Raw genomic sequence first — 49,077 nt, forward strand, 5'->3', positions numbered from 1 at the left:
ACGCTCACCCTGGCCACCGACGAGATCACCCTCGACAGCGCGGGCACCGTCAGCAACGTCCGCTCCCTCCCCGCCCCCGGCGGCCTGACCTTCACCCGCTCCACCACCGCCGACGGCGGCAGCACCGTCCGGATCCAGGCCGCCGACCCGCACGGCACCAACGGCCTCCAGGTCGGCACCGACGCCGACATGACCGTCACCCGCCGGGCCACCGACCCCTTCGGCAACCCCCGCGGCACCCAGCCCGCGGCCGGCCAGTGGGCCGGCACCAAGGGCTTCGTCGGCGGCAGCAAGGACGACACCACCGGGCTCACCAACCTCGGCGCCCGCCAGTACGACCCGGCCACCGGCCGCTTCATCAGTCCCGACCCCGTCCTCGACCAGGCCGACCCGCAGCAGTGGAACGGCTACGCCTACAGCGACAACAACCCCGTCAACCTCTCCGACCCCAGCGGCCTGCACCCGATCGACAGCTGCGGCGACTCGTCGTTCTGCCAGACCCCGGACGGCAGCAACGTCCACGAGGTCTGGACGTCGAACCACGGCGTCTGGACCGAGGTCGTCCACGACGTGACCCCGCCGACCCCCAAGCCGACCACCACGGGCACCGGCATCTTCTCCACCAAGAAGTGGTGGCCGACGAACAACCGGACGGACGACCCCTGCCCGGCGAGCAAGAAGATCTGCGGCATCTCCCAGACGCTCTCCGAAGGCCTCCAGGTCTGCGCGCAGGTCGGCTGCGGGGTCTACAGCGTGACCAACTACCCCCACAACGACGACCGGGCGCACGACATCCTCCGCGCGTGGCTCACCGACACCTTCGACAACCCCGACGTGGTGAACTTCGGCGCGGGCGACCCGCTGACGACCGACCTCGCCAAGCAGGCGGAGGTCAAGAAGCTCACGGGCAAGCTGCTCGACAACTACCAGGCGAAGGGGAAGGGCGCGATCCACGAGGACCTCAACGAACCGTACGAGGACTACGGACCGGGCGGGAACCCCGTCCTCGGCATCGCCAACGACGTCGTCGGCGTGCTGACCAACGGGCACGTCGGCACCAACTACGAGTCCAAGTCCATCCTCGGATCGTTCGTCGTCCACGGAAAGATCACCAGTGTCGAGCCGCCCCGGAAGGACGGCTACCGCGTCGTCAACATCACCTTCACGGTGGACGACCACTGGGACTGGAACTCGGCGACCAAGGTGAAGCCCAAGGGGTGGAACCCGCAGCCCCTGCCGGGGTTCAACGGCCACGACTTCATTCCGGGGAGGGCCATCGGGGCCCACTTCGAGTGGGGGTACCGCACCATCCTCTTCCCGGACGACAAGGTCTGCGGATAAGGACCCCGCGCACGAGGAGCCCGGAAGGCGTACGCGCCTCCGGGCTCCTCGGCCGTTCACGGCACGGGCGATCCCCATGATCGCTAAGCTTCCGAGGATGGCGACGGCCGGGGAGGGTGGCGTGCGGGACGGGTGGATCAGGGTGCCGGTCGGGGACGACGCCGAGCGGTGGGCGACGCGCGGCGGGTGCCGGCGGGTGCTGCTGATCGTGCACAACGTGACCTCGGCGACCCGGCTGCTCGACGTGGTCGGGCTGTTCCGGGACGACCTGCGGGTGCAGCTGCTCGCCACCTGCCCGGGGACCTCGCCGTTCCGCTCCGGGACGGCGGAGCTGCTGGCGGCGCTCGGGGTGCCCGTCCTGCCCTGGGAGCAGGCGCTGGAGCTCGGGGCGGAGCTGGTGGTCTCGGCCAGCTTCGGTGGCCAACTCGAAGCGGTGAAGGGCAAGTTGGCCGTGCTGTCGCACGGCGTTGGCTACAATAAGAGGCTGGCCACACCGGACACCGGACACCGGACACCGGACACCGGACACCGGACACCGGACACCGGACACCGGACACCCGGCCGGGCCGCTCCGCTGTTCGGGCTCTCCCGGGAGTGGGCGCTCGCCCCGGACGGCTCCCCCGTCGCCGACGCGCTGGTGCTCTCCCACCCCGTCCAGCTGGACCGGTTCCGCGCCTCCTGCCCCGAGGCGGCCGGGACGGCGGTGCTCGGCGGTGATCCGTGCTTCGACCGGATCCTGGCCGCCCGCCCGCGCCGGAAGGCGTTCCGCCGGGCGCTGGGGGTGCGCCCGGGCCAGCGCCTGGTGCTGCTGAACTCGACCTGGAACCCCACCTCCCTGTTCGGCGGCGGCGGAGGCGACGGCGGCGGCGACAGCGAGCAGGACGACGTCCTGGCGCTGCTGTTGCGCGCCCTGCCCGAGCTGCCGGTGGACGAGTACCGGGTCGCCGCCGTCCTGCACCCCAACGTCTGGCACGGCCACGGCCCCGGGCAGGTCCGGCTCTGGCTCGACGGCGCCGCCCGGGCGGGCCTGACCCTGGTCGATCCGGTGGCGGACTGGCGGCAGGCGCTGATCGCCGCCGACGCCGTGGTGGGCGACTTCGGCTCGGTCAGCTACTACGCCGCCGCGCTCGGCACCCCGGTGCTGGTCGCCGCGCCCGGCCCGACCGTCATCGAACCGTCCTCGCAGGTCGCCGAGTTCGTCCGCGAGGCGCCGCGCCTGGACCCGTACGGGCCGCTGCGGCCGCAGCTGGACGCCGCCCTGCGCGGCGGCCGAGTGCCGCCCGGCCCGGCGCAGTTGACCAGTTCCTGCCCCGGCGGGTCGGCCGCGCGCCTGCGGGCCCTGTTCTACGGGCTGATCGGCATCCCGGAGCCGGCCGCGCCCGCGCTGCTGGACCCGCTGCCGCTGCCCGCCCACCGGCCGGGTCTCGTCACCGCGCCGCTGCGGGTGCTCACCGAGGTGGGCGGCGGCGCGGTGACGCTGCGCCGGTTCGCCGCCGCCCGGTACGAGCCGGACGGCCCCGGCCACGGGCACCTGGCCGTGCACGAGGACACCCTGGACCCCGGCGCGCTGGCCCTGGCCGACCTGATCGTCCAACACACGCCGCCGGGCCTGGCCGAGGACCCGCGCCTGGGCACGCCCCGCCAGTGGGCGGCCGAGGCTCTGTCCCGGCACCGCTCCTGCTCGCTGGCCGCCCTGGTGACCGGGCCGGAGACCGGCACGGTGGTCGACCGGGCGGGCGGCGCCTGGGAGTTGAGCACCGCCGGCCTCGACCCCGCCGCGGCCGCCTCGGCCTGGCTGGCCCGGCGGGCGGCCCACGGCGAGCCGCCCGCCGAGCTGGCGGTCCGCGTCGGCGACGCCGTCCACCGGGTGGCGGTCAGGCGGTCTTGATCGTGCCGCCGTCGATGACGTGGTCGGCGCCGTGGATGTTGGCGGCGCGCTCGGACAGCAGGAAGGCGACCAGGTCGGCGACCTCCTCGGGCTCGGTGAAGCGCCCCGAGGCGACGCCGAACTGCCCGGGCAGGGCCGCCAGCAGGTCGCCGTGGCCCACCCCGGACGCGGCGGCCACCTTGCCGCCGAGGCGGTCCGGGTCGGTCCACTGCGGACTGACCGTCAGGCCCGGGGAGACGGTGTTCACCCGGACCCCGCGCGGCGCCAGCTCCTCGCTGAGCCGCTTGCCGAACTGGGTCAGCGCGGCCTTGGCCTCCGCGTAGCCGACCGGCGCGCCGGCGGGCATGCGGGCGTTGATCGAGGAGATGTTCACGATCGCGCCCCGGCGCTCCAGGAGGCTCGGCAGCGCCGCCTTGGTGGTCCACATCGCGCTGAACAGGTTGAGGTCGAAGATCGCCTGCCACTGCTCGTCGTCGCCGTCCAGGAACCCGCCGATGGACATGCTGTCCGGGTCGCCCGCGCCGACGTTGTTGACGAGGAAGTCGATCCCGCCGACCGCGGCGAGCGCCTGCTCGACGACCGACCGCGCCCCGTCGCGGGTGCTCAGGTCGACGGACACCGCCGCGGCGGCGACCTCCGCCAGCTCGGGGGTGACGGTACGGGCCGCTCCCACCACCCGGACGCCCTCCGCGGCGAGGGTCCGCGCGATCGCGAGGCCGATGCCGCGACTCGCGCCGGTGACCAGCGCGGTCCTTCCGTTGATGCCGAGGTCCATGAGCTGCCCTTCTCGAATGACGGATTCTTGAACTTGAGGTCTAAAATTCGGGCGCGAAAAAGGGCCGCCGCAGCGGCCCGCGCGCCTCAGAGGCCGGCCAGGGCCGTGTCGATGATCCGGTACAGGACCGGCCGCTCGAAGGTCTTGGCCATCACGCGCAGCCCCGCGGAGGTGTTCTGGAGGAACTGCGCCTGCGCCCGGGCGTCGACGCTCCGGTCGACGTCACCGTCCAGCTTCCCCCGTTCGATGCGGGCGGTGAGCAGCTCGATCATGCGCTCCTCGATGCGGTGCGCCGCACGCGTGGCCTCCTCGTCCCGCCCGCCGAGTTCCTCGACGGTGTTCTGGGCCAGGCACCCGCGCCGGACGGGCCCGTCCAGGTCCGCGTCCACGAGCAGGACGAGGAACGCGCGGATGCGCTCCCTGGCGGTGCCCGGCCGCGAGAGCACCTCCTCGGTCAGCTCCGTGCCCATCCGGCCGTAGAGGTCCAGCGCCCTGCCGAACAGCTCCCGCTTGGAACCGAAGGAGTGGTACAGGCTGCCCTTGGCCACCCCGGTCGCCTCGGCGAGGTCGGCCGGGGACGTGCCGGCGTAGCCCTTGGTCCAGAACGTCTCCATCGCCCGTGCGACGACCACGTCCGGTTCGAAGTTCTTCGGCCTGCCCATGCCGTGACCGTAGCGAGTAGTTGACCTTGAGGTCAACTACTCGATCCGCGCGCGGTCCCTGCCGCCGGTCGGCTCGGTCCGCCCCGCCCGCTGGCTCAGTCCGTCCCGTCCGCCGCCAGGGTGCGCAGCACCGCCAGCGGCGCGAGGTGGAAGGTGGCGCCCTGGCGCTCCAGCAGGGCGCCGGCCTCGTCGAGCAGCGGCCGGGCGAGGGTGCCGTGGCCCTGCTCGATCAGCGCCTGGGCGAGGTCGGTGAGCGCCCGGGCGGTGTTGTAGCCCTCGCCGGTGCCCCGGAAGTACGCCACCGCCTCCTCCAGCGCGGCCCGCGCCCGGTCGAAGCGGCCGAGGCCGCGCAGCGCCCGTCCCCGGTGGCGGCCGAGCAGGGCGCGGGCGCGCGGCAGGTCGGCGTGGCCGGTGTCCTCGGCGCCGATGCCGGCGAGCAGGGCGAGCGCGCGGTCGAAGCAGTCCAGGGCCTCGGCGTGGCGCCACTGCCGCAGCCGCAGCAGGCCGAGCGATTCGACGGCGGTGGCCCGGCCGCGCAGGTGCCCGTCCTTCTCCTCCGCGTCCGCGGCCAGCTGCAGGTGCCGCTCGGCCTCCTGGTACTCCTGCAACTCGACCAGGGCGAGCGCGAGTTGGCCGTGCATCCGGCCGGCCGTGCGGGGCGGTGTGCCGGGCGCGGCGGCGGCCCGGGCGCCGGCGCGCAGGGCGGGCAGCAGTTCGTCGTGCCGGCCGGCCTTGAGCTGGACGGCCCACAGCGCCTCGACGAGCTGGCAGACCAGCTCGGGCGCGGCGAACTCCTCGGCGGCGCGGACGGCTTCGACCAGGTTGGGCAGCTCGGCGCCGAGCGCCGCGAGCGCCCGCGCCTCGTCCGGGTAGCCGTCCGGGCCGAGCTCCGCGTACAGCGGGCCGAGGTGCCAGCGCTGGGGCAGGGCAGCGTAGTCGGCGGCGACGGCGAGGCGCAGCAGGGTGTCGACGGCGCGGGTGACGGCGGCGGCGCAGGCGGCGAGCCCGTCCTCGCGGACGGCCAGGGCCTCGGCGTGGCGGCGGACGACGGGGCGGTAGTGGTGCCGGCCGTCGACGGTGGTCTCCAGCAGCCCGGCGTCGGCGAGTTCGGCGAGGGCGGCGGCCGCGTCCGGCTCGGCGAGACCGGTGGCGGCCGCGGCGGTGCGCGCGGTCAGGCCGGGCCAGGGGCGCAGGGCGCAGCGGCGGTAGGCGAGGGCGGCGTCGGGCGACAGCTGCCGGTAGCGGTCCTCGGCGGCGGCCTCGGCCGGGTCGGCGGGCCGTGCGCCCGGCGTGGGCCCGGCCGCGGGGGCTTCGGCCAGGCTCGGCGCGGCGGCCCGCAGGGCGAACGGGTAGCCGGCGCAGCGTTCCAGGACGCCGGGCAGGGCGGCCTTGGCGGCGGTGACGGCGGGCTTGCCCGCGAGCTCGGTGAGCAGGCGGCGGGCGTCCTTGTCGGCGAGCGGGCCGACCGGGACGGTCACGGCGTCGAGCCCGGCGAGCGGGCGGCGGGCGGTGATCACGGTGAAGACGCCGGCGGCGGCGGTCAGCAACGGCCGTACCTGGGCGGCGGAGTGGGCGTGGTCGAGGACGACCAGGAGGCGGCGGGTGGCGAGCAGGGCGCTGAACAGGTCGGCGCGGTCCTCGACGGTGGCGGGCACGTGCTCGGCGGGCACGCCGAGGCGGTGCAGGAAGCGGCGCAGCACGGTCGCCGGGTCGGCGGCGCCCTGCGGGCCGGCGGCGCGCAGGTCGGCGTACAGCTGGCCGTCCGGGAAGCGGGCGGCCTCCCGGCTGCCCCAGTGGATGGCGACGGCGCTGGTGCCGATGCCGTCCGGTCCGTGCAGCAGGGCCTGCCGGGGGCGGCCGTCCGGCTTGCGGCCGCCCTCCTTGTCGAGGGCGGCGAGCGGGCCCTTGCGGTCGGTGAAGTAGCGGGTGGAGGCGGGCAGCAGGCGCGGGACGGCGTCCGCGCGCCCGGGGTCGTCGGACGGCACACCGCTCATCCAGGCGGCGAGGGCCCGGGCCTGCGCCGGGTCGTTGCGGGCGCCCTCGACGAGCAGCCGGGCGACGGCCTCGCGCTCGCCGGCCCCGCTCGGCGCGACGATCTGGCGCCCGGTCGCCCGCTGCACCAGCCCGCCGAACGCCTCCCAGGCCCACTTCCCGGCCTCTCCGGCCATCGACGAACTGACCGCCCCCAACACCCCCGAGACCGCCGAGATCGACAGCGGATCGACCATGCCCCAACCCCCAGCACCACGCGCGGCAGGCCCCGGCCCTCCGCCTACGTCTCCTGACCCCGCCAACGGTAGCGTCTACGCTCAGCTGCGCGTTCGGCTTCGCCGGGAACGGCCGCCCGGGTGTGGGATGCTCTGCCGCGATCCGGACGCGTGCCGGTCATGTGGCCGGTGAGGTGGCCGGTCATACGGTCTGTCATTCGGTCTGTCAACGGGGGACGATCTTGCGAAGTGGGCTGCAACTGGCCGGGCGGTACCTGCTCCAGGACCAGCTGGGACGCGGCGGCATGGGCGAGGTCTGGCGCGGCCGGGACGAGCGGCTGCGCCGGCCGGTGGCGGTGAAGATCCTGCCGCTGGCCGCCGAGGCCGAGCGCGACGCCGTCGCCCGGTTCCGCCGGGAGGCGGAGATCGCCGCAAACCTCAACCACCCGGGCATCACCACGGTGTTCGACATCGACGAGCACGTCGAGGAGACCGGCCGCGCGCTGCTCTTCCTGGTCATGGAACTGATGCAGGGCCGCGACCTGCACGCGGAGATCGCCCGGCACCCGGGCGGCCTCCCGATCGAGCGGGTGACGGAGCTCGGCCGGCAGGTCCTGGAGGCCCTGGGCGCCGCCCACGAGCAGGGCGTGACGCACCGGGACATCAAGCCCGCCAACCTCTTCCTGCTGGCCGACGGCCGGGTCAAGGTCTGCGACTTCGGCATCGCCCGCCTCGCCGACGCCACCCGGATCTCCTCCACCGGCAGCATCGCCGGGACACCGCTCTACATGGCCCCGGAGCAGATCCAGGGCGGGCGCACCGACCAGCGCACCGACCTGTACGCCTTCGGCTGCGTGCTGTACGAACTGCTCACCGGCACGGCCTGGGTGGACACCGGCTCCGGGGTCGCCGCGCTGCTGTACCAGCACCTCAGCCGGCTGCCCGTGCCACCGAGCAGCAGACGCCCGGAGGTTCCGGAGCACCTCGACCGGCTGGTGCTGGGCCTGCTCGCCAAGGATCCGGCCGACCGGCCGGCGACCGCGGCGGCGGCCCTGGCGCTGCTGGGCGGGCCGGACACGTCGGGCACGTCGGGCGCGCCGAACGCCGAGCAGCCGCCCGTCGACGCCCCGCCCGTCGAGCAGCCGCCCGTGGACCCCACTCCCCCGCCCGTCGGCCCGACGCCGCCGCCCGTGCACCCGACGCCACCCCCCACCGCGCCGGCCACGGCGGCGGACCCCGCCCCGCCGCGCCGCAGCGGCTGGCGGAGCACCGCGCTCATCGCCGCCGTGATGGTGCTGGCCACGGGCGCCACGATCGCCTACGAGGTCAGCCAGGGCTCCGGCTACCCCGACGTCAACTCGCCGCACAAGGACGAGACCCCGTCCGGGGCCCTCCTGACGCCGGGCGAGACGGCCAGGATCCCGTTCATCTACGACACCGGCCCTGGCACCGGCCGGGCCAGCTGGGAGCGCATCACCCTGGGGGTCGCCGTCACGTCCATCACCCGTGACCCGGTGCCGAACGCCCCGGCCGGCTTCGACTCCTACTGCGTCCGCTTCAGGCTGACCAACCTCGGCAGCAAGGACATGCCCGCCCAGCTGCCGGTCGACGGGTGGAGGAGCCTCGACGTCGGCCCCACCGACTCGTTCGCCGGCGGCGTGCTGGGCCTCATCTCCGACCAGACCGTCCGGGGCAGGCCCGCCCTGCTGCTGGAGGGGGTGCTCTCGGACGGCAGCCTCACCAGCGAGGAGCACGCCACCGGCCCGCACCCCTCGACCATGGCCGTCGAGTCCCCCGGCTGCCGCCACCACGACCCGGGAAAGCTCGCCCCAGGCCAGTCCGGCGAGCAGGGCACGGTCGTCCACGTCCCCAGCGGAAGCACCCTCGTCGGCGCCCGCTGGACCGAGCCGACCACCGTGGTCGACAAGGACAGGGGCACCTACACCGTCCAGTGGAACGCCTCGCCGACGTAGCGGCTCGGCGGGGCGGGACGGGACGGATGGCGAGGTTCCGGCCAAGGTTGCGCGCCATTCACCCCAGCTGACGGATTCACGGGATCGTCAGCTGGGCTTCGTGCTACAACCTTCGACGGGCCGCAACTCCCTTTGTCCGCCCGCCTGGTACCGCATGTCCGGTAGTCCCCGCGCCACACCTCACCTTGGGAGAGCCATGTCTTCCGCACGCATCCGCCCCGTCCGCCTGTTACTCGCCGCCCTGGCCGCCGCCGCCCTGCTGTTCTCGGGCGCGGTCACCGCGACCCCCGCGAGCGCCACCGCCAGCAGCCTCGACGGTGCCTGGGCCTGCAGCGTCCCGACCGGGTACGTCTACGACCAGGTGCAGATGAACCGCAACTGCAGCGGCGGCGGCAGCTGGGGCTCGCCGCAGTTCCACCTGCGGACCCCCGTCGACGGCCTGACGGCCTGCGTGAGTTCGCCCGGCTTCACCTACGACTACATCAGCTGGGGCTCCGCCTGCAGCCAGATCGCCGGGGTCCAGTCCAACCAGTACCACCTGCGCACGCCGTACAGCGGCCTCTGGTCCTGTGACGTCCCCGCCAAGTTCACGTACAGCGCGACCACCCAGAACCTCGACTGCGCCATCGTCCAGGGCGTCCCGACCACCAAGTTCCAGCTGCTCGGCTGAGCCCTCCGCGTCGAAGGAAGGGAGCAGGAAGTCGGCCCGGCCGACTTCCTGCTCCACCCGGGGGCGCGCACGCCGCGTCGAAGCTCGCCCCCTTCGCACTCCAGACGAGCAGCGCGTCGTCGAGCCCACCGCTGTTGAACAGTTGCACGCAGCAGAGCCTCATCAACTCGGTGTTTCCCTCACCCTGCGCCCGCCGCTCACGCTCGGTGTGCTCCGCGAGCAACGCGCGAACCTCGTCGAGCCGCGCACCACCGGGACGCAGCCCGAACCGCCGCAGGCTCTCGTCCTCGTCCATCCGTGGCCTCCCTCGATCGTCCGGCACCGACCTATCGTCCCGGAAGCCTCCCCACCTCGGAGGGGCGGTTGCGGTTGAGTCTCCGTTCGCCGTTTCCCTCCCAGGCGCGACCGGCAGCTGTCACATTGGACCGTGACTCGCTGGTCGGACTTGGGAGTTGGGATGAGCGCGGGGGACGGTACCGACCTGGTCGGAGCGGTGGTCGCGGCGTTGGCGCAGGCGGCGTCGAGCGCCGCAGGTGCGGCGGGGACCGCGCTCGGCGCGGAGGCGACGAGCTGGGTGCTGCAGGGGCTCGGGCGGTTGCCGCGGTGGGCCCAGGCGGCGCAGCGGGTGGAGTCGGCGCCGGAGGACGATGCGGCGAGGCAGCAACTGGCGGATGCCGTGGGTGAGTTGCTCAGCCTGCAGCCGGAGTTGGCGGAGCGCCTGGCGGAGCGGCTCGCGGCGGGATTGCTGCCGACCGCATCGCCGCTGCCGCCCGCGCCACCGGCCGTCACGGTCGGCGAGGGTGCGCACATCGGCGGTGCGGGGCAGACTGCGGTGGGAGGTTCGGGGCACACCCTCGTCGGCGGGGACGTGCACAACAACGTGGTCAACAAGCGGGGCAGCACCGGCGTCGTCGTCGCGACGCTGATCGTGGTGGCAGCCCTGATCGCGCTCGGCATCCACTTCCTCGGCGGGTCCGGGTCCGACGCGTTCGCCGCACGTCTGCCCGACTCGGTGGAAGGTGACGCGCTCAGGGCTAGTTCCGCGAGCGATTGGGAGGCGACTCGGGCCGACCTCGTCAAGGGCGGCCTGGAGAACCCGCAGACAGCGGCCTACGGCATCGTTCCGGAGGTCTCCACCAGCATGGCGCTGGGCGGCGACGACCACGCGCCTCGCTGGGTCGTCTACCTCGGGGACGCGACGTCGACCTTCCAGCGGACGTTCGCCGAGTCGCAGAAGGAGCTGAGGAAGTTCGCCGCACACCCGGAGCAGGTCCCGACGTCACTCCCCGGAACGATGTACTGCTACACCCCCGAAACGAAGAACCCCAACGACGCGAGCGACCTCCGCATGCGGAGTTGCTCGTGGCTCGACGACAAGCACGCGATCATCGTCTACGGCCGGGGGAATGACACGAATCTCATGGCCGGCGTCATCGAGCGGATCTACCACGGCACCGAGCGCTGAGGGGCTACGCCCGCCACGACGAGTAGTCAATCGCCGGACAGAATGACGGATCCCGTCCATTGCGTGCGGTAAATCAGCCTGATAGCTTCGAATGTGCTCGGCGGGGGGGTGCTTTCCCCTGCCGGGGACTGCACGACTTCTCGCGCCACTCCACCTGAGCAAGGGGAAGCATGCGTAAGTCAACAAGAGCCTTCGGCATCACCGCGATGGCGATCTGCGCCGGAATCATGGCCGCCTCCCCGGCGGCCGCGGACTGCGTCTCCATTTCGGGCACCTGCCCGAACAACGGCGGTTGGTACACCTCGTCCAACGTCCGGTACGTCTCCGGGTTCCTGAACTACATCGGGGCCTCCTTCAACTCGTTCCCGGACGGAATGCAGTTCTACATCATCGACTCCCACGGCACCTCACACGGCGTCATCAACGCCTCCAGCAGCTTCCAGTACCTGTCCTGGGGCGACGTGTGGGTCGGCGAGTCCTTCCAGAACCGGTACGGCAACGCAGGCTACGACTGGGCGGGCTACTCCTTCTCCGGGCAGGAAACGTACTGAGCCGCGGATGAAGAACCGTTCCTGCAGGCAGGCGGCGGCCCTCGCGGTTGCCGCCCTGTCCCTCGCCGCCTGCGGCACCGGCCCTGACCACGCCCGGGGGCCGAACCAGCCGGCCGTCGACGCCGCCGGTGCCGCCAGGGAGTTCACGGCCGAGGAGAAGAACCTCGCCCTCGCGCCGGGGCACTCCTGGCCCGCCGATCCCACGCCGAAATCCGTCGCCGACGACGGGCACGGCATCGTCTACCAGCCCGGGTACGGAACCACCCGCGCGGACCTCTTCTGGTTCTGCACCTGGGAGCGGCGCTTCGTCGATCCCGGCACCTCCGACGCCGACCGGCAGGCGACGCTGAACACGATGCTGACCGTCCGCTCGACGTATTTCTACAAGAACTCGCTCGAACCGGCCGACAAGAAGTTCTTCGACGGAATCCTCGACAGCGCCGGCCTGGGCGACAATTCGAAAGTGCAGAACGACATTCGGAACTGCCCGGCGGACAGTCAATGATCCGTCGCCGTGCGCGAATTATCGCCGTGGTCTCGGTGGCCGCCCTCGTCGCCGTCGCATTCTCCGCCTGGCAGTTCCTCGGCCCCGCCGGCGATCCGCGGCCGTCGACGGCGGCCGGCGGCTCCGGGCCGGCCGCGGCTCCCCCGCGGACGGTCGCGGTGACCAGGGGCGACCTGACCGAGGTCGTCACCCTGCACGCGGTCGTCAACGCGCTGCCCCAGTTCTCCGTCCTCGCGACGGCGCCCGGGCCGCTCGCGCGGACGGACGTCGGCCCGGGCCAGGCGGTCGCCGCGGGCCGGCCGTTGTTCACCAGCGGGGGCGTCGGCGTGGCCGCGCCGGCGGCCGGGACGTTCGTCAAGTGGCTGGTGGCCGAAGGGGCTCCGGTGAGTGCCGGGGTGCCGGTGGCCGTCGTGGCGTACCCGGGCTTCGCCGAGACGGCGTCGGTGCCGCCCGATGCCGCGTACCGGTTGCTGGACGGCCGGATCTCGGCGCGCGCCATGATCACCGGCGGGCCCGGGCCGTTCGACTGCACGCTGGTCCAGGCGTACTCGGACGCCCCCGGCAACAGCAACACCACCGGGGCCGGCCCGGCCGGCGTGCCGGTCGTCTGCGCGATCCCGCCCGAAGTCCCGGCGCTGGCAGGCCTGTCCGGGACGGTCGCGGTCAAGAGCGCGACGGCGAAGGACGTGCTCCTGCTGCCGGTGGAGGCCGTGGCCGGGGCCGCCGCCCACGGGGAGGTCAGCCGGGTCGACCCGCGCTCGGGCAGGGCGGAGGTCGTCAAGGTCGGCCTCGGGATCAGCAACGGGACCCTGATCCAGATCACCGAGGGCCTGGCCCAGGGCGACGTGGTGCTGGGCACGGCCCCGCCGCTGGATGCGCGGCTGCCGTGAGCGCACTGGTCGCCGAGGGCATCACGAAGACCGTCCGGCTGCCGTCCGGGGAGGAACTGGCGCTGCTGCGGGGCGTCGAGCTGAGCGTCGAAGCCGGGGAGTCGGTGGCCGTCCTCGGGCGCTCCGGCAGCGGCAAGAGCACGCTGCTCGCCGTCCTGGGCCTGCTCACCACGGCCGACCGGGGCAGGCTGTCGATCAACGGCCGGGACGCCTCGCGGCTCGGCGACCGGCAGCGCGCGGCGTTCCGCAACCGCGAGTTGGGGTTCGTCTTCCAGAACTACTCGCTGCTCGGCCACCTGTCGGCCGCGGAGAACGTCGCGCTTCCGCTGCGGCAGGGCGGCCCGTCCCTCTCCGGGCGCGAGGTCCGGGCCCGGACGGCGCGCGCCCTGGAGGCGGTCGGTCTGGCCCACCGGGCCGCGAGCCGGCCGCGGCAGCTGTCCGGGGGCGAGCAGCAGCGGGTCGCGCTGGCCCGGGCCATGGTCCGCGGGCCCGGCATCATCCTGGCGGACGAGCCGACCGGGGCCCTGGACGCGGACACCGCCGACGAGGTGTTCCGGATGCTGGTCGAGACGTCCGAGCAGCGGGGCGGCGCGCTGGTCGTCGTCACCCACGACACCGCGGTCGCGCGCCGGCTCTCGCGCTCCGTGCGCCTGGTGGAGGGAAGGCTGGTTCCCGATGTGGCGCGCACGCCTGCTGGCTGACGCCGGCCGCGACCTGCGGGCCCACAGGCTCCGCACCTTCCTCAGCGCCCTCGGCCTGTTCGTCGGGGTGCTCGCCGTCGTCGCCGTCACGGCGATCGGCGCCGTGGTCGAGGACGTGTTCGTCGCCAACGCCGAGCAGCACGACGGCCGCCGGGCCACGGTGGGCGTGAGCCTGCCGCTGTCGGCCGTGAACGCGACGGTGCCCGGGATCGTCGACGTGCTGGAGCACCGGGTCCGCGCGGCCGGGGGCGACTACGCCCTCGTCGCGGCGGTGCAGGCCCAGGTGTCCGCCGACGCCGCCGCGACCCGCGCGACGGCGGCCGACGGGTTCCGGCCGCAGCGGATCTCACTCGTGGCCGGCGACCTGGCCGCGATCAGGCGGCTGCCGGTGCTGGACGGCCGCTGGGCCGACTGGCGCCGGCCCTCCCTGCCGGGCGGGATCGTGGTGAACCAGGCGGGACGCGACGCCTACGGAGGGGTGGGAACGGAGCTCTCGGTCCAGCCGAGTCCGCTCTTCGCGCCCTATCCGCAGCGGATCGTCGCGGTGATCGCCGACGGGCTGTCCGCGCCCGAGCTGTACCTGCCGCTCGCCACGGCCGCGTACCTGCAGCCCGGGGTCCTCCCGGCGGACACCACGATCACCGTGCAGGTCCACGCCGCCCGCACCGGTGAGGCGGTGCTGCGGCAGGACCTGGGCGACGTCCTCGCCGACCTCGGGGTCGACGGCTCCGGGATCGAGATCCGCCGCCTGGACACCGTCGACGGCCTGCTGTCCTCCGTGCGGCGGACCCGGACCATGTTCGGGCTGGTGGCGGCCGTCCTGCTGGCGATCGCGGCGCTCGGGCTGCTGAACATCGGCCTGGCCACCGTCCGGGAACGGCACCGGGAACTCACGATCAGGCGCGCCCTCGGCTCCACCCGGGCGCGCATGTTCGCCCTGGTGCTGCTCTCGTCGCTGGCCGCGGGCCTGCTGGCCGCGCTCGCCGCGATCGGCGTCGGCGCCGCGACCGTGGCCGTCGTGATCCCGCGCTTCCTCGACCCCGCCGAGGCGATCAGCCCGCCGGGTTTCCCGGTCGGATCCGCGCTCCTCGGCCTGGCCGCCGCCCTGGCCGCCAGCCTGGCCGGCGGCCTCGCCCCGGCGATCGCCGCGGCCCGCGTCGACATGGCGCACGTCCTGCGCGAGTAGTCCCGGCCCCGCTGCTCCCCGCCCGGCCCGGCCGGGCGAACGGCCACCGGGCCGGTTACGGCGCCGGCTGCTCGCTGAGGGTGAACGTCCACAGCTGGGCGATCGCGTGACTCTCGGGCGCCACCGTGACCGGGCCCTTGCCGCCCTCCGGCGCCGTCCAGCACAAGTCCTGACCGTCCACCCGGATGCGGAACCGATCACCGGATGCCGGCTGGATCGTCCACGCGCCCTCGGGCCGCGCGATCGACGCCATCACCTCGCCGTCCCGGACGCGGACGTACGGGTACACGTCCTGGATCGACAGCCGGACACGGCCGTCGTCGTCCTCCGGCGACACCTCCCACTCCGCTCCGGTCAGGTTGCCGCGCGGCGTCACTTCGATCCGCTGGAACGCGATGCGGATCAGGCCGTTCACCCCCGCGGCCTCGCCGTTCACGGCACTGCGGATGACGTACACACCCGGGTCGAGAGCCATCAGGACAGTCTCCGTTCGTCGACAGGATTGTCGGGCCAACGAGTACCACCAACCTCCGCGGGCAGCCTCGCGAAGCGCCCGGCATTCGCCCCGAACGGGGAATATGACGCATCGTCACATGATCGCGCAGGGCGAAGCCGCGACGGGCCCGGCCAACGCGATGTCGGGTTTCCGCCAGCGCCGCTCCCGCCGCTCGGGGAGGGTCGAGTCGTTCGTCCGACACCCGCGAAAGGCACCGCTCATGCACGTCGTCCCCGGCCTCAAGGTCCTCTACTTCGGAACCCCGGTGGTGCTGATCAGCTCACGCAACGAGGACGGCACCGCGAACCTCGCGCCGATGTCCTCGGCCTGGTGGCTGGGCCAGTCCTGCATGCTGGGCCTCGGCAACAACGCCCAGACCACGGCGAACCTGCGGCGGGAGGGCGAGTGCGTGCTCAACCTGCCGTCGTCGGCGATGGTCGACGCCGTCGACCGGATCGCGCTCACCACCGGGAAGCCGGCCATCGTGGACTACAAGGTGAAGCAGGGCTACCGCTACGAGCCGGACAAGTTCGCGGCGGCCCAACTGACCGAGCAGCCCTCGGACTTGGTCCGGGCACCCCGGGTCGCGGAGTGCCCGGTCCAGCTGGAGTGCCGGGTCGTCTCGGAGCATCCCTTCGGCGTCCCCGAGCCGCACGCCACCGCCTTCCAGGTCGAGGTCCTTCGCGCCCACGTGGAGGAGAAGCTGATCATCCCCGGCACGCACTACGTGGACCCGCTCGGCTGGGACCCGCTGATCATGAAGTTCTGCGAGTTCTTCGGCGGCGGCACCAACGTCCACCCGTCCCGCCTCGCCGAGGGCTGGAACATGCCCCACCAACTCCACTCGGCCACCGCCTGAGCAGGCACCCGGCGCAGATCCGCCGCGGCGGGGACTACACGGAACGGCCGTGGTCCGAGGCGGGTTCCGCGAGCGCCGTGGTGGGGACGGGATCGCCCGTCGAGCCGTGATCGGCGAACGGCGACGGCTGACGGGCCGGCGTCGGGCCGGCCCCGCCGCCGCGTGGTTCAGGGGTCAGGACGTGCCGGTGGTCGAGAGGGCGCCCAGGACGAATTTGTGCGTCCGTGCGGCTGCTTCGTCGATCGGGACGTGCTTGCCGTCCGGCGGGAAGAAGTCGACGACGCCGATCGCTCCGTAGTTGGCCCAGAAGCAGGTCGTCATGGGGAAGGTGTCGCTGACGTTCTGCTGGCACTTCACCACCGAGTCCTTGGTGGTGAAGGACTTGGGCTCGCCGACCGGCTTCCGGCCGTAGCCCTGGGCCAGGTGCATGGTGTGGGCGAAGACCTTGTCCAGCGAGGCGGCGGGGTCCGCGACCTTCTCGTACAGAGTCGTCCGGGTGGTGAGGTTCGGCACGGTCGCCCGCATCCCGCCCTTGCTGAGGGTGATGCGCGTCGCGCCGAAGCAGGAGACCATGCCGGACTCGGAGTCCATCTTGATTTCCGGCAGGTCGTCGTCGCCGGCGACCAGCATGTCCAGGTCGTTGCCGAAGTGGAATCCCCCGTTGCCCCTGTCGCAGGTCATACCGTCCAGCGCGGGCACCCTGATCGACTCGTACCGCGCTCCGGTGTCGGCAGCGAGCTTCTCCGCCTGCGGTGGAGCATCCTTCTTGTCCCCACCGCCCGACCCGCAGCCCGCGGCGAGCACGCCGACGGTTGTGACGGCGGCGAGAATCCCCCAGGTGTTCTTCATGGCCGATCTCCCCCGGTAAATGATCATGAAGGCATCCTAGGGGACTCCCGGAATGCCACTGGGCGGCCGCTCGCAGACGGCCGTCAGCGCCGGGCCTCGTCGGCGTCGTGGGCGGCGGCGTCGTGGGCGGCGGCGTCGTGGGCGCCCTGGGCGTCGCGTTCGGCGAACACCTCCCGGGCGGTGGCCAGGGCGTTGAGCGCGGCAGGGAACCCGGCGTAGGCAACGATCTGGATGATCGTCTCCACGGCCTCGGCGCGGGTGCCGCCGACGTTGAGCAGCCCGTGCAGGTGGACGCGCAACTGAGGTGCGGCGGTGCCCAGGGCGGCCAGCGCCGCGACCGTGGCCACCTCGCGCAGCTTGAGGTCCAGCCCGGGGCGCGGGTAGACGTCGCCGAAGGAGAACTCCACCAGCAGCCGGCCGAAGTCCGGGGCGATGTCGGCCAGGGAGTCGACGACCTGCTGCCCGGCGTGCCCGTCGATCCGCTCCAGGGCCTCCAGCCCGGCGGCGTACCGCTGGTCCGAGGTGCGCCGCGGGTCGACCTGCGAAGGCGCGGGGGTCGTGTCCAGGTCGGGGCGGGCGGCGAAGGCGGCCCTGGCGACGGCCAGGGCGTTGAGCGCGGCCGGGAACCCGGCGTAGATCGCGATGTGCGTGATGGTCTCGACGATCTCGGTCGCGGTCACGCCGACGTGGAGGGCGGCGTCGATGTGGAACCGCAGCTGCGGCGCGGCGGTGCCCTTGGCCGTCAGCGCGGCGATGTTGGCGACCTGCCGCTGCGTCAGGGTCAGCCCGGGCCGGGTGTAGATGTCGCCGTACCCGAACTCGGCGGTCAGCCGGGCGAAGTCCGGGGCGATGTCGGCCAGGGAGTCCAGCACCCGCTCCCCGGCCGGTCCGGCCACGGTGCGCAGCACGGCGAGGCCCTTGGCCAAGCGGTTCTCGTCGACGGACGAGGCAGTGGACGAGGCAGTGGACGGGGCGGTGGTGTCGGTGGGGGTCACGGTGGTCGTTCCTGTCGGGTCGGGGCGACGAGCTTCACATTACGAAACGTTCCGTAACGTGAGCTGAAGCTATGCCACCCGCACCGGCCTGTCAAAACGGAACGTTCCGTCACGTCTGGGCTACGATGAAGCCATGACCGCCGAGCCCAACCCCGACCGCCGCAGCCAACGCGCCCGCCGCGCCATCCTGGACGCCACCTTCGACCTGGCGGTGGCCAACGGCTACGCCAAGCTCACGATCGAGGCCATCGCCGCCCGGGCGAAGGTCGGCAAGCCCACCATCTACCGCTGGTGGCCCTCGAAGGGCGCGGTCGCCCTGGACGCGCTCAACGAACGGATCGGCCACACCACCGACTTCCCCGACACCGGCGACATCGCCGCCGACCTCGCCCACCAGATCACCGCCGTGGCCGCGATGTTCCTCGGCGACGTCGGGGCGGTCTACCGCGGCATCATCGGCGAAGCCCAGCACGACCCCGCCCTGAACGCCGCCGTGCGCGCCACCATCATCGAACCCCGCGCCCAGCAGTGCGCCGCCCGCCTGGACGCCGCCGTCGCCGCCGGCCAGCTCCGCGCCGACCTCCCGACCCGCAGCATGGTCGACCTGTTCTACGGCCCGCTCTACTACCGCTTCCTCCTCGGCGACCCGGCCGGCGTGCCACAGGTCCCGGACCTCGTCCCCGAGATCATCAACGGCCTCCGGCCCGCCTGACCGGCAGGGAGACGAAAACGTGAGGGCGCCATCGCCGTACGGCCTCTAAACTCCGGCCGTGAGTCCCCTACTTCTGGTGTTCGGATCCGCCACCGGCACGCTCGCGGGCTGCCTTGCGCGGGAGACCCACCGGGTGCACGTGATACGCAACCGCGGCGTCCGGACCACCGGTTGGGTCGACCGCATCCGCACCGACACGGACGGGGACGGCGATCTCCAGCACTTCCCCGTGGTCCGCTTCGAACTCCCGGACGGCACGGAGATCGAGGCGGGGAGCGCCACCGGGATGCCGCACTCCTGCTCGCTCGCCCCGGGCGACCCGGTGGAAACCGCCTACCACCCCCGCCAGCCCGAGAACATCGTCATCATCGGCTTCGACTGGCCCGCCAACCCCTGGGTCTTCGGCCTGTGCACCCTGCTGTTGGGCGGCTTCTCGGCAACCATGCTCTGGGACGGCTTCCACATGCCCTGACCCCGGTGGCCCTTCGCTCCACCGAGCGAAGGGCCACCGGGGTCAGGGGGTGTGGTGGTCGAACTCGCCGGCTTCGATCGTGTCAGCACGCGACCATGAACACCTGCGGTCAGAGCACCAGCTCAGACCGAGACCTCCTTCGGCGCATAGCGCAGCAGCACCACGTCGCCCACTGTCCGGGCGTCGAGCAGCTTCATCCGGTGGGTGCTGCCACCAGGAAACTCGGCCGGGTGGACGAAGCGCGGTGCGCCGGCCTCACCGACCAGCAGCGGGGCCACGGCCAAGTGGATCTCGTCGGCCAGGCCGAGGCTCAGGAACTGGGTGTGGATCTGGCCGCCGCCCTCGACCATCAGGCGCTCCACACCACGGGCCGCCAGGTCTTCGAGCATGAGTCCGAAGTCCACCGTGTCGCCGGTGGAGACCACGTCGGCCAGGCCATCAAGGGTGTCGCACAGCTTCAGCGCCCCGGCGTCGGTCGTGTAGACGACTTTCTTGTCGCCGAAATGCCAGAACTTGAGGTCGCGGTCGAGGTCGCCGCTGGCTGTGACGGTGACCTTGAGCGGGTACTCCGGCTTCCCGGCCGCGATCCGAGCAGCCCGGCGCTCGTCACTGTTGACCAGCAGGCGCGGGTTGTCGCTGCGCAGGGTGTTGCCGCCGATCAGGATGGCGTCCGACTCGGCCCGCACCTGGTCCACCCGGTCGAAGTCGTCCGCGTTCGACAGCAGCAGGCGCTGCTGCGAGGTGTCATCGATGTAGCCGTCGATCGAGGTGGCAACGCTCAGCAGGACGAAAGGGCGCTCGGCCATCATGGCTCCATTTCTCGCAGAGGGGACGGGCGATGCCGCCGGGACGATCACACTTCATGCAGGAGGACGCTGTCGAGGGCCTCGCGGAACCGGGTCACCGCCGCCACCGCTGACCACCGCTGCAACTGGCTGTCGAGCGAGGCCAGTTCCGCGAAAATCCGGGCAGATCCTGTGCTGATCCCAATGGACAGGGCCTCGACTGCGGTCAAGGCCGCCTGCTCGGGACCGATGGCGTGGAGCTGGGCTCCCGCCGACCGAGCCAAGTACACGCCACGGTCGCGGCGGAACGAGGCCGGCAGCGCCCGAATCGCCCGATCGAACCCGGTGGCAGCGGCCTTGTACTGGCCCATGACGAGCAGGGACCTCGCCCGCTGGGCTTCGACGTAGCCCACGTCGAGCCAGTGCCCACGGCGGACTTCGGTGTCACTGGGCCGGGTCACCAGCTCCAGGGCCAGATCGTAGCCCCGCTGGCTGGCCAACCCGTCGCCCAGCAGGGCGTGCCCGTGCGCTCCGAAGACCGCGCCGAGGGCACCGAGCCTGCTGCCGGGCGCTGCCAGGCGCTGAGCCGACTCCGCCAGATCCACGGCCTCCTGGGGGTCCTTCATGTCACCGGCCAGCTGGGCCTTGCGGGCCGTGATGTAGACGGTCAGGTCGTGATCTGCAGCCGCCCCCGACCAGTCAACGGCTCGGTCAGCCCAATACTGAGCGGCCCGGTGGTCGCCGCTGTCCTGGTACAGCCAGCTGCAGAACTCGGCGTACTCGGCCTGGACCTGCATCAAATCCTGGCGGTCGCGGCCGGAAGCGTCCCGGCGCAGCTGCTGGATCAGACGGACATGGTCCTGGGCTGTGGCGACGACGTTCCAGGGGCCGAGCACATTGTCGCAACCGACCAGCGACTTACGCAGTTGGCGCATGTTCTGCACCGGATTGACGTCAGGCGAGAGCACGACTGGCTTCGGCGGGGCAGTGGGGCCGGCGAAGGCGGACACCATCGCGGTACCAGCGGTTGCCGTAGCGGTGCGCAGTATGGCGCGGCGTGGCATGGTCACGAAGATGATCCTTCCGTCCGAGGTGCGGCAGCCCACTCTGACCTCGTCGCCCATCATGGCCATGGACGAGCCAACAGCAGCAGCCCCCTGCCCAGCATCGCCGGAGCCGAGACGTGCGGCGCCGGCATCCCCGAAGCCAGGCAGCTGCGTCAGTGGATTCCGGCCTTCGACTCGCGGGCGTGGCATCGGGCGCGCGGCAGGAAGCAGTTGATCCGACGTGGCAAAGAGTTTCCTCAACTCGACGGTGCTGATCTTCAGCAGCCGGGCCAGCTTCACCCACATCCACGGTTGCGGCTCGCCCCGGCCGCGCTCCCACCTCACCACCGTCGAACGGTGTACTCCCAGCTCATCAGCCAGGGTCTCCTGGGTGTAGCCGGCATCCTTTCGCCGCTGAGCGAGCTGTTCCCGCTTGACCGCCATCGGCTCCCGCCCTGTGCTTCGCCAAATCGCCTGCCCTGGCAACGCGCCAGGTCACGCCCAGGCATGCGCCATGGATGCGACATCAATGCGCCAATTCTGCTCTGGCTCGCGCCGCTTGGACGCGGTTCTGTAGAGACCTACCGGATGAGGTCGGCCGAAGCATCCGGACTCCGCAATGACACGGGCCAGCGTCTGGGTCGACATCTTGGTTTCCGTCAACTGTCACCCCCAAGTCGCGATCTCGAACAGGTTGAACAGGATCGGGAGCCCACGCGGTACCCCCAGAGCGTAACCGAAGATTCACCGAGTGCACCGACGCGCTCGGGGCTCCCACCCATAGGTTCCTCCCCGGACTTCGGGGAGGTGCACCATCCGCAGCAGCACCATTGGAAGGAGCAGGAGTATGCCCGACACCATTCAGGTCGACCACCTGACGCGGCGCCTGGACCACTCGGTCCCGGACGGTGACTTCGTGCCGGAGGTGGGTGTCGAGTGCCTGACGCGGCGCCTGGACCACTCGGTTCCGGACGACGACTTCGCGCCGAAGGGAACCGAGATCTGATCTCGGTCCTGAACTAATGCCGCCTGGTTGGCGGTATGGCGGGTCGGCTCGACCGAACGGCCGCGCCGACCCGCCGCAGTCTCCGCCATCTGCACATCACAGCCAAGGAGAGTCCACCGTGCAGACCACCATTGCCACCCGCGTAGAGTCCGGCTCCTTCTTCGATCTCGGCCGGAAGGACCCGGCGCTGACCCGCCTGCGGGATGACGGCGCCGAGTGGGCCCTGCCGTTCGTCCTGATGGAACGCCTCGTGAATTCCGACACCCCCTACGCCGATTACGCCCGTGCCCTACGCGCCGACAGTGTGCAGGTGTTCGGGGCCGGCTTCGACTGGTTCGACGCCGAGTTGCCCGGACGGATCGCCGACGAGATCAACCTGGCGGACTACGAGATCGTCGAGCACACCGCCGAGCGCCGCGCGGCACTGACCCAGGCGTTGGAGCGGTTGGCCTCGGTCCACCCCGAAGGATTCGACCGCGTGCGGGAGTTCGTTCGGGGACTCCTGTGGGTGGGCCTCAAGTCCGGTGTCCGCGCCTCCTCGCTGACCAGTTCCAGTGACCCGGCGCTGCCCTACGTCATCGTGTTCTCCGAGAAGGCCAGGCACCACATTCCACCGAACACCGTCAGTCCGGAGCCGTCTCACCTCTTCCTGGCAGAGAACATCCTGCACGAGGGAGTCCACCAGTCGGTCAGCTTCCACGTCCTCCAGAACCAGGTCTTCGCCGCCGGGTACTCCTCCAAGACCTCCCCCAAGATCGAGATCGCGTGGCGTGCCGCACAGGGGGTGGCCCGCAACCAGTTCTGGGAGATCGACCGGGCGTTCCACGCAACCTGCGTGTACAACCAGCTGCTGCGGTTCCGCCGGACCGAACTGGGCCGGGACGACCTGACGTCCAACGAGCGTGCGAGCTTCGAGAGTGCCTACGCCGAGGGCGTCCCGGCCGTGCGCTACCTCATGGACCAGCTCGAACTCCAGCGTGAACACTTCACCGTGCACGGCCGGGAGTTGCTGGCCGACCTGCGCCACCAGACTGACCCGCTCTGACGCCGACCATGACCGGATCGGGAACCGAACTAGGGAGGGGTGAGTGCTCCAGCACCTCATCACACATGGCGCGGACCTACGCATGGTCCCCACCGACCAAGACCAGCTGGCCGCGGAAGTCAGGAAGATCCGAGAGGAGCTGCAGACGCTGCCCGCAGGCACGGACGCCGCCCGGACGCGGATCCTGGCGCGGTGGGCCGGCATCGGCCTGCTGAGCCTCGGCAACTACCACGACGCGCGCACGTTCCTACGGCAGGCGCTCGACCTGGCCGCAGCCAGTGGCAATACCCGGGCCGTCATCGCCACCGAACTCAACCTCGGCGACGCGCATCGCTACGCCGGTGACGCGGAGATCGCTGACGTGCACTACCGCAAGGCCCTGGACGCCGCCAAGATCCGACACCCGGAACTCGTCGACTTCGCCCTCCAGCACTTCGGCAAGCACCTCATGGAACAAGGCGACCTTGCGTCTGCACGCGCTCACCTGCGGGAGGCGCGGCGCCTGCGGATCGTCAAGGGTGACACCGAGCTGATCGAGTCCACCCAGGCCGCACTCGACCACGTCGAGCTGCTGATCGGACAGGCAACCGCCGGCGCGAACTTGCCGGCGGCCAGTGACGCAGAAGTGACACAGTGGAGCAGACGATGGACCTCGTGGCTCCAATCCCGCACCACAGCCCGAATGCGGGACCGGTGGGCTGAGGAGTTCACCACCGTGCAGGAAGCTGTGCGCTCGCTCGGCGCACACGAGCGTGTTCGGCCGCGCCACCTCCGTGATCAGGCGTTTCCCGTCAAGCTGATCGCCGCCATGACGCAGGAGGCCGAGAAGGCGCTGGCTGCAGACGGGTACCTTCACAACGGCAAGTGGAACGCGGCAGTCGGCGACGCAGCGAACCGCTTCGCCGGGCACGTCGATCTCGCCGAGGTCGTGGCGCGATCCACCGGCCTGGAGGTCGAACAACCGCACAACGGCGTGTACATCGGCTACCTGGAGGAGGGGCAGTTCCTCGACTTCCACGTTGACGAGTACGGCTTCGGTGAGGCCAACCTGGTCCTGTGCCTCAAGCACGAGCGCCTGCCGGCGACTCCCGCCGTGAGCACCACAGTCTTCATCGGTGCGGACGGCTATCTTGAATGCGATCTCGCAGCAGGAGACTGCGTCGTATTCGATGGCGCGATCACGCCGCACGGCAGGACGCCCCTCAACGCCGGAGAGCGTGTCATCCTGATCAGCTTCGGCTTCCGTGCGCGTGATCCGGCTACGCGTTCAGCCACGTTGCTCCCGCCGGCCCCACGCTGAGGGCGGCGAGCGCTGATCAACCACCTCGGTGGCCCTTCGCTCGTGGAGCGAAGGGCCACCGGGGTCAGGGGGTGTGGTGGTCGAACTCGCCGGCTTTGGCGGCGAGGAGGAAGGTGGCGAGGGTGGTGGGGGTGGCGCGGACCACGGCCCCGCGTGCGTCGGACTCGCGGAGTTCGACGTGTGGGTGGACGGTGCGTACCTCGACGCAGTCATCACTTCCGCTGGAGTAGCTGGACTTCTGCCATGCGGAGTCAGTCAAGCTCGTGCCCGATGTAGTCGGCGAGGTAGCCGAGGATCGGGTTCCACTGGGCGATGCGGACCTCGCCGAGGACGCCCGCCTCGCTGTACGGATCGCCGGCGACGAGTTGCTGCACCTCGGGTTCGTCGGCCGCGCGGAAGATGAGCAGGCCGCCGGTGTCGCTGGTCAGCGGGCCGGAGAGGACGAGCTTGCCGTTCTTCTGGAGTTCCGTCAGGTACGCGCGGTGCCTGGGACGGATCTCGAGGTGGCGCTTGTCGGTGGTGAAGACGTACTCGACTGCGTAGTAGGCCATGGCGTCCGCCGCGCTCCTCGTTCGATGGGTGTGGAACGGAACACCAACTGTGCCAGGACACCCCGCCCAACGCGAGAGCGGTCAGTTGACCTGACCGGCGGGCCGCACGACGAGGTGGTTGACGTCGACGCCCTCGGGCTGGTTGACGGCGAACAGGATCGTGTCGGCGACCTGCTCGGCGGTCAGCGTCGGCGCCTCCGCGGGCGATCCACCGCGCTCGTCCCAGAACGGGGTGTCGACAACTCCCGGGGCGACGACGGTGACGCCGATGCGGTCCTTGGCCACCAGGAGTCGGACGTTCTCGGCCAGCGCGTGCGCGGCCCACTTGGTCACGGAGTACAGGTTGCCGGGCGTGTTCCTGGTGCCCGCGACCGAACCGACGATCACGATCCGCCCCTTGGACTCCCTCAGGTGCGGCAGCGTCTCGCGGACCAGCAGAGCCGGGCCGAGGACGTTGGTGAGGACCATGGCGCGCATGGCGGTCGGGTCGTGGTCCTCCAGCGTGCCCGGCAGGGAGTACCCGGCGTTCGCGATCACCGTGTCCAAACGGCCCCACTGGTCGGTGACTTGGCGTACGGCAGTGGCGACGTGGTTCTCGTCGGCGGCGTCACCGGCGATGGTCAGGAGGCGGTCACCCGCGCCGGTGGAGGTGGCGAACGCGGCGAGGCGATCGGCGTCTCGGCCGGTGATCGCCACCCGGTGGCCCTGCTTGAGCAGTGCACGGGCAGTGGCCGCACCGATCCCGCTCGAACCGCCGGTGATCAACGTGACGGGTTCCATGGCACGGCCTCCTGGGTGACGGCGGAAATTGGCGCACGCAGGCTACCCGATCATGATGGCCCTTCGCCCGGTGGAGCGAAGGGCCATCGAGGGTCAGGTGGCGTGGTGGTCGAACTCGCCGGCCTTGGCGCCGAGGAGGAACCCGGCGAACTTGGCGGGAGCAGTGCGAACGATGGCCTCGCTGCAGTCGGACTCGCGAAGCTCGACCAGTCCGGCAACGGTTCGCACCTCGACGCACTCGTCACTGGAGCTGGAAAAGCTGGACTTCTGCCAGACGGAACTATGCATGCTTGCCTTCCATTTCCTTCTTTACGGACCCGATGAAGTCTCGGGACTCAGTCTCCGACAGGGCACGGGACTCGAATCGGGCGATCAGAGATCGGAACTTCCCCACATGTGCTGGGGCATCGAAGATCCGGCAGCCGAGGCTCGTGTCAACCTGCGCCGCATCCAGTTCGGGAATCGGCCCCTCGGCGTACGTAAAGGTCACGCTTGAGCTCGGGACGGCGCTGACGTCGAACGGGATCACTCGGATCGAAATGCTCTCCTGCTCGGAGTCTTCGATGAGAGCGCCGAGTTGTTCGGCAAGGACCGCTGGGCTGCTGAACTGCATCCGCAGTGCCGCTTCATGGATGAACGTCGAGTACGGCACTGCACCGGATCGGATAAGCCGCTGACGCTGCATCCGAAACGCCGTCCTGAGGTCGATCTCGTGCCGAGGCAGGGGCGGGAAGGTCTGAGCGAAGACGGAAGAGGCATAGACACCGGTCTGGAGCAGGCCGGGAACGAAGGCCATCGAATAGGTGGTGAGCCTTCTGGCCTGGCCTTCGAACTCCGCGACGTCGATGAAGTCCTCGGCCAGGGAGGCACGGAACTCCTCCCACCAGCCCGGCTTCTCGCGATCGGTGATGATGTCCGAGAGCGCGGCGATCAAGGGATCGTTGACGCACATGCAGGCTGCGGCGATCGTCCGCAGGCGCTCCACGCTGATGCCGATCTTCCCGGCCTCCATCTGCGTCACCTGCGCCGGGCTCATGCCGACTGCGCGACCGAGCTCGCCGTTGCGGAAGCCGGCCTGCTCGCGCATCCTTCGCAGCTCGGCGCCGAGCCGCCGCTGGCGGAGTGTGGGGTTCGTGCGGGGAGCCATGACGTCCTTCCGGGCAGGTTCGGCCCCAGTCTGCCGCGCGGCTCGCCAGACGGTCCATCCAGGGGCGGCCGTTAACTCGTGAGAGGGAACATCCCGGATACGGGTAAAAGTTGATCTGGTGGCGCGCTATGGTCATCTCACCTCGATCCGATGGATCGTCAACAACCGCTGTCCACGCAGCGGTTCACCGCCTCACGGAGGCTTCCATGTGCAACCGCAACACGCCCTCGCTCGCCATCTCCCGGCAGGCCCTCCGCCACGCCCTGACCCGCTTCGGCTGGGACTCCGAGGTCATCTTCAACGCCGAACTCGCCCTGGTCGAGCTGATCGTGAACGCGTGGCGCCACGGCGACACCCCCGCGCCCGTCGTCCACTTCTCCCTCGTCACCCGCACCCTCCGGGTCTGCGTCTCCGACGAGAGCGACGCCCTCCCCACCCCCCGCACCCCCGGTGACCTCGCCGAGGCCGGGCGGGGCCTCCAGCTGATCGAGGGCCTCACCCACCGCTGGGGCGTCGAGCCCCAGAAGCGCGGCAAGATCGTTTGGTACGAGCTGGACTTCGTCGCGTGAGCCCCGGCACTGTAACTTTCCTCATCGGCGCCGCCTTCGCCGTCCTCCTCACCCTGGCCTTCGCCACCGTCGCCCTCGGCGTCATCACGGCCCTCCGGATGCCGAAGCCCGACGACGAGCAGGACCGCCACATCCGCGTCTGACCACGCTGCCAACGCCGAGCCGGGTGCCCAACTCGGCTCGGCGGCACGGCAATCCGACCTCCGGTCCGGACTCCGACGAGCAGTCACGTTGATATCCGTCGGATTGCGTTGACTCTTGACGGCATCTGTTTGATTTGGTTCGCTTTCCACCGCCCTGCGCAGGGGAGCCAGTTCCTGAACCACCGTCCGTCCCTCCGGACCCAGGAGACACGATGCGCAAGTCGTGGGCCGCGTTACTCGCGGCTTCACTGGCGGCAGCACCCCTCGCCGCCGCCCCGCTCACCAGCACCCCCGCCGCCGCGGCAGACTCCCCCGGCGCCGCAGCCGCACCCGCCCCCACCCCGCCCATGGGCTGGAACGACTGGAACGCCTTCGGCTGCGACGTCGACGAGCAGTTGGTCGAGCAGACCGCCGACAAACTGGTCTCGACCGGCCTCGCCGCCGCCGGCTACCAGTACGTCAACATCGACGACTGCTGGATGGCCAAGTCCCGCGACGCCCAGGGCCGGCTCGTCCCCGACCCGGTCAAGTTCCCGCACGGCATCACGGGCGTCGCCGACTACATCCACGCCAAGGGCCTCAAGCTCGGCATCTACGAGAGCGCCGGCACCCTGACCTGTGCCGGCTACCCCGGCAGCCTCGACCACGAGCAGCAGGACGCGGCCTCCTTCGCCTCCTGGGGTGTCGACTACCTCAAGTACGACAACTGCTACAACCAGGGCATACCGTCCCAGCAGCGCTACCGCGCGATGGGCGACGCGCTCGCCAAGGCCGGCCGCCCGATCGTCTACAGCCTCTGCAACTGGGGCCTGGAAAGCGTGTGGACCTGGGGCCGTACGGTCGGCCAACTCTGGCGCACCACGGGCGACATCGACCCCTCCTTCGGCCGGATGCTGGAGATCTTCCACGCGAACGCCAAGCTCGCCGACGCCGCCGGCCCGGGCGGCTGGAACGACCCGGACATGCTGGAAGTCGGCAACGGCATGACGGCCACCGAGAACCGCGCCCACTTCTCGCTCTGGGCGGAGATGGCGGCCCCGCTCATCGCCGGCACCGATCTGCGCAAGGCGAGCGCGGACACCCTCGCCGTCTACGGCAACACCGAGGTCATCGCCGTCGACCAGGACCGGCTCGGCAAGCAGGGCCGCCCGGTGAGCATGGCCGGGGGCCTGGACGTCCTGGCCAAGCCGCTCGCCGACGGCAGCGTCGCCGTCACGCTGTTCAACGAGAACCCGCAGCCCGCCGCGATCTCGACCACCGCCGCCGCGGTCGGCCTGCCGAGCGCCAAGGGGTACCTGCTGCGGGACCTCTGGCAGCACAGCACCGGGGAGACCGCCGGCACGATCAGCGCCACCGTGCCCGGCCACGGCGCCGTGATGTACAAGGTCACCCCGACCGACCACCCGGGCGGGCAGCACCCGGACCTCGCCCTCGACACCAAGGTGCCCGACCTCGCCCCCGGCGGCTCGGCCACCGTCACCACGACCCTCGTCAACAACGGCGCCCAGTCCGCGAACGACGTCCAGCTCGGGCTGGACGCCCCGGCCGGCTGGACGGTCGAGCCGCTGTCCCCGACCCGGATCGGGCACGTGCCGCCCGGGGGCCGGGCGCAGGCCACCTTCCGCGTGACCGTCCCGGCGAAGCTGCCGACGCCGATCACCCGGGCCACCCTCACCGGCACGGTCAGCGCGAAGGGGCCGGGCGGCCCGCAGAGCGTGACCGCGCCCACGCCGGTCGTGCTGGCCGCGCCCGTGCAGGCGCCGTACCGGACCTTCTCCGACACCACCGCCGTCTTCGGCGCGCAGGACGGGACCTTCGCCATCGACGGCGCGGGCGCCGACCTCTACTACGACGTCGACGAGTACAGCGCCGTCTACCGGCCGGGCGCCGAGCACGACGGCTCCACCACGGTCGTGAAGCTCACCTCGCAGGCGCCGACCAGCGAGTGGGCCAAGGCCGGGATCATGGTCCGCAACGACATCACCAAGCCCGCCCAGTCCCCCGGGTACCTCATCCTGGCCGAGGCCCCCGGCAAGGGCTACGTGCTGCAGTGGGACAGCGACGGCGACGGCAAGCTGGACTCCAACAGCGCGCCGGCGAACCAGGGTTCGGGTTCGGCGACGTACCCGAGCTGGCTGAAGCTGGTCCGCGAGGGCTCGACGTACACCGGCTACTCCTCCACCGACGGGACCACCTGGACGCAGGTCGGCCGGGCCACCCTCCCGGGCGCGGCGGCGAGCCAGGACGTCGGGGTGTTCACCAGCTCGCACAGCGCGGGCACCAGCGGCGAGGCCGACTTCACGGGCTTCACCCAGAGCTGAGCAGGCCGCACGCGGGGCCCCGGCCGGTCGGGAGTCGACCGGCCGGGGCCCCGCGCGGGCCTACCGCAGGTGCCGGGCGTTCAGGTGCCGGGCGAAGAACCCGGCCGCGTCCTCGCCCGCGAACCGCGGAACGCCGGTGTGGCCGCCCATGTTGGCGTGCAGGGTCTTCTCCTTGCTGCCGAAGGCGTCGAACAGCTCCAGGGACGCCTGCCGGTCGTTCCCCTCGTCGTCCCACTGCAGCAGCACGTGCAGCGGAATGCTGACCTGCCGCGCCTCCTCGACGATGGCGCGCGGGACCAGGCTCCCGGCGAAGAGGCCGGCGGCCACGATGCGCGGTTCGACCACCGCCAGGCGGACCCCGATGGAGATCACTCCCCCCGAGTACCCGACCGGCCCGCCGATCTCCGGCAGCGCCAGCACGGCGTCCAGGGTGGCCCGCGCCTCCGGGACGGCCAGCTCGACCAGCGGGAGGACGAGGGCGTCGACGATCTCGGCGCCGACCGGCTCGCCGGCCTGCATCGCCCGCCGCAGGTCGGCGCGGCCCTGTTCGAGGACGGCCAGTCGGGGCCGGTCACCACCGCCCGGGAGCTCGACGGTGACCGCGGCGAAGCCGTCCGCCGCCGCACGCCGGGCCCGCTCCACGAGCCGGGGGTACATCGCGCGCAGGCCGAGCGGGGGGAGGCCGAGCAGGATCAGCGGCACCGGCTGGGACGCGGAGGCGGATGCGGGCGTCCACAGGATGCCGGGGATCTCGCCGAGGGTGAATTCGCGTTCGAGGACGCCGTCGTCGAGGCGTCGCTCAGAAGTGATGTGCATGGTCGTGCCTTTCGGGAGTGCTCTGAAAGCGGCGCTCCCGGACGACGACCTATCGCCCGACCGTGACCCCGGAGGGGAGCACCCATGTCGATCCTGCGTTCACGGGTACCACCTCCTCGTTCTCTCCCACGGTCACCGGCACCGTAGCAGCGGTCGTCGTGCTCCGCCAAGCCCGGCGCCGCCCGGAGCGTTCTCCGGACGGCGCGCGGACGTGCCCCGCCGCGGCGCTAGTTGGCGAGGCTGAAGTCCCCGCCGACCGGGGCGGCGAGCTTGTCGACACCGGTCAGCGCGGTGAGCGAGGTGACCGGGGTGGTGCTGTTGTCGGTGGTGCCGTTGCCGAGCTGCCCGGAGCCGTTGTTGCCCCAGGAGCGGACGGTGTTGTCGCCGAGCAGCGCGACGGTGTGCTCGCGGCCGCCCGCGACCAGCTGGACGCCGGTGATGCCGGGCACCGGGACGGGGGTGATGCGGTAGTCCGTCGTCCCGTCGCCGATCTGGCCGGAGGTGTTCTGGCCCCAGGCCTTCAGCTTGTTGTCGCTGTCGGTGACGGCCATGCTGTGGTTGCAGCCCGCCGCGATCTGGGAGACGCCGCCGAGCCAGATGCCCTGGGTGTCGACCGGGGTGTAGCGGCTGATGGTGCTGTTGTCGCCGAGCTGCCCGGTGGCGTTGTAGCCCCAGGTCTTCACCGCGTTGCCGCTGGTCGGCTTGCTCGGCCCGCTCGGCGGCCCGACCAGGGCGATGTTGTGGTTGCAGCCCGCCGCGATCCGGGTGACACCGGTCAGGTTGCTCACCTGGAAGGCGACGTTGCGGCTGGCCGAAGTGCCGTCGCCCAGCTGGCCGTTGATGTTGTAGCCCCAGGCCCAGACGGTGCCGTCCTCGCGCAGCGCGATGCTGTGGTTGAGCCCGGCGGCGATCGCGATCACCTTGTTGAGGCCTTCGACCCGCACCGGCACGCTGCTGTCCGTGTTGGTGCCGTTGCCGAGCTGCCCGTAGTTGTTGTGGCCCCAGGCGACGACGGTCTGGTCGGCGAGCAGGGCGAGGCTGTGCGCGCCGCCGCCCGCGATGTCGGTGACGTTGCTCAGGTTCACCACCTGGCCGGGCGCGTTGTGGCTGAACACCGAGCCGTCGCCGAGCTGCCCGAAGGTGTTGGCGCCCCAGGACTGGACGGTGCGGTCGGTCAGCAGCGCGAGGCCGTGGCCGTTGGTGGGGCCGGCGCCGCCGGCGGCGATCTTGACCACCTCGGCGCTGGTCAGCCCGAGCACGCTCGTCGAGGTCGTCCGGAAGTCGGTCCAGGTGCCGTCGCCGAGCTGGCCGGAGCGGTTGTTGCCCCAGGCCTTGAGCCGCTTCTCCTGGGCGTGCGCGCTGCCGGCCGGCAGAGCAGCGAGTCCGAGCGCGGTCAGCGCGGCGACGGCGGCGGCGAGCGCCGGGCGCAGCCGACCTCGGTGTGCGGTACGGGAGTTGGTCATGTGCTGCCTTCCTGATCGGAGGGGCGGGGAGGTCACCGCGCCAGGCTGAAGCTGCCGTTGGAGGGGGCGGCCACCATGGAAACGGCGCCGGACTTGGCCAGCACCTGCACCGGGGTGGCCTTGTCCTTGGTGGTGCCGTCGCCGAGCTGGCCCTTGTCGTTCAGGCCCCAGGCCTGGACGGTGCCGTCCGAGAGCACGGCCAGGTTGTGCGAGGCGCCGGAGGCGATGCCGATGGCCCCGGTGACGCCGGGGATCGGCACGCTGGTGTTGCGCTGGGTCTGGGTGCCGTCGCCGACCTGGCCCTTGTCGTTCAGGCCCCAGCCGCGCAGGGTCTTGTCCTGAAGGAGGGCGATGCTGTGCGAGGCGCCGGCGGAGAGCGCGGTGACGTTCTTGAGCTCCAGGACCGGCACCGGGTAAGGCTTGTTGACGATGCTGTCGTCGCCCAACTGCCCCTTGTCATTGAGGCCCCAGGCCATCACCGAGCCGTCCGCGAGCAGCGCGAAGGCGTGCGAGGCGCCGGCGGCGATGCCCTTGACGGTGGTCAGCTCGGGGATCTGCATGGCGGTGGTGCGGGTGGTCGGGGTCGGCGTGGGCACGGCGGCGGTCGAGCTCGACGGCTTCGCGGTGACGCCGAGCTGGCCCTTGTCGTTGTTGCCCCAGGTCTTGACGGTGCCGTCCGCGAGCAGGGCCATGCTGAACGCGTCACCGGCCGCGATCGCCTTGACGCTGTCCAGCCCGGCCACCGTCACCGGCAGGTTGGCGTTGGTGTTGGTGCCGTCGCCCAGCTGGCCCTTGTCGTTCAGACCCCAGGCCTGGACGGTGCCGTCCTTCAGCAGGGCGAGCGCGTGCGCGCCGCCGGCCGCGACCGCCTGGACGCCGCCCAGCCCGGCCACCAGCGCCGGCACCGCCCACTCGTCGGTGGTGCTGGTGGTGCCGTTGCCGAGCTGGCCCTTGTCGTTCTTGCCCCAGGCCTCGACGGTGCCGTTGGCCAGCAGGGCGAGGCCGAAGCCGGTCACGGTGGCGCCGGTTCCGCCGGTGCCACCGGCAGCGACCGAGTTGAGCTCGGCGCCGGACAGCCCGACGACCGAGGTCGGGGTGAGCCGCTGGGTCTTGGTGCCGTCGCCCAGCTGGCCGTTGGCGTTCTGCCCCCAGGAGCGCAGCCGCAGGTCGTACGCGGAGGCGGCGGAGGTGGGCAGCGCGACGGAGCCGAGCAGGGCCAGGCTCGCGACCAGGGCGGGCACGGCGGCCGCGGGCAGGCGGCGGAACTTGCGGTGCAGCGGGTGCATCTCTTCCTCACGTTCGAAGGGCGGCGGGCATGGGGGTGCCCGGCGGCGGCACGGGGATGCCGCCACTCGGGGTGGTGACGGGGTGGGTCGGGTGACGGGTGGGTCAGAGGCAGGGGCGCGCCGGGGCCGCCCGGCGGACGGGCTCGCCGACGATCAGGCCGGGCGGCGGCAGCGGCCGGTGGTGCGGCGCGACGTGGGCGGCGTCGTCGCCGACGCAGGGCGGCACCGGTCGCACGACGGCCGGGGCGGTCGCCGCGGCCGGGGCGGCGCCGAGCAGCGGCAGGGAGCAGGCGAGCAACAGCAGGCCTCGCGCGGCGGAGCGGGAAAGCGGTGACATGACGTCCCTCGGGATCCGGGCACGCGGCATCCTGGCCGCACGGCCGTAGCTGGGAGTGGAGATCGGATCGCCGGAAAGCCTCCCCAAGGACCAGAACGGTCGTGCGGTTCCGAACGGCTTTCCACACAGTCGGCCCAGCCGGATCGTTCGCCTTCGCTCCATCGGACGGTCAGTGGTTGCGGTCCGTGACGGAGGCCCGAAGCATGGAGCGCCGGGGCTGGTTCACCGTCAGCTCACCATGGCGCAAGTGCCCGACGAATCCGCCGACTTCAGTGGGAGAGACCGTGCTGCGAACACAGCCCGCCAGACTTCTAGCCGTCACCCTCGGTGCCGCCCTCGCCGTGGCGGCGCCCGCTCCGGCGGGGGCCGAGGACACCCAGCCGGCCGTCGTAGTGAACGGAACGTTCTCCTCGCCGACCGTGCCGGCCGGCCAGACCTGGGCCTCGGGCGTCGACGGCTGGAGCGGCGCGGCCGGCGTCGCCTCCGCCGCCTACGCCGCCCACCCGCGAGGCTTCCAGGCGGCCACGCTCGGCTGGAACGGCAACGCGGTCTCGCTCAGCACCCGGGTCCGCGGTGTCCGGGCCGGCGCCACGGTGACCCTCAGCTGGGACGACTCCCCCTACGCCTGCGCCGCCCAGGGCGCCGCCAGGCGGACGTACACCGTGACAGTCGCCGGACAGGGCAACAGTCCGGGCAGCTTCGGCTCCAACATCCCCAATGGCAGCACGAATTGGTTCCTCGGCCGCACCTACTCCTTCACCGCCGCCGAGGACGCGCCGCAGATCACCTTCACCCCGACCAACACCGACAACCCCGGCTGCGGCGTGTTCTTCACCAACGTCGACGCCAAGCAGACCGCCCCGCCGCAGCAGCCGCCCGCGCAGGACCCGTGCGCGGGCGACGCGGCGAGCACCTCGCAGTGCAAGGACGTCGCGGACAACAAGGACCAGATCAGCAAGTGCAAGGCCTCCGACCGGGACTGCCTGGCGACCGTCGCCGGTGACGGCAAGGCGGAGAAGGACGGCATCGCCGACGAGAAGCAGACACTGACGGACTTCAACAAGGTCCCCCGCGACCAGAAGCCGAACGACGCGGCCACCGGCCTGTGCGCCCTGCCGAACGCGCTGACCGACGTCCCGCCCGGCAACGCGGTCGTCCCGCCGAGCGACTGGTGGTTCTGCTGATGCGGCGCCGGCTCCTGCACCGGGTCGGCTGCTCGGTGGCGACGGCCGGACTGGCCCTCGCCGCCGCCCCGCCCGCGCACGCCGCCGACACGGTGGCCGTCCAGGTCCTCAACGGCACCTTCGCGCAGCCCGTCGCCCCCGACAACGGCACGGCCGCCGGGCACACCGACTGGTCGCCGGAGAACAACGGCGTGGTCTTCGGCAAGGCACTCGCCCAGCACCCGCAGGGCTACCAGGCGGCGTCGCTGAACTGGAACGGCTCCCCGCTGGTCCTGCGCACCCGGCTGTGGGGCGTGAAGGCGGGCTCGCACGTCACCCTCAGCTGGGACGACAGCCCGGGCGTGGACCGGCGCTGCACGGCCGAGCAGCTCAAGGACGGCCAGACGTACAACGTCGCGCTGATCGCCCCCGGGCCGGTGCCGGACCCGCAGATCACCACCAAGGGCACCGACACCGTCGGCACCGCCAACTGGACCACCGGGCGCAGCTTCGGCTTCGACGCCCCCGAGGACAACCCGATGGTCTCGTTCGAGTCCGCCGAGCGGCGCGACTCCCTCTCCTGCGGCCCGCTGATCACCAACGTCACCGCCGCGCAGACGCCCGCGCCCGTCGACCAGAAGGTCCGCAAGGAGCAACTGCCGCCGCCCAAGGGCTACAAGGGCAACGAGCCGCTGGAGCCGGGCGTCGTGGTGGACGACTGCGAGGGCGCGGCCGCCAACTGCACCTTCACCGTGGACAAGGGCTCCTCCTACCAGTACTACGGCCAGAGCCGGATCGTCGGCGAGGTGTACCTCAACTGCAGCCGCAACGCGATCGTGGACGACCGGAAGATCACCGTCACCGAGCCGCCGTACGACAGCCTGACGCAGTACTACGCCCTGAAGGGCACCCCGCTGGTGCCCAGCCGCTCCGACATCTCGCAGAGCCGGCCCAACCTGGCCGGCCAGGCCGCCGCCGGGTTCAGCGCGGCGGGCGGCAACCCGGCGGCCGTCTCGACCACCAACCCGCTCACCTGGAGCCGGACGAGCACCAAGGGCCTCAACCCCACCATCCAGCCGGGCGAGGTGAGTTGGATCGAGGTGCAGCCGGCCCGCGAGCGGGTGGCGGGCACCTTCACCAACGCCCGCAACAAGTACCGGCTCGACGCGGTCTTCGACGTCCCGGCGACCTCCCTGCCGGACCGCTACTTCCAGCGCACCGGCCCGTTCACCGACGTCGAGCTGCAGCGCTGCGCCGCCGCCCGGCCGACCGCCGGCACGCCGGACAACGGGGCGAACCCGGGCAACCGGCTGGTCTCCGTCGACGCGCCGCCGGCCGGGGTGCGGGCGCGGTCGGTAGCGCTCAACCCGTAGGCAGCGCGCACGGCGTGGCCGCCTGCCCGAGGATCCGGGCAGGCGGCCTCGGCACGTCCGGCGGCTACCGGTCCAGCGCCGCCCAGCTCCCCTCGGGCGTCAGCCGGTACTGCTCGACGGGCCGGGCGCCGTCCGTGCGCGGGGGCGCCTCGATCGGCTCGCTCGGGAGGGACCGCCCCGGCGGCCGCATCGACAGGCACTTGTCCGTCGCGCTGAAGGTCTGCGCGACGACGGTGCTGACGTTGACGGTCGACGGGCTGTCGACGATCACGTTCTTGATCAGCTTCGCGGCGCCGTCGACGCTCAGCTCGCCCACCGTGCGGGTCATCGCGTTCAGCGTGCCGAACTGCAGCTCGTCGCCGGACTTCACGGTGAACCTGACCTGGGTGGTCTCGGTCACGACCTGCCGCCACTCGTGCGACCAGGTGGCCTTGAAGGCGGACTGGAAGCTGGCCTGGGCGCTGAGCTTGAGCGCGGCGGAGCCCGCCACGTTGCCGCTCACGTTCACGCTCCCGCCGTTGCTGATCTCCGAGTTCGGGCCCTTGTCCTTGGGCGGCGTGTGGTCGGTGTGGTTGACGGTGGTGGTGTTGCTGCCGGCGATGCTGCCGCCGACCGTGGTGGTGTTGTCGATGGTGCCGGTGAGTGTGACGCTCCCGGAGATCTCCCCCGAGATGTTGTCCTTGGTGCTGTTCTCCAGCACCACCGTGCGCTCGACGGTGATCGGCTTGTTGGTGCAGTTGATCGCCGCGTTGCCGACCGAGACCACGCCCGTGGTGAGCTCCCGGGACAGTCCGGGGATGACGCGGAACGAGCAGCCGTAGTCCTGCCCGCAGCCGTGCGCGAGGGCCGGGGCGTCCGGCAGCGGGGTGTCGCCGTCGAAGGCCTGCGCCTGGGGCTGGTCGTCGGGGGCGGGCTCCGCCGCGAAGGCCTGCCCGGTGCACAGGGCCACGGCGATCAGGGCCGCCGGCAGGGCCCGCACCGCCCGCGTCCGGCGCTTCACCGCGGCCTCCAGGTGCCCTCGGCGGTGCGGACGAAGACGGCGTCCGGCACCCGGTCGGACTCCACCGGCGGGAGTTCGATCAGGCCCGCCCCGGCCCGGCCCGGGGGCCGCAGCGAGAGGCACTTGTCCGGGACGGAGAAGGTCTGCGCCACGATCGAGCTGGCGGTGACGATGGACGGGCTGTCCACCGTGACGTTCTTGATCAGCTTGCCGGTGTTGTTCACCGTCAGCTCACCGGCGGCCCGCGACATGGCGCTCACCATCCCGAACTGGATCTCGTCGCCCGGGCTGACGGAGAAGGACACCTTGGTCGTCTCGGTCGCCTGGGCCTGCCACTGCCGCGAGAAGGCGGCCTTGAAGGCGGACTGGAAGGTGGCCGAGACGCCGAGGTGCAGCGCGTTCGAGCCGGTCACCGTCGCCGTGACCCCGGCGGCGTTGGTGGTCTGGTCCTGGGTGGTCGGGCCCTTGTCCTTGCTCGGGCCCCACTGGGTGATGCCGTTGGTCATGGTGGGCGCCACGCTCGCCTGGCCGGAGACCGTGACCGTGACGTCGATCCCGCCCTGGATGCTCGCGCTGCCGGAGATCTCACCGCCGATGTTGTCGGTGCTGGTGCTCACCAGGGTGACGGTGCGGTTGACGTCCATGTCGCCGTTGGTGCAGTTGATCGCCGCGTTGCCCACCGACACCACGCCGCTGGTGAACTCGCGCGGCGCACGGTCGTACAGCCGGAAGCGGCAGGCCGAGGGCTGGTCGCACTGGCTGGTGACGTCCTTGGTGGAGGCGAGCGGCTTGTCCCCGTCCAGGGCCTGCGCGGCCGGGGGCGGCGGCGCGCCGCTGTCGGCGGCGGCGCTGCTCGGCACGGCGGACGGGACCAGGACGGCTATCGCCACGCCGGGGACCAGCAGGGTGAACCGGGCGGCGCGCCGCCACGGTGGCGGGCAGGCGGAAACGACCACGGATGCTCTCCTCGTTCGTCGGACCGGCGGTACCTCCCATCCTGGGCGAGGGTCGCATCGCAGGCGAACGGTCGGCCGGTTCCCGTCCGCCATTCGATGGCACGTCACGCCCGGGCGCCCGGCGTCAGGGGGTGACGCGCAGCACGAACTTGCCCGTGGAGTCGCGGCGTTCGAGGACCTCACGGCCCTCGGTGTGCGGTGTGCGGTGTGCGGCATGATCGTGACGTCCATGCTTGCTCGTCACATCCTGGCCCACCGACAGAACGAGGACGCCCGATGACCACGACCGCCTTCCCGTCCGGAACCGCCCTGGTGCTGGTGGACCTCCAGCACTGGATCGTCAGCCGCCCGGTCGCCCCGCACTCCGGCGCCGCGGTGGTGCGCGCCGCCGCCCGGCTGAAGGCGGCCTTCGAGGCGGCCGGGCGGCCGGTGGTGCTGGTGCGGCACGCCCGGCTGGACGGCAGCGACGGCGGACCGGACTCGCACGTCAACCGCTTCGCGGCGGAGGTGGCGGCCCGGCCCGGCAACGAGGTGGTCACCAAGTACACGATCTCCGCCTTCGCCGGCACCGACCTGGACGCGCTGCTGCGCCGGCTCGGCGCGACCGCTCTGGTGGTGGCGGGCATCGCCACCGAGTACGGCGTCGGGGAGACCGTCCGCGGCGCCGTCTCCCTCGGCCACCCGGTCACCGTCGTCGAGGACGCCGTGTCCGCGCTCTCCGCCCCTGCCCACACGGCCGCCCTGGCGGCGCTGCGCGGCCTGGGCGTCACGGTCACCTCCACCGACGAGCTGATCGGCCCCGCGGACTGACCGTCAGCCCCCGCCAACTACGGACCGGATCCCGGCACTTCTGCCGCGTATAGTCGTGCCGAGACGCATCCACCCCCGGGCCGGAGGTTCCCCTTGACCGCTTCGCACTCCGACCAGGTCATCGCCGGCCAGGCCATGTACAACCCGTCGACGCTGCGGCTGTACGACTTCGCGGCCTTCCAGCTCAACTGCCGGTTCCTGTTCCGCGTCCCGGTGTCCGAGGTGGTCGGCCTGTTCGACCGCAACGTGTCCGCGAAGCACCTGGACCTCGGGGTGGGGACGGGCTACTTCCTGGACCACTGCCGGACCCACCCGGGCCAGGCCATCACCCTGGCCGACCTCAACGAGCACTCGCTGAACCACGCGGCGGCCCGGCTGGCCCGCTTCGACGTCACGACCGTCCAGGCCAACGCCCTGGAGCCGCTGCCGCTGCCCGGGCGGGAGTTCGGCTCGGCGTCGATGAACTTCCTGCTGCACTGCGTGCCCGGCGACATGCGCGAGAAGGCCGTGGTGTTCGACAACGTCGCGGCCTGCGTGAAGCCCGGCGGGCGGCTGTTCGGCGCCACCGTGCTGACCGGGGGCGTGCCGGTGAACCCGCTCGCCAAGGTCATGCTGGGGGCGTGGAACAAGCGCGGCATCATGCACAACGGCGCGGACTCGCTCGACGACCTGCGCGACGCGCTGGCCGCCCGCTTCCCGCGGCACAAGCTCACCGTGCGCGGCTGCACCGCCCTCTTCGAGGCCGAGGTGCCGTAGCCCCGCAGCGAACACGACGGGCCCGAACTCCCCATTGGCCGGGAGGAGTTCGGGCCCGCTGTCGTACGTCAGGTGCGGCGCGGCACCGGGATGACGTAGCGGCTGAACACCAGGTCGCGCAGGACGTCGTCGCCGCCCTCCACGATGGAGATGTAGCGCATGTCCCGCATCAGCTTGCCGATCGGCGACTCGTCGGTGTAGCCGAGCCCGCCGAACATCTCCGAGCCGACGCTCGCCACGTCCCAACCCGCCTGCCCGCAGAACATCTTGGCGGTCAGCGCGGACTTGAGGGTGCCCTGCCGGTGCCACAGGTCGGCGGCGTTCGGGTTCGCCATGACGGCGTCGTAGTCCCGGGCGGCGCGCAGCAGATGGCTCTTCATGACGTCGATCTGCATCTCCATCTGCCCGAGCTTGGCCGCGAACACCGGGTTCTCCAGCAGCGTGCCGTCGCGCAGCGGCTTGGTCTTGGCGTAGGTCATGCAGAGGTCGCGGATGCGACGGGCGATGCCGAGCCCGGTGGTGGCGATCAGGATCCGGCTGGCGTTCAGGCCGATCTCCAGCAGCCGCAGGCCGGAGCCCTCCAGGCGGTTGGCCACGGGCACCCGGCAGCCCTTCAGGCTGACCTGGTAGCTGTACGAGGCGCGCACGCCGATGACGTTCCAGCGCTTCACGACCTCGATGCCGGGCGTGTCGCGCGGCACGAGCACGGCGTGGTGCACCTCCGGGTCCTCCGCCGAGCGGCCGACGACCACCAGGAAGTCGGCGAAGTCGGAGTTGGTGGAGATGAACTTCTCGCCGGTGATGACGAGTTCGTCCCCGTCCACGGCCACCAGGGTGTCGATCTTGCCGAGCTCGCTGCCCGCCACCCGCTCGCTGCCCGGCGTCGCGCAGAACGAGCCCCGCTCGGCCATCGGCGCCAGGTACCGCTTCTTCAGCTCCTCGGAGCCGTACAGCTGCACCATGCTGGTGCCCAGCACCGAGATGAACAGCGTGAACGCCACCCCGGCGTCCCCGTAGGCGAGTTCGTTGACGATCTCGACGCCGTCCGCCAGGCTCAGGCCCCGGCCGCCCAGCTCCTCGGGCAGCCACCAGTTCGCCAGCCCGGTCTCCCGGAACTTCTCGTACACGTCCGCGGGCTTGTCCTGGAACGTGTCGAACTCGGCGTGCCGGCCGTCCAGGTGCTCCTTGACGAACGCGCGGACGGCCTTCAGGTCTTCGGGCTTCATGCTCTCACTTTCGGGTCGGTCGGCCTGCGGGGCCGTCATTCGGAGATCGCGCGCTGCACGAGCGCCTCGATGTCGAGGTCGTCGATCTCGTCGAAGTCGTCCCCGTCGTCGAACGCGTCGTCCGGCAGGTCGGCGGTGTCCTCGTCCGCCTCCGGCTCGGGGAACAGCAGCTCCCGCACGCGCTCCGCCAGCGCGGCGGGCGTCGGGTAGTTGTAGATCACCGTGGCCGGCACGTGCACGCCGGTGTCCGCCTTGACCTGGTTGCGGAACTCGACACCGCTGAGCGAGTCGAACCCGATCTCCTGGAAGGACATGTCGGCGTCGATGTCGTCGACGGACGCGTAGCCGAGGACGGCCACCGCCGTCTCCAGCAGCAGCGCCACCAGCTCCTCGCGCTGTGCCTCGGGCGCGAGGCCGGCCAGCCGGCGCGCCATCGGGGACAGGCCGCCCTCCTCCTCGACGGGCTCGTCCGCGGGCCGCTCCGCCGCGACCTGCTCCGCGCCGGCGCCGGGCCGCAGCACGGTGCGCAGCAGCTCGGGCACGGTGTCCTGGCGCAGCGCGGTGCGGTCGACCTGCACCGGCAGCTGCAACGCGTCCTCGGAGGCGAGCGCGGCGTCGAACAGGGCGGCGCCCCGGTCGGCCGTCAGCGGCGTCATGCCGTGGCGGCGGAAGCGGGCCAGGTCGGCCTCGCCGAGGGTACCGGCCATGCCGATCTCCCACGGGCCCCAGGCGAGGGCGAGCGCGGGCAGGCCGGCGGCCGTGCGGTGTTCGGCGAGGGCGTCGAGGAAGGCGTTGGCGGCCGCGTAGTTGGCCTGGCCGGCGTTGCCGACCACGCCGACGACGGAGGAGAACAGCACGAAGGCCGACAGGCCGAGGTCCTTGGTCAGCTCGTGCAGGTGCCAGGCGGCGTCGACCTTGGGCGCGAACACCCGGTCGATCCGGTCCGGCGTCATGGTCTCCACGGCGCCGTCCGCGAGCACGCCCGCCATGTGCACCACGGCGGTGAGCGGCGCCTCGGCCGGGATCAGCGCCAGCTGCCCGGCCAGCGCCGCCCGGTCCGCGACGTCGCACGCGGCCTGGCTGACCTCGGCGCCCAACGCGGTGAGCTCGGCGGCGAGTTCGGCGGCGCCGGAGCGGCTGAGCAGCAGCAGCCTGCGCACGCCGTGCTCGGTGACCAGGTGCCGGGCGAACAGCGCGCCGAGGCCGCCGGTGGCGCCGGTGAGCAGCACCGTGCCGTTCGGGTCCCAGGCCGGCCGGGCGCCGGTCGCGCCGGTCGCGGCGGCCGCCGGGACGAGGCGCGGGGCGTAGACCCGGCCCTGGCGGACCACCAGCTGCGGTGCGCTCGGGTCCAGGGTCTCCAGCGCGCGCCGCGACTCCTCGCTGTCGTCGGTGTCGACCAGGACGAAGCCCTCGCCGTACTCGACCTGGGCGGCGCGCACCAGGCCCCGGACGGCCGCGAGGGCCAGGTCCGGCGTCTCGCCGGGCAGCGCGGCCACGGCGCCCCGGGTCACCACGGCCAGCGGGCGCTCCTGCGGCTCGGCGAGCCGGCGCTGCACCAGCTCCAGCGCCGCGTGGGCGCTCGCCCGCACGGACGCGGGGACGTCGCCGCCGGTGCTCGCCTCGACGTGCACCAGGTCGACCGGGCCGGGGGTGCCCGGCTCGACGGGCGCCCAGCGCACCGCGAACAGCGAGTCGGCGACGGCGCCCCGGGCCAGCTGCGCCGCCGAGGCGGGCATCAGGGCCAGCGAGTCGACGGTCAGCACCGGCGTGCCGTCCGCCGCGGTGATCGTGACCGACACCTCGGTGGCACCGAGCCGGGCGACCCGCACCCGCAGCCGGCCGGTGCCGCGCGCGTGCGGGGTGACGCCGGACCAGGCGTACGGGAGGAAGGTGCGCTGCGCGTCGTCCGAGGGGTCGTCCGATCCGAGCAGTGCCAGCAGCGGGTGCAGGGCGGCGTCGAACAGGGCCGGGTGCACGGCGAAGCCCCCGGCGGCGTGCGGCACCTGCTCGGGCAGCTCGACCTCGCCGTAGGCCTCGTCCCCGTCCCGCCACAGGGCGCGCAGGCCCTGGAAGGCGGGGCCGTAGCCGAAGCCCCGGCCGGCCAGCTCCGGGTAGAAGCCGGCCAGGTCCACCGCGGCGGCGCCCTGCGGCGGCCGGACGTCCGGCGCGGCCGCCCGAGAAACCGCCTGCGGGACGGCGAAGCCGGCCGCGTGCCTGGTCCAGGCGCCGGCGCCGGCCGAGGCCGGGCGGGAGTAGACGGCCACCGGGCGGCGGCCGGACGGCTCCGCCTCGCCGACCAGCACCTGCACCTGGACGGCGCCGGCGGCGAAGGTCAGCGGGGCGTGCAGGGTCAGTTCCTCGACGGACCGGCAGCCGGTGCCCTCCAGGGCGCGCAGCACCAGGTCCACCACGGCCGCGCCGGGGAACACGGCGCTGCCGAAGATCGCGTGGTCGGCCAGCCAGGCATCGGCGGCGAGGTCGATCCGGCCGTTGTAGGCGACCTGCTCGCCGGTGGCGAGCTCGGTGGCGGCGGCGAGGAAGGGGTGCGCGACGGCCGCCAGGCCGGCGCTCTCGACGTCGCCCCGCGGCCGTTCGGGCTGCGCCCAGTAGCGCTGGCGGTCGAAGGCGTAGCCGGGCAGGTCGACGGGCCGGCCGGGGCGGCCGAGGGCGGCCAGGTGGGCCGGCCAGTCGACGGGCAACCCGGCGACGTGCAGCCGGGCCAGGGCCTCGGCGGCCGAGCGGGTCTCGGAGCGGCCCTTGCGGGCGAGCGGCACGGCCGTCAGGCCGGCGTCGGCGAGCTGTTCGGCGGCCATGGCGGCGAGCACGCCGTCCGGGCCGACCTCGACCAGTGCCCCGGCCCCGGCCTTCACGGCGGCGGCCACGCCGTCCGCGAAGCGCACGGCCTCGCGCACGTGGCGCACCCAGTACTCGGGCTGCTCCAGCTCGCCGGGCTCGGCGACGGCGCCGGTCACGTTGGACACCACCGCGAGGCGCGGCGGCGCGTAGGCGACGGACTCGGCGACCCGCCGGAACCCGTCCAGCATCGGGTCCATCAGCGGGGAGTGGAAGGCGTGCGAGACGCGCAGCCGGGTGGTCTTGCGGCCGTCCGCGGCCAGCTCGGCGGCGATGGCGGTGACGACCTCCTCGACGCCGGAGATCACCACGGCGGCCGGGCCGTTGACGGCGGCGACGGAGGCGTCCCGCTCGTGCCCGGCGAGCGCGGCGCGGACCTCGTCCTCGTCGGCCTGGACGGCCACCATGGCGCCGCCGCGCGGCAGTTCGCCCATCAGGCGGGCCCGGGCGGCGACCAGGCGGGCGGCGTCGGCGAGCGAGAACACGCCGGCCACGTGGGCGGCGGCGAGCTCGCCGATGGAGTGGCCGACGACGATCGCGGGCTGGACGCCGAGCGAGGTGAGCAGCCGGTAGGCGGCGACCTCGAAGGCGAACAGCGCGGGCTGGGTCATCGCGGTCTCGTCGAGCAGCGCGGCCGTCGCGCTGCCGGGCTCGGCTCCGACGACCTCGTCGATCGGGTGCTCCAGCAGCGGGTCCAGCGCGGCGCAGACCTCGCGCCAGGCGGCGGCGAACTCCGGGAACGCGGCGACGAGTTCGCGGCTCATGCCGAGGCGCTGGCTGCCCTGCCCGGAGAACAGGACGCCGACGACGGGCGGGGCCGAGGTATGGCCGGTGGTCACCGCGGGGTCGCGCCGGCCGTCCGCCAACGCCCGGAGCCCGGCGAGGAGTTCGGCCCGGTCGGCGCCGACGATCGCGGCCCGGTGGTCGAGCGCGGTGCGCCGGGTGGCCAGCGAGAGCGCGACGTCGGCCGGGTCGGCGACGGCGGCCGGGCGGGCGTCGGCGGCCGGGTCGGCGTCGGAGACGGCCCCGGCGACGGCGGCCGGGTCGGCGTCGGAGACGGCCCCGGCGACGGCGGCCGGGTCGGCGTCGGAGACGGACCCGGCGACGGCCTCGGCGAGCTTGCGGGCCTGGCCGGCGAGGGCCTTGGCGCTGTGCGCGGAGACCGTCCAGACGAGTTCGCCCTTGGCGGGCTCGGCGGGCTCGGCGGACGGGGCGGCCGCCTCGACCGGGTCGCCCTGCTCGATGATGACGTGCGCGTTGGTGCCGCTGATCCCGAAGGAGGAGACGGCGGCGCGGCGCGGACGCTCGGCGGCGGGCCAGTCGCGCTGCTCGGCGAGCAGGCGCACCTGCCCGGCCGTCCAGTCCACCTTGCTGGTGGGCTGCTCGGCGTGCAGCGTGCGGGGCAGCACCCCGTGCCGCATGGCCTGCACCATCTTGATCACGCCCGCGACGCCGGCGGCGGCCTGGGTGTGCCCGATGTTGGACTTCAACGAGCCCAGCCACAGCGGCTGCTCGCGCTCCTGCCCGTAGGTCGCCAGCAGGGCCTGGGCCTCGATCGGGTCGCCGAGGCCGGTGCCGGTGCCGTGCGCCTCGACGGCGTCGACCTCGGCCGGGGTCAGGCCGGCCGAGGCCAGCGCCTGGCGGATGACCCGCTCCTGGGAGGGGCCGTTGGGGGCGGTGAGCCCGTTGCTGGCGCCGTCCTGGTTGACGGCGCTGCCGCGCAGTACGGCCAGCACCCGGCGGCCGTTGCGGCGGGCGTCCGAGAGGCGTTCGAGGACCAGCACGCCGACGCCCTCGGACCAGCCGGTGCCGTCCGCGTCCTCGGCGAAGGCCTTGCAGCGGCCGTCGCCGGCCAGGCCGCCCTGGCGGGCGAACTCGACGAACATGCCGGGGGTGGACATCACGGTGACGCCGCCCGCGAGGGCCAGCGAGCAGTCGCCGGAGCGCAGCGCCTGGGCGGCCAGGTGCAGGGCGACCAGGGAGGAGGAGCAGGCGGTGTCGACGGTGACGGCCGGGCCCTCCAGGCCGAGGGTGTAGGCGACCCGGCCGGAGACGACGCTGCCGGAGCCGCCGGTCAGCGCGTAGCCGGCGAGGTTGCCGGAGACGTCCTGCAGGCGCGGCAGGTAGTCCTGGGCCATCGCGCCGAGGAAGACGGCGGTGTCGGTGCGGCGCAGCCGGGCCGGGTCCTGGCCGGCGCTCTCCAGCGCCTCCCAGACGGCCTCCAGGGCGAGCCGCTGCTGCGGGTCCATGGCGAGGGCCTCGCGCGGGCTGATCCGGAAGAAGCCGGCGTCGAAGTGGGCGGCGCCGTCCAGGAATCCGCCGGCGGCGGCGAAGTCGGCGTCCGCGTCGACCTGCCAGCCACGGTCCTCGGGGAAGCCGGTGATGGCGTCGGCGCCGTCCGCGACGAGGCGCCACAGGTCCTCGGGGGTGGCGACGCCGCCGGGCAGGCGGCAGCTCATGCCGACGATCGCGATCGGCTCGTCGAGCGCGACGGCGGGCGCGACGGCGGGCGCGACGGGCAGCGCCGGGGCCTCGTCCGGTCCGGCGACCAGCTCGCGGATGCGGCGGACCACGGCGGCCGGGGTCGGGTGGTCGTAGGCGAGCGAGGCGGGCAGCTGGAGGCCCGTCGCGGCGTTGAGCCGGTCGCGCAGCTGCACGGCCGTCACCGAGTCGAAGCCGAGCTCCTTGAAGGTGTCGTCGGCGCCGATCCGCGCGGTGTCGGCGTGCCCGAGCAGGACGGCGGCCTCACCGCGCACCAGGGTCCACAGCTCGGCCTCGGAGGGGCCGGTGGGGTCAGGAGTCTCGACCATCGCGGCGGGAGCGGTCGAAGGCGATTCGGAAGCCGCCACCGTGACGGCGCCGTCGACCCAGTAGGTCTCCCGCTGGAAGGCGTACGTCGGCAGCGGCACCCGGCGGGCGCCGGTGAACACGTCGTCCCAGGCCAGGTCGAGGCCGCGGGTGTACAGCTCGGCCATGGACAGCCGCAGCCGGTGCACCTCCTCCTCGTTCCGGCGCAGCGTGGGCTGCACGACGGCGCTGCCGGCGGTGGCGGCGATGTGCATGGCCAGCACCGGGTGCGGGCTGACCTCGACGAACACGCCGTAGCCGTCCGCGGTGAGGGCCTGGACGGTGTCGGCGAAGCGCACCGGCTCGCGCAGGTTGCGGTACCAGTACTCGGCGTCCAGGGTGGCCGGGTCGACCCGGCCGGCGGTGACGGTGGAGTAGAAGGCGACGCCGCTGTCGGTGGTGGCGGCGCCGGCCACGCCGGCCAGCACCTCGTCGCGGATCGTCTCGACGTGCGCGGAGTGCGAGGCGTAGTCCACGGGGACGATCCGCGCTCGCCGGCCCTGCGCCTCGCAGGCGGCGACGGCCGCGCGCACGCCGTCCGGGTCGCCCGAAATGACGGCCGTGCCCGGGGAGTTGACGGCCGCGACGGAGACGCCGGGCTGGTCGACCTCCTCGGCGGGGACGTCCAGGATGGCCATCAGGCCGTGCCCGGACAGCTTCTCGGTGATGACCTTGGCGCGGGCGACGATCAGCCGCACGCCGTCCTCCAGGCTGAGGATGCCGGCCGCGGTGGCGGCGGCGATCTCGCCCTGGGAGTGGCCGATGACGGCGTCCGGCTCGACGCCGGCGGCGCGCCACACCTCGGCGAGCGAGACCATGACGGCGAACAGCGCGGGCTGCACGACGTCCATCCGCTGGAGGGCGTCCTCGTCGCCGAGCACCTCGCGCAGCGACCAGCCGCCGTAGTGGCGCAGCAGGCGCTCGCACTCGTCCATCCGGGCGGCGAAGACCGGGTGTGCCGCCCACAGGCCCTCGGCCATGCCGATCCAGTGGGCGCCCTGGCCGGAGAACACCCAGACCAGGCCGCCGCCCCCGGCGGCGGTGCCGGTGACGACGCGGGCGGAGGGGCGGCCCTCGGCGAGCGCGGCCAGGCCGTCGAGCAGTTCCGCGCGGTCGGCGGCGAGGACGACGCCGCGGCTCTTCAGCGCGGAGCGGGTGGTGGCCGTGGAGTGGCCGACGTCCAGCGGGCGCAGGTCGGCGTCCTCGCGGACCCGGTCGAGCAGGCGCCGGGCCTGGGCGCGCAGCGCCTGCGGGGTGTGCGCGGACAGCATCACGGGGACGGCGGCGCCGGGCTCGGGGGCTTCGCGTTCCGGGGTGGGCTGTGGCTCGGGGGCCGCGACGACGAGGTGGCAGTTGGTGCCGCCGATGCCGAAGGAGCTGACACCGGCCAGGCGCGGGCCCTCGGGCCACGGCCGGGCCTCGGCGTTGACCCGCAGCTTCCACTGCTCCAGCGGGATGCCCGGGTTGGGGCTCTCGTAGTTGAGGCTGGCGGGCAGCACGCCGTGCCGCACCGACAGGGCGACCTTGATCAGGCCGAGCACGCCGGCGGCCGGTTCGAGGTGGCCGATGTTGGTCTTCACCGAGCCGACCAGCAGCGGCCGTTCGGCGTCGCGGCCGTCCCCGTACACGGCAGCCAGGGCGCTCGCCTCGACCGGGTCGCCGGCCCGGGTGCCGGTGCCGTGCAGCTCGACGTAGCCCACCTCGGCGGGGGCGACGCCGGCGGCGCGGCAGGCCGCGCGCAGCAGGGCGCTCTGCGCCTCGGCGCTGGGCACGGTCAGATCGCCGGCGCCGTCGTGGTTGACGGCGCCGCCGAGCAGCACGCAGTACACGTCGTCACCGTCGGCGACGGCGTCGGCCAGGCGCTTGAGGACGACCACGCCGGCGCCCTCGCCGCGGACGAAGCCGTTGGCGCGGGCGTCGAAGGTGTAGCTGCGGCAGTCCGGCGACAGCGCCCCGGCGCGGGCGAACGCGATCGTGGTCTCCGGCGCCAGGTTGAGGTGCACGCCGCCCGCCAGGGCGAGCCGGGCGGCGCCCGAACGCAGGCTCTCGCAGGCCATCTGCACGGCGACCAGCGAGGAGGACTGGACGGTGTCGACCGTCAGGCTCGGCCCGTGCAGGCCGAGTTGGTGCGAGACGCGGTTGGCGATCAGGCCCCGGCTCAGGCCGGCGACGGAGTGGTGGGACAGCGCGTCGGCGCCGCGGCGGTGCACCAGCGAGGCGTAGTCGTCGCCGGTGGCGCCGAGGAAGACGGCGGTGGCGCTGCCGTGCAGGCTGTCCGGCGGGAGGTAGGCGTCCTCCAGG

At 72.6% G+C, this 49,077-nt stretch carries 44 protein-coding genes; 23 read left to right on the forward strand and 21 right to left on the reverse strand.

What is annotated here, in order from left to right:
* The coding region (locus VM95_RS25315; protein WP_045700596.1) for an RHS repeat-associated core domain-containing protein at positions 1-1,341 on the forward strand (1,341 nt) is incomplete at its 5' end.
* 97 nt (positions 1,342-1,438) lie between these two features.
* Complete coding sequence (locus VM95_RS25320; RefSeq protein WP_045700598.1) at positions 1,439-3,229, forward strand: hypothetical protein; 1,791 nt, start codon at positions 1,439-1,441, stop codon at positions 3,227-3,229.
* Here VM95_RS25320 and VM95_RS25325 read toward each other — a convergent pair.
* From VM95_RS25325 to VM95_RS25335, 3 genes are all read right to left on the reverse strand, one after another.
* Positions 3,216-4,004, reverse strand: coding sequence for an SDR family oxidoreductase (locus tag VM95_RS25325; RefSeq protein WP_045700600.1), 789 nt, complete (start codon positions 4,002-4,004; stop codon positions 3,216-3,218). The genes VM95_RS25320 and VM95_RS25325 overlap by 14 nt on opposite strands.
* A gap of 86 nt (positions 4,005-4,090) precedes the next feature.
* On the reverse strand, positions 4,091-4,666 hold the full coding sequence (locus VM95_RS25330; protein WP_045700602.1) for a TetR/AcrR family transcriptional regulator: 576 nt from the start codon (positions 4,664-4,666) through the stop codon (positions 4,091-4,093).
* A 95-nt stretch (positions 4,667-4,761) separates the two neighbouring features.
* Complete coding sequence (locus tag VM95_RS25335; protein ID WP_045700604.1) at positions 4,762-6,894, reverse strand: tetratricopeptide repeat protein; 2,133 nt, start codon at positions 6,892-6,894, stop codon at positions 4,762-4,764.
* A 221-nt stretch (positions 6,895-7,115) separates the two neighbouring features.
* Between VM95_RS25335 and VM95_RS39080 the strand changes: the two genes are divergently transcribed.
* The 8 genes from VM95_RS39080 (at position 7,116) to VM95_RS25375 (ending at position 14,814) form a co-directional block, all read left to right on the forward strand.
* Complete coding sequence (locus tag VM95_RS39080; protein ID WP_157882197.1) at positions 7,116-8,846, forward strand: serine/threonine-protein kinase; 1,731 nt, start codon at positions 7,116-7,118, stop codon at positions 8,844-8,846.
* 196 nt (positions 8,847-9,042) lie between these two features.
* On the forward strand, positions 9,043-9,516 hold the full coding sequence (locus tag VM95_RS25345) for a hypothetical protein (RefSeq protein WP_052706967.1): 474 nt from the start codon (positions 9,043-9,045) through the stop codon (positions 9,514-9,516).
* A gap of 457 nt (positions 9,517-9,973) precedes the next feature.
* Positions 9,974-10,981 carry a hypothetical protein gene (locus VM95_RS25350; RefSeq protein ID WP_045700606.1) on the forward strand — a complete coding sequence of 336 codons (1,008 nt, stop codon included), beginning with the start codon at positions 9,974-9,976 and terminating at the stop codon, positions 10,979-10,981.
* A 170-nt stretch (positions 10,982-11,151) separates the two neighbouring features.
* On the forward strand, positions 11,152-11,532 hold the full coding sequence (locus VM95_RS25355; RefSeq protein WP_157882198.1) for a hypothetical protein: 381 nt from the start codon (positions 11,152-11,154) through the stop codon (positions 11,530-11,532).
* A 7-nt stretch (positions 11,533-11,539) separates the two neighbouring features.
* Positions 11,540-12,037 (forward strand): hypothetical protein, encoded by a 498-nt coding sequence (locus VM95_RS25360; RefSeq protein ID WP_045700610.1) that lies wholly within the window; start codon positions 11,540-11,542, stop codon positions 12,035-12,037.
* Positions 12,034-12,927, forward strand: coding sequence for a hypothetical protein (locus VM95_RS25365; RefSeq protein ID WP_157882199.1), 894 nt, complete (start codon positions 12,034-12,036; stop codon positions 12,925-12,927). The genes VM95_RS25360 and VM95_RS25365 overlap by 4 nt, the downstream gene beginning before the upstream one ends.
* The gene (locus tag VM95_RS25370; protein WP_045700614.1) at positions 12,924-13,628 is read left to right on the forward strand and encodes an ABC transporter ATP-binding protein; all 705 of its coding nucleotides are present in this window, start codon (positions 12,924-12,926) and stop codon (positions 13,626-13,628) included. Before VM95_RS25365 ends, VM95_RS25370 begins: the two co-directional genes overlap by 4 nt.
* Complete coding sequence (locus tag VM95_RS25375; RefSeq protein WP_045700616.1) at positions 13,603-14,814, forward strand: ABC transporter permease; 1,212 nt, start codon at positions 13,603-13,605, stop codon at positions 14,812-14,814. The genes VM95_RS25370 and VM95_RS25375 overlap by 26 nt, the downstream gene beginning before the upstream one ends.
* A 55-nt stretch (positions 14,815-14,869) precedes the next feature.
* Here VM95_RS25375 and VM95_RS25380 read toward each other — a convergent pair whose 3' ends face one another.
* Positions 14,870-15,289: an RICIN domain-containing protein gene (locus tag VM95_RS25380; protein WP_045700618.1), complete on the reverse strand. Its 420-nt coding sequence runs from the start codon at positions 15,287-15,289 to the stop codon at positions 14,870-14,872.
* A gap of 241 nt (positions 15,290-15,530) precedes the next feature.
* On the opposite strand from VM95_RS25380, the gene VM95_RS25385 reads away from it, so the two are divergent.
* Positions 15,531-16,169, forward strand: coding sequence for a flavin reductase family protein (locus VM95_RS25385; protein ID WP_045700621.1), 639 nt, complete (start codon positions 15,531-15,533; stop codon positions 16,167-16,169).
* Between the two features lie 174 nt (positions 16,170-16,343).
* On the opposite strand, the gene VM95_RS42755 is transcribed toward VM95_RS25385, so the two are convergent.
* Together VM95_RS42755 and VM95_RS25395 are read right to left on the reverse strand one after the other, a co-directional pair.
* Positions 16,344-17,018: a hypothetical protein gene (locus VM95_RS42755; protein ID WP_045700623.1), complete on the reverse strand. Its 675-nt coding sequence runs from the start codon at positions 17,016-17,018 to the stop codon at positions 16,344-16,346.
* Between the two features lie 83 nt (positions 17,019-17,101).
* Positions 17,102-18,013 (reverse strand): carboxymuconolactone decarboxylase family protein, encoded by a 912-nt coding sequence (locus tag VM95_RS25395; protein ID WP_063773562.1) that lies wholly within the window; start codon positions 18,011-18,013, stop codon positions 17,102-17,104.
* A 133-nt stretch (positions 18,014-18,146) separates the two neighbouring features.
* Here VM95_RS25395 and VM95_RS25400 point away from each other — a divergent pair, with 133 nt between their 5' ends.
* On the forward strand, positions 18,147-18,725 hold the full coding sequence (locus tag VM95_RS25400; RefSeq protein WP_045700625.1) for a TetR/AcrR family transcriptional regulator: 579 nt from the start codon (positions 18,147-18,149) through the stop codon (positions 18,723-18,725).
* A 58-nt stretch (positions 18,726-18,783) separates the two neighbouring features.
* A complete protein-coding gene (locus VM95_RS25405) occupies positions 18,784-19,197 on the forward strand; it encodes a DUF3592 domain-containing protein (protein ID WP_157882200.1) in 414 nt (137 codons plus the stop codon).
* 122 nt (positions 19,198-19,319) lie between these two features.
* Here the strand turns inward: VM95_RS25405 and VM95_RS25410 are convergent, their stop codons facing one another.
* Positions 19,320-20,003, reverse strand: a complete 684-nt coding sequence (locus tag VM95_RS25410; RefSeq protein WP_045700629.1) for a RibD family protein — start codon at positions 20,001-20,003, stop codon at positions 19,320-19,322.
* Positions 20,004-20,050: 47 nt separating this feature from the next.
* Positions 20,051-21,472 (reverse strand): helix-turn-helix transcriptional regulator, encoded by a 1,422-nt coding sequence (locus VM95_RS40645; RefSeq protein WP_052707561.1) that lies wholly within the window; start codon positions 21,470-21,472, stop codon positions 20,051-20,053.
* Positions 21,473-21,875: 403 nt separating this feature from the next.
* Between VM95_RS40645 and VM95_RS42760 the strand changes: the two genes are divergently transcribed.
* The 3 genes from VM95_RS42760 (at position 21,876) to VM95_RS25425 (ending at position 24,379) form a co-directional block, all read left to right on the forward strand.
* Positions 21,876-22,034: a hypothetical protein gene (locus VM95_RS42760; RefSeq protein ID WP_157882201.1), complete on the forward strand. Its 159-nt coding sequence runs from the start codon at positions 21,876-21,878 to the stop codon at positions 22,032-22,034.
* 118 nt (positions 22,035-22,152) lie between these two features.
* Entirely contained in the window at positions 22,153-23,079 is a 927-nt protein-coding gene (locus VM95_RS25420) for a hypothetical protein (RefSeq protein ID WP_045700631.1), read from the forward strand.
* 43 nt (positions 23,080-23,122) lie between these two features.
* On the forward strand, positions 23,123-24,379 hold the full coding sequence (locus VM95_RS25425) for a tetratricopeptide repeat protein (protein WP_045700633.1): 1,257 nt from the start codon (positions 23,123-23,125) through the stop codon (positions 24,377-24,379).
* Between the two features lie 64 nt (positions 24,380-24,443).
* Here the strand turns inward: VM95_RS25425 and VM95_RS40650 are convergent, their stop codons facing one another.
* From VM95_RS40650 to VM95_RS25445, 5 genes are all read right to left on the reverse strand, one after another.
* A complete protein-coding gene (locus VM95_RS40650; RefSeq protein WP_078860503.1) occupies positions 24,444-24,638 on the reverse strand; it encodes a DUF397 domain-containing protein in 195 nt (64 codons plus the stop codon).
* Positions 24,631-24,930 (reverse strand): YciI family protein, encoded by a 300-nt coding sequence (locus VM95_RS25430; protein WP_045700635.1) that lies wholly within the window; start codon positions 24,928-24,930, stop codon positions 24,631-24,633. The genes VM95_RS40650 and VM95_RS25430 overlap by 8 nt, the downstream gene beginning before the upstream one ends.
* A gap of 81 nt (positions 24,931-25,011) precedes the next feature.
* Positions 25,012-25,710, reverse strand: a complete 699-nt coding sequence (locus VM95_RS25435; protein WP_045700637.1) for an SDR family oxidoreductase — start codon at positions 25,708-25,710, stop codon at positions 25,012-25,014.
* 93 nt (positions 25,711-25,803) lie between these two features.
* Positions 25,804-25,998: a DUF397 domain-containing protein gene (locus VM95_RS25440; protein ID WP_045700639.1), complete on the reverse strand. Its 195-nt coding sequence runs from the start codon at positions 25,996-25,998 to the stop codon at positions 25,804-25,806.
* Positions 25,991-26,857 (reverse strand): helix-turn-helix domain-containing protein, encoded by an 867-nt coding sequence (locus VM95_RS25445; RefSeq protein WP_045700641.1) that lies wholly within the window; start codon positions 26,855-26,857, stop codon positions 25,991-25,993. The genes VM95_RS25440 and VM95_RS25445 overlap by 8 nt, the downstream gene beginning before the upstream one ends.
* 206 nt (positions 26,858-27,063) lie before the next feature.
* On the opposite strand from VM95_RS25445, the gene VM95_RS25450 reads away from it, so the two are divergent.
* The 3 genes from VM95_RS25450 (at position 27,064) to VM95_RS43370 (ending at position 29,890) form a co-directional block, all read left to right on the forward strand.
* Positions 27,064-27,426, forward strand: coding sequence for an ATP-binding protein (locus tag VM95_RS25450; protein ID WP_052707562.1), 363 nt, complete (start codon positions 27,064-27,066; stop codon positions 27,424-27,426).
* Positions 27,423-27,569, forward strand: coding sequence for a hypothetical protein (locus tag VM95_RS42765; RefSeq protein ID WP_157882202.1), 147 nt, complete (start codon positions 27,423-27,425; stop codon positions 27,567-27,569). The genes VM95_RS25450 and VM95_RS42765 overlap by 4 nt, the downstream gene beginning before the upstream one ends.
* Positions 27,570-27,781: 212 nt before the next feature.
* The gene (locus VM95_RS43370; RefSeq protein ID WP_167352956.1) at positions 27,782-29,890 is read left to right on the forward strand and encodes an NEW3 domain-containing protein; all 2,109 of its coding nucleotides are present in this window, start codon (positions 27,782-27,784) and stop codon (positions 29,888-29,890) included.
* A 60-nt stretch (positions 29,891-29,950) separates the two neighbouring features.
* On the opposite strand, the gene VM95_RS25460 is transcribed toward VM95_RS43370, so the two are convergent.
* From VM95_RS25460 to VM95_RS25475, 4 genes are all read right to left on the reverse strand, one after another.
* Positions 29,951-30,706, reverse strand: a complete 756-nt coding sequence (locus tag VM95_RS25460; RefSeq protein WP_045700643.1) for a dienelactone hydrolase family protein — start codon at positions 30,704-30,706, stop codon at positions 29,951-29,953.
* A gap of 227 nt (positions 30,707-30,933) precedes the next feature.
* Positions 30,934-32,169: an RCC1 domain-containing protein gene (locus VM95_RS25465; RefSeq protein WP_045700645.1), complete on the reverse strand. Its 1,236-nt coding sequence runs from the start codon at positions 32,167-32,169 to the stop codon at positions 30,934-30,936.
* Positions 32,170-32,201: 32 nt separating this feature from the next.
* Positions 32,202-33,455 carry an RCC1 domain-containing protein gene (locus VM95_RS25470; RefSeq protein WP_052706730.1) on the reverse strand — a complete coding sequence of 418 codons (1,254 nt, stop codon included), beginning with the start codon at positions 33,453-33,455 and terminating at the stop codon, positions 32,202-32,204.
* Positions 33,456-33,558: 103 nt separating this feature from the next.
* Entirely contained in the window at positions 33,559-33,792 is a 234-nt protein-coding gene (locus VM95_RS25475; protein WP_045700647.1) for a hypothetical protein, read from the reverse strand.
* Positions 33,793-34,076: 284 nt separating this feature from the next.
* On the opposite strand from VM95_RS25475, the gene VM95_RS25480 reads away from it, so the two are divergent.
* Both VM95_RS25480 and VM95_RS25485 read left to right on the forward strand, forming a co-directional pair.
* Entirely contained in the window at positions 34,077-34,976 is a 900-nt protein-coding gene (locus VM95_RS25480; protein ID WP_157882203.1) for a hypothetical protein, read from the forward strand.
* Complete coding sequence (locus VM95_RS25485; protein WP_045700673.1) at positions 34,976-36,328, forward strand: hypothetical protein; 1,353 nt, start codon at positions 34,976-34,978, stop codon at positions 36,326-36,328. Before VM95_RS25480 ends, VM95_RS25485 begins: the two co-directional genes overlap by 1 nt.
* Before the next feature lie 64 nt (positions 36,329-36,392).
* On the opposite strand, the gene VM95_RS25490 is transcribed toward VM95_RS25485, so the two are convergent.
* Both VM95_RS25490 and VM95_RS25495 read right to left on the reverse strand, forming a co-directional pair.
* Positions 36,393-37,328, reverse strand: coding sequence for a hypothetical protein (locus VM95_RS25490; RefSeq protein WP_052707564.1), 936 nt, complete (start codon positions 37,326-37,328; stop codon positions 36,393-36,395).
* On the reverse strand, positions 37,325-38,284 hold the full coding sequence (locus tag VM95_RS25495) for an adenine nucleotide alpha hydrolase family protein (RefSeq protein ID WP_052707565.1): 960 nt from the start codon (positions 38,282-38,284) through the stop codon (positions 37,325-37,327). Before VM95_RS25495 ends, VM95_RS25490 begins: the two co-directional genes overlap by 4 nt.
* A gap of 276 nt (positions 38,285-38,560) precedes the next feature.
* Between VM95_RS25495 and VM95_RS25500 the strand changes: the two genes are divergently transcribed.
* Both VM95_RS25500 and VM95_RS25505 read left to right on the forward strand, forming a co-directional pair.
* A complete protein-coding gene (locus VM95_RS25500; RefSeq protein ID WP_045700653.1) occupies positions 38,561-39,094 on the forward strand; it encodes a cysteine hydrolase family protein in 534 nt (177 codons plus the stop codon).
* Positions 39,095-39,187: 93 nt separating this feature from the next.
* On the forward strand, positions 39,188-39,850 hold the full coding sequence (locus tag VM95_RS25505) for a class I SAM-dependent methyltransferase (protein WP_052707566.1): 663 nt from the start codon (positions 39,188-39,190) through the stop codon (positions 39,848-39,850).
* Between the two features lie 68 nt (positions 39,851-39,918).
* On the opposite strand, the gene VM95_RS25510 is transcribed toward VM95_RS25505, so the two are convergent.
* Positions 39,919-41,076 (reverse strand): acyl-CoA dehydrogenase family protein, encoded by a 1,158-nt coding sequence (locus VM95_RS25510; protein ID WP_045700655.1) that lies wholly within the window; start codon positions 41,074-41,076, stop codon positions 39,919-39,921.
* A gap of 35 nt (positions 41,077-41,111) precedes the next feature.
* Positions 41,112-49,077 (reverse strand): type I polyketide synthase (locus tag VM95_RS25515; RefSeq protein ID WP_157882204.1); only part of this gene is annotated, 7,966 nt, incomplete at its 5' end.

The sequence above is a fragment of the Streptomyces rubellomurinus genome (assembly GCF_000961885.1).
Lineage (GTDB): Bacteria > Actinomycetota > Actinomycetes > Streptomycetales > Streptomycetaceae > Kitasatospora > Kitasatospora rubellomurina.

Excerpts from the sequence above, each read along its gene's own strand:
- VM95_RS25320 (WP_045700598.1), top strand. The coding sequence starts at position 1,439 with ATGGCGACGGCCGGGGAGGGTGGCGTGCGGGACGGGTGGATCAGGGTG.
- VM95_RS25325 (WP_045700600.1), bottom strand. The coding sequence starts at position 4,004 with ATGGACCTCGGCATCAACGGAAGGACCGCGCTGGTCACCGGCGCGAGT.
- VM95_RS25330 (WP_045700602.1), bottom strand. The coding sequence starts at position 4,666 with ATGGGCAGGCCGAAGAACTTCGAACCGGACGTGGTCGTCGCACGGGCG.
- VM95_RS25335 (WP_045700604.1), bottom strand. The coding sequence starts at position 6,894 with ATGGTCGATCCGCTGTCGATCTCGGCGGTCTCGGGGGTGTTGGGGGCG.
- VM95_RS25345 (WP_052706967.1), top strand. The coding sequence starts at position 9,043 with ATGTCTTCCGCACGCATCCGCCCCGTCCGCCTGTTACTCGCCGCCCTG.
- VM95_RS25350 (WP_045700606.1), top strand. The coding sequence starts at position 9,974 with ATGAGCGCGGGGGACGGTACCGACCTGGTCGGAGCGGTGGTCGCGGCG.
- VM95_RS25355 (WP_157882198.1), top strand. The coding sequence starts at position 11,152 with ATGCGTAAGTCAACAAGAGCCTTCGGCATCACCGCGATGGCGATCTGC.
- VM95_RS25360 (WP_045700610.1), top strand. The coding sequence starts at position 11,540 with ATGAAGAACCGTTCCTGCAGGCAGGCGGCGGCCCTCGCGGTTGCCGCC.
- VM95_RS25365 (WP_157882199.1), top strand. The coding sequence starts at position 12,034 with ATGATCCGTCGCCGTGCGCGAATTATCGCCGTGGTCTCGGTGGCCGCC.
- VM95_RS25375 (WP_045700616.1), top strand. The coding sequence starts at position 13,603 with ATGTGGCGCGCACGCCTGCTGGCTGACGCCGGCCGCGACCTGCGGGCC.
- VM95_RS25380 (WP_045700618.1), bottom strand. The coding sequence starts at position 15,289 with ATGGCTCTCGACCCGGGTGTGTACGTCATCCGCAGTGCCGTGAACGGC.
- VM95_RS25385 (WP_045700621.1), top strand. The coding sequence starts at position 15,531 with ATGCACGTCGTCCCCGGCCTCAAGGTCCTCTACTTCGGAACCCCGGTG.
- VM95_RS42755 (WP_045700623.1), bottom strand. The coding sequence starts at position 17,018 with ATGAAGAACACCTGGGGGATTCTCGCCGCCGTCACAACCGTCGGCGTG.
- VM95_RS25400 (WP_045700625.1), top strand. The coding sequence starts at position 18,147 with ATGACCGCCGAGCCCAACCCCGACCGCCGCAGCCAACGCGCCCGCCGC.
- VM95_RS25410 (WP_045700629.1), bottom strand. The coding sequence starts at position 20,003 with ATGGCCGAGCGCCCTTTCGTCCTGCTGAGCGTTGCCACCTCGATCGAC.
- VM95_RS40645 (WP_052707561.1), bottom strand. The coding sequence starts at position 21,472 with ATGGCGGTCAAGCGGGAACAGCTCGCTCAGCGGCGAAAGGATGCCGGC.
- VM95_RS42760 (WP_157882201.1), top strand. The coding sequence starts at position 21,876 with ATGCCCGACACCATTCAGGTCGACCACCTGACGCGGCGCCTGGACCAC.
- VM95_RS25430 (WP_045700635.1), bottom strand. The coding sequence starts at position 24,930 with ATGGCCTACTACGCAGTCGAGTACGTCTTCACCACCGACAAGCGCCAC.
- VM95_RS25435 (WP_045700637.1), bottom strand. The coding sequence starts at position 25,710 with ATGGAACCCGTCACGTTGATCACCGGCGGTTCGAGCGGGATCGGTGCG.
- VM95_RS25440 (WP_045700639.1), bottom strand. The coding sequence starts at position 25,998 with ATGCATAGTTCCGTCTGGCAGAAGTCCAGCTTTTCCAGCTCCAGTGAC.
- VM95_RS25445 (WP_045700641.1), bottom strand. The coding sequence starts at position 26,857 with ATGGCTCCCCGCACGAACCCCACACTCCGCCAGCGGCGGCTCGGCGCC.
- VM95_RS25450 (WP_052707562.1), top strand. The coding sequence starts at position 27,064 with ATGTGCAACCGCAACACGCCCTCGCTCGCCATCTCCCGGCAGGCCCTC.
- VM95_RS43370 (WP_167352956.1), top strand. The coding sequence starts at position 27,782 with ATGCGCAAGTCGTGGGCCGCGTTACTCGCGGCTTCACTGGCGGCAGCA.
- VM95_RS25460 (WP_045700643.1), bottom strand. The coding sequence starts at position 30,706 with ATGCACATCACTTCTGAGCGACGCCTCGACGACGGCGTCCTCGAACGC.
- VM95_RS25465 (WP_045700645.1), bottom strand. The coding sequence starts at position 32,169 with ATGACCAACTCCCGTACCGCACACCGAGGTCGGCTGCGCCCGGCGCTC.
- VM95_RS25470 (WP_052706730.1), bottom strand. The coding sequence starts at position 33,455 with ATGCACCCGCTGCACCGCAAGTTCCGCCGCCTGCCCGCGGCCGCCGTG.
- VM95_RS25475 (WP_045700647.1), bottom strand. The coding sequence starts at position 33,792 with ATGTCACCGCTTTCCCGCTCCGCCGCGCGAGGCCTGCTGTTGCTCGCC.
- VM95_RS25485 (WP_045700673.1), top strand. The coding sequence starts at position 34,976 with ATGCGGCGCCGGCTCCTGCACCGGGTCGGCTGCTCGGTGGCGACGGCC.
- VM95_RS25500 (WP_045700653.1), top strand. The coding sequence starts at position 38,561 with ATGACCACGACCGCCTTCCCGTCCGGAACCGCCCTGGTGCTGGTGGAC.
- VM95_RS25510 (WP_045700655.1), bottom strand. The coding sequence starts at position 41,076 with ATGAAGCCCGAAGACCTGAAGGCCGTCCGCGCGTTCGTCAAGGAGCAC.